This is a genomic window from Gimesia sp. (genome assembly GCF_048260065.1).
In the GTDB taxonomy this organism is placed as follows: Bacteria; Planctomycetota; Planctomycetia; order Planctomycetales; family Planctomycetaceae; genus Gimesia.
The window spans coordinates 1-57,671 of the sequence record NZ_JBLXHC010000013.1; the positions used below are offsets into that span (position 1 = coordinate 1).

The window sequence follows — 57,671 nt, forward strand, 5'->3', positions numbered from 1 at the left end:
CAGGCGCCTAAGATGAACTCCGTGATTGGGACTAAGTCGTAACAAGGTAGCCGTAGGGGAACCTGCGGCTGGATCACCTCCTTTCTAAGGATAATTGATGACTGTTTATCAATAGCAGTCCGATCAACAACCTATAGGACGAAGCTCTTAAAACTTGACCACCAACCTTTTGCTTATACGAAAGCCTCACTCAGAGAAATCTGAGTGAGGCTTTTTTACGTACATAAGAAACCTTCACAGAAATCTGACGGGTTGCGCAATCAGAGGGGAACAGAAATAAATCGGAACTCCGGACGTTCTGTATTTATCTGGCAAAAAAAGAATGAACTTCTGTCGCTGATACCGTAACATCAACAGGGAAACATCGGTAGAACCGCAGTCAGCGCACAAATCTCTAGCCAGGTCCCAATCAAAGGTGTACCCCCATGTTGAAATCCCACTCCCGTTTTCTGAGATGCTCCGCTCTGGGATTCCTGTTTATTATGGGGCTCACCGGCACGTTAAAAGCCGAAATCACATTTGAAACACTGGTTGAGCAGGTCAAACACAACGAGACTAAATATAAAAATATCGATCTCAAAATTGATTACACTTATCAGGATGGTCCTGCTGCCCCCCGTATCCGTATACCGGAAAAAAACGAGGTGCTGATTTATGCTACCAGGACGAATTCAATCTGGTACGTGTCGCAGGAGGGTAACTATCGGGTCGAGGTCGAGTCAGTTAATCTCTTTCAGGATGGGAGTTCCCGCAACTCAAATCATATCAAGATGTATGACGGAAAACTGACCAGGCTCCTGGAGCAGGATCACATCGTCAATCTCATTCAGGGATACGCAGGTGATGATTACCATATTCGGCCACACATGTTATTCCTGCGCGGTCCTAACTATTACATGTCCCTGTCGACACTCTTATCAGGTGACAAAGCGATCACAGACTCACCCGATGTCAACTGGTCAACTGAATTCAGTCTAGAATATGCGTACCGGGGGGAAGCAGATTTCAACGGTTTGAAGTGTCATCAGATCTGGGCTACCCTCCACAAAAATAAAAAACCTGTCAGACGACTCGAATTCTGGCTGGCGGCAGACAGAAATTTCATTCCCGCCCGCTATTGTTCCTACCAGTTGAAATTATCAGAAGATCAGCCGACCGTGGAAGGAGAAGTGCTGGAATGGATCGAAGTCAGTCCGGGTTTCTGGTTTCCAAAAGAAACGAAGACGACTTCTTTTAGCCCCTATCTTCTGAAAACGGGGCAGAAGATCGTGCAGTGGACGAAAAAATATCAGACGAAAGAGGTCTCCCTGACTCCCCGGCATGAGCTTTCATTCTTCCAGAATCTGGAAATTCCGGATGGTGCACTCGTCTATGAAATCGAGAATCGAAAAATCATCAAGTCCTACAAAAAAGGCTCTGCGAAAGACCCGGAGTCTGCTGACGCGCCTTCCAGTCCATAACCGTGTCTGTCATGCTGCGTGTGAGAATTTGTCTGCTGACAACTGCGGAAGTGCATCTAGGGTCAGGTCAGTTGCCTGGATGGTACCCGTTAATCAAAGTGTTAAAGCCATGCTGCAAGTGATGTTTAGACTGTGTCCAGTTTTATTGTAGTGTTTCCTGAGCCATTTGGGCCGAGTATATTAGATTGAAAGACGCTATGGTTAAATGTGATGCGATCTAGAATTTTCAATTATAGCGATATTGGAAAGTGATTTTGATCGGCCTGTTTTTTATTAAAAAGCAGTCAAAGGAAAACTGGTAAATGGCGTTAAACCGCAAGAACAGCCGCCGAATCATGATCGAAGAAGAAGCCTTCCGCTACAAAGTTTCTACAACACGACCTGATGAAGACGGAAAATTTCAGCTCAATGTGACAATACAGAGGGACGCTGGTGGCTCGCGACTGGAAGTGCGTGGGCTGTTCACGCGTAATTTCTGGCTGGATATTTCTGAACCGGGTGTCAAAACCAGTAAAGATTATCCTGTGATCACGCCGCGGCACATTCGAACGATCATTGACGAAGCGAAAGCAGCTGGCTGGCAGCCTCAGAAAACCGGACCAGGGTTTGTAATTGAACTCGAAAATGAAAGTCTGTTTTCTCCTTAGAAATAAGAGATTTCTGGTGTCAGCTGATTCCGGGATTGGGGGCAGGCATCTATTTGTTTATACTTCAGCACGCTCCGTTTTTCTTTTACCAGAAGACAGGAAGGATCGAGTCGGATGGACTCTCGAATGCAAAAACCACTGAAGTTACTGCCGCTGATAATAATGCTGGCTTTGGCAATGCTGATTTCACAGCAGGCAGGGGCTGGTGAGTGTGAGATGACAGTCTCTGCAGACGGGCCTTTTCCGGCGCGAGAATATGGTCCCGGTGAAGGTGTCTTCGTTGGTCAGTTACTGGTTTCTGGAAAAACGTTTCATGAATTGAATCTGAATGTCCCGGATCTGGCTGAGGTGCAAAGTCTCAATACCAGTCGGCACGATGATCAATTCCACGTCGGTGTAACATTTGTCTTTCCCGGCCAACCTGGTGAGCATAAGGTTCGCGTGACCGCCCGGCTGCTGGATGAATGTGGAAATGTACTGCAGAGCCAGTCACGCATTTGTGGTGATGCCAGAAACATTCCCGCTAACAACGATTTCGGATTTTCCATGGCAGCAGCTCGATATAATTCCGAAACGCTGCGGTTCAAAGATTGTGAGCGCCTTCCCATACATAGAGTGGAAGTATCCCTGATCAATGTGAAGTAAGCGTGGTGTCTGTCTTAAGCCAATGATTGATGGCACTAAATAAGAAGAAGAGCCACCGGACCGGCGTTTGTCCTCGAACTTGAAAATCAAACGTTGTTTTTCTACATAAACCGCAGCATCGTTCAACTTTTCTGATTCACGACACACTTCCTCCAGCTGCTGAATCTGCCGTTGTTCTAGACATCGCGTCTGCTGTCTGTCATGCTGGACAGTAGCGATAATCTGTTGAAAAAATGAATTCCGGAGACGATTTCCATGAGCGAGCAGACAGAGGAGCATTCCTCCAGCAAAGATCAATCTGTATCACGCAGAACCTTTCTTCAGCAGGCGGGAACCGCGACTGCGGCGGGGCTGGCTGTCGCACCAGCAGTCTGGGCCGGGGCTGGTAAGGATGCTGATACATTGCGTGTCGGCCTGATTGGCTGTGGCTCCCGTGGTTCCGGTGCCGCGGTGAATGCCATGCAGGCGGACCCGAATACACAGCTCGTGGCGCTGGCTGATGTTTTTGAAGACAAGCTCAAAGCGAGTGCAGATCGCATTAAAAAAGCGATTGGTAACCAGTATGCTGTCGAACCAGATCAGGAATTCGTCGGCTTCGATGCCTGTGAAAAGTTGTTAAAGACCGACGTTGATGTCGTACTACTGACCACGCCCCCGCACTTTCGTCCCGCCCATCTGAAACAGGCGATCGCAGCCGGTAAACATGTCTTCGCTGAAAAACCGGTGGCGGTCGATGCACCGGGGGTGCGCTCTGTGATGGAAACCTGCCGCCTGGCGCGGCAGAAACGGCTGTCGATCATGTCCGGCTTAATGCTCCGCTACAGTAAGGCGATGCAGGAAACCATCAATCGCATCCATGACGGTCAACTTGGAAAGATTGTGACCCTGCAGACGAACTACAACATCAATGGTCTCTGGTCACATCCCCGCAAGCCTGAATGGAGTGATATGGAATGGCAGCTGCGCAACTGGTATTACTTCACCTGGCTCTCAGGGGGGCAACTGGTGGAGCAGCACGTGCATGGGCTCGACCTGATGTCCTGGGCCATGCAGAATGAATATCCTGTCAAATGTTTCGGGCTGGGTGGCCGGCAGTCGCGGATCGATCCACTCTACGGTCACATCTTTGACCATCATGCCATCTGTTATGAATACAGCAGCGGACAACGCTGTTTTGCCTTCTGTCGCCAGCAGGATGGTACAGACATCGATACGTCTCAACTGGTATTCGGCGAAAAGGGAACCGCCGATTTGAATCGAAATACGCTCAGCGGTGCGGAAACCTGGCGTTACAGCCGGGCTCGTGGCCGCGACAGAAACGGAGCACAGGATCTACCGTATGTGCAGGAACACGCCGCCCTGTTCAACAGCATCCGTACTGATACCCCCCTCTGTAATGGTGAGTACGCGGCGAAAAGTTCGCTGATGGCAATCATGGGGCGCATGGCCTCATTCACAGGGAAAAATGTGACCTGGGACGAAGCCTGGAATTCTAAAGAAGACCTGACGCCACCGGAATACACATTCGGTCCGTTGAGCGTCGCCCCCGTAGCCCAGCCCGGTAAAACCCGGTTTTATTAACGGAACGATCAGATTTCTGATATTTTAGCGTGATGTTTCTCCCTGCGTTCCGCCTGTATCTCCAGTGAACCGTTTTTTCTCGAAAACCGTTACTGGAGCGGCACTTTGATGATATCCCACTTTTCCAAGACGCGGACCGTAATCTACTGGAGCGTACTGCTTTACTCGGTTCTGTTTTTACCTTATTGCCGTTGGGAGATTGAATCTTATAGTGGCGGATGCATGGATGGGAATTTATTCGCCCTTGTCGTTTTCTGTTATTATTCCACGCTCTTCATTTCCGCGGTGGGACTCGTTGATACTATTGCACTGATCTCCCGCAGCGCCTGGAATCGGATTTCTCCCTCGTTTTGCTTTCGCGCTTTGCCGATCAATATCGGTCTGCTGGTACTCATGTGGTTTTTTATGATGGTAAACCCGTTTTGACAGGTGCGCAGACACAACGGAGAGATTGCTTTATGAACCAGCTTCAGCAGCAGAAAAGGATGACGGATGAAACTCGCAGAACAGATGCCAACGTTTACCCGCTGGTATCAGACGATTCGCCGTTTGGCTCAGAGGTACTCTCAGCGCCTCGCGGCCATCCCCCGGATGCCTTACTTCGTCTTTCTGGTTGCGGCGGTGATCGCAACGTCAATTGTACCAATCGTTTTTCCATTACTGCTTGCCGGACCTGTGATTATTCTGGTCTCCACGCCCATTTGTCTGCCCGTGCTGGCGGGGAATCTGACGCTGCTATACTGGAACAGGAGACAGACTTTGGTTCGACCTTCACTACTGCTGCGTTTACTAATTCTGGCGCTGGTGATGGAAGGGTTCTTTCTGATCTGCCGCTATCGAAATCCTCCTGAGGTTCCCGAGTTAGCTTCTACGGAGGCGCTTATATTTATGTGGTTGTATGGTGGCCAATGTATTTTACTGCTGATTCTTGAGCCGGGATTGCGCTGGTGGCAGCGTCGGCGACTGGCAGAAAAAACCGAATCCTTCTTCAGCCATCCTCTGTCTTGAGTTTTTCCTCTAACTGCGCTACATCCTGTTTCAGTTTGCGGATGCGCTGGTTGTTCCTGCGGACGTTATAGATCAGAAAACACAGGATATATAACACCAGAATCTGGAAAAACGTCATTGTCAGATCCCGTTTCTGAGTCGGGTGAATGAAGAATACGTTGATTGAAGGTCTGGTCAATTGAACGTAGACAATGACTGAGTGGATCAAGTCTTTTGAGCCATTCCATGGCTGTGCTCTGATTAATTAAATTTCCACGCGCAGCAGATCGCAGTAATTCAGATACTGGTTCGGCAGTGTTTCCAGCTTGAGATGCAGAAACTCCTGTAGAGAAATGCTCATTCGTTTCTGCTCGCCGTATTGATCGAAGTGGAGAACCTGCAGCTGGTTTTCTCCCTCCAGTGGCAGGCAGTAAAAACCGTCGGCCAGATTATTGATGATTTCGTCAGTCAGATACAGGGCCGGCGGAAACGAGTCGTCGGGGAAGGGGGCCAGTCGTGCGTCCCTGGTGCCGGGGAAATAATTCTCGCCGATCAACAGGCCATTCGAACACTGGAGAAACTGCCGATATACTTCGGGTAGTTCGACTTTTAACCGCTGCTCCAGTTGTGTCAGCTCGTTCTCTGTGGCGGGTTCAAAAAACTCGATGAAGTCGGTAAAGCCGGGATCGATGTGCTCCCCCTTCAGCCAGGCTTCCATTCGTTTTTTTCCGCCACATTGCTCCGCCTGCGGGGGTAATGGCGAGAGTCGTGTTGCATCCATTCGGTTCTTAGGCAGCTCTGGTTTCCAGTCGAGAGGAAAGGGAGAACCATCGACGGTTTCGCCGATTAACGGTCCGGCCCAGCCACCGGGTTGAATCGTCAGTCGGAACTGCAGCTGCTTGCGGGTGAGCTGATCGGTGATCACGACCGGCTCGGTCTCCTGTTTCGTCTGCAGACTGTTGTGTGACAATGCGGCTACCGAACGCATCCACTTCAGTTCGTACGCGTGTTCCTGTGGTGCGGTGAAACGTCGCTCGAAGCGTTCCGCAGCCTCCCACTGCAGCCAGAACTTGCGGAGCCTTGGATCTTTGCTTTCCAGAAACAGGCTTAACACGAGCCGTTCACTGTCGGATACTTTCGTGGCTTCGGACCACTTGCGTTTCTGCAGGAAGCGTTTCATCTGCTGAATGGGGGAACCAGATGCTGTCATGAAAACCGTTTCAGATGAAAATTAAAGCAGGAAGAACGCAGATGTAGTGCATCAAAGAGTTTAAACATTCACTCAATCAGCGTCTATTGTGACGACGATGCACCGGGCCAGTTTCTGTTCCTCAGGCGTGAATTTGGTTTTTAATTTACGATTACCGCTGGAGAAGCTCTGAAAATTATTTTCACCTAAAACCGGTTTTGTCGCCAGTTGTTCCGCGACTTTGAATAACTCGGAATTTCGAAGTCTGGGGTTCCAGATGTCGCAGGCGATCTCCCCGGCCTGTTGAGTTCGGTTGGATTCGAGCAATGCATTGATCAGCGATTCTTCAGCTTTGGGTTTCAGGCTGGCGTGTTCGATCTTTTTTGTGATGCGTATCGCATCGTCAAGCTCGCGTTTTCCGATCAAAGCGTAGACCAGTTCCAACTGGGCTTCGGGTTTCCATTTAAAGTGGTGGAGTGTCGCCGCCAATTCTTGTGCCTGTTCCAGTTCTCCTTTACGGGCCAGCTGCATCACACGTTGAAATTTTACCTGCTGGCGCAGATCATTGTCTTGAAGTTGATCTGCCAGTTTTAGTGCGAGCGGGTATTGACCGGCGACGACAAGACTGTTGGCTGCGGTCGACTGAAGGTCTGACTGGGAGTACTCATCGGTCTGATAGTTGATCGCGAGATCACATGCTTTTTCGTAGTTGCCGGCTTCTACCTGGGCTTCGATCAGAAACTGGGTGGCTGTCAGTTTCTTGTCTTCATCCTGCAGGGTTTGCGATGTTTTATAGGCCTGATCCGGCTTTTGGGCAGCGACGAATGCCGTTATCAGCTGCTGGTACAGGGGAACGCTACTATGCCACTGATGGTTGGCGTCGTGGTACATGAAAGGTTCAAAGCTGACAGCAAGGGGATCAGAGTCTGTATGTTTCTGTAACAGAGCCACAATCGGTTCCAGTTGACCGCACTGAAGCCGTTGTTCGATGATCTCACTCAGTGCCCTTTGTTTTTCATAACTCGCCTCAATCGATTCTGCCACTTCCAATGCCTGCTGGAACTGATGATGCTGAGCCAGATATTCTGAAACTGCTCTCCGCGCCGTCCTTCGTTCCTCGGCTGTTTCAAACTTTTGAGCCACTTGCAGAACCTGTTCCCTCTGCTGCGTTTTCATCAGCGATTTGATCAGATCATCGATCACAAACAGTTTACAGAGCGAGTCTGCTTTAATGAGGGGGAAGGCCTTGATCGCCTGATCAAGCTGACCTGCAGCGATGAGTTCGGTAATCAGCTGATCGAAACAATTATCTTTTGCAGCATCGTATTCATAATTTTTTACCTGCTGACAGAGTTCCAGTGCCTTTTGAAACTGATGTTGTTCAATCAGCTTCAGGACGATGGTTTCCAGCACGCTGTTCTGTTGTTCCGGGTCTTTCACTGTTTTTGCCAGCTGCAGCGCCCGATCCAGATCACCCGACTGCATCAGGTGATTGACTATATCGAAAACTAAGACGATCTTGATGCGCAGGGCTTCCTCGGCAGGCTGCATTCGATCGACCAGACGAATCGCGGCTTCCAGTTGATTTTCTTTGATCTGTTTTCTCGCGATTACATCCAGTGCCTCAGTTTGACTGTCCGCCGACTGCATCTCCTCAATCAGTTTCAGGGCAGTGTCAATGTTGTCCTGATCAACCAGATATGGTACGAGTCGGCTCAATACCGCATCTCGTTCTTCCGGGTCCTCGATGGTTCGTGATGATTCGATGATCAGATCGCCCCCGGTTTTTTCAGCGGAGTCTGCCAGCTTTCGAATGAAATCGCGAGTCTGATTCTTCTTCCCGTTGGGGACGGGGGGAGACTTCAACCGGTTCATCCAGTTTGGTTGATCGTCCCGTTCCGGGATTAACAGCGCCATCTGAAACGCCTCGGTATTTTTTCCCTTGATGGCAAGCTGTCTGGACAACCGGGCTAAATCGAGCTTCAAGTTTACCGGGGCGGTGAAGAAATGAATTTGAGGTGCGGGCTGTTTTTCTTGCCTGTTGGGGGTGTCGAAACGGGCGATCTTCTCTAATGCTTGCGACTGCTCTTTATCCGACCACTGATGTTTGGCAACGAACAGCAGCAGGTTTTTTGGTGTATCCCAGGGATGAGGCTCCTTTGCGACGGGAACTGTGATCGGCGTATCGGGTAATTCTGTGTCAGGAGGTGAGTTGACCTGGGGCCCTGCTGCTGCTGTTGATGGGGGCTGCTCCTGTGATTCACAACCCCACGTTAACACGTGGCCGAACATCCACAGGATGCAGTAACATTTCGGATTGATTACATTGCAGCGAAACATGGCATGTCTCATGGCTGGTAGAGTATTGAGACTGTGTAACATTGTTAATTGTGTATGACCGATGTGATGAAAGCAAGAAATGATTACAAGATCTGGTCGTCGAGAATCTGGTTCAGACCTCAAACAGGGAAACTGCCCGTCTGTCTCAAACCTGACGGTTCAGTCGCTCATCGAGTTCCGGAATCACCTGGCTGACGAGCGAGCGCAGCGTCGGCAGGTGCTCTCGAACCGTTGCCAGGTCATTCAGTGCGGCAGCCTGTTCGGTCAGGTCTGCCTGTTCGAATAAGGCGCTGATTCCAAATGTGCGGGCGGCTGCCTTGGTGGTGTGAGCGTAGCGATAAGCAGTCGCTGCATCATCATTGTGCAGGGCATTTTCCAGATGGTCCAGCAACTCCGGCAGTTCGGTGATACATTCTGAAATCAGGTCACAGAGTAGATCTTCGTCGTCTTCCACAACCCGGAGTGCTTCATTCCAGTTGACCAGGGGAACATTCAGTGTGACCGGATCAGCTTGGATTGTGTCTGTTGATTCCGGAAAGAACCGGGCCATCTCGGCATCGAGTTCCTGTTTATGAATCGGTTTCGAGACATAACCGTCCATCCCTGCCTGCAGGCATTGTTCCAGATCTCCTTTCATCGCCCGGGCCGTCATGGCAATGATCGGGATGTGTTGGCCGGGCAGGGTTTCCTGTTCGCGGATGGCTCGTGTGGCTTCCAAACCATCCATTTCAGGCATCGTCACATCCATCAGGATCAGGTCGAACGGTTCACTGGTCCAGAGTTCGACAGCGATCTTCCCATTTTCGGCAATGGTAACGGTATGCCCCCATTTCTCCAGCAGTGTTTTAACGAGCAGTTGATTTGACCTGCCATCCTCTGCCATGAGCACCCGGAGTGGCGGGAGGGAATTCATCGGCGATCCCTGTTGGTCGGTGACCTGTTGAGAGGATGAATAAACCGCCTGCTGGTCTGCCGATGTTTGCCTTGATGTCTGGTTGACAGAGTCAGGTTCATCCGGCGCTTTGCCTTCCGGGAACGCCAGTGTGAATTGGAAGAGACTCCCTTCACCGGGTTCACTCTGAGCCAAGATTCGACCCTGCATGGCTTCAATAATTCGTGTGGTAATCGTCAAACCCAGTCCGGAACCACCAAACTTGCGTGTGGTCGATGAGTCTGCCTGCACGAAGCGGGAGAAGATCCGGTCGAGTTGTTCGGGTGGAATTCCGATGCCGGTATCATGGACTGCAAAGAGCAGGTGGACGAGCGAATCGTCGTCATCTTCCTGGCGTTCTACATTCAGAACCACTTCCCCTTTCAGAGTAAATTTAATTGCGTTACCGACAAGGTTCATCAAAATCTGTCTGAGGTGAGTGGGGTCTCCGATCAGATATTGGGGAATCTCACTTTGAACCTGCCAGGAAATTTTCAGGTCTTTCGTGTGGTTCCGTGGCGACAGGAGTTTGAACACATTACCAATTTCCTGGCGGAGATCAAAATGGATCGACTCCAGTTCCATTTTTCCTGATTCGATCTTGGAGAAATCGAGGAGATCGTTGATGATGGAAAGCAGCGATTCTCCCGAGTCCAGAACGATGGAGAGGAATTCATGCTGCTGTGGCTCCAGGGAAGAGTTCAGCAGTATTTCAGAGATGCCGATGATGGCGTTGAGCGGGGTGCGGATTTCATGGCTCATATTTGCCAGGAAATTGTTTTTTTCCTGATTCGCCTGCTCCGCAGCCAGTATGGCGCGTTTCAGCGTTTCGTCGACCTGTTTATGAACCGACATGTCAAAGATGCTGATCAGCACCAGTTGTTCGCCATCAATTTCAACGGGGATCAACCGGATTTCCAGTGGTAACGTTTTTCCGTTCTGACACAGCCCGTTCACTTCCTGAGGCTCTGTCAGTAATTTTGCTCTGGGGTGTTTTAGCAGCTCTTTGAGATTCTGGAAATGTCCATCCTCCTGTTGGGTAGCGAAAAGGTTTTCCAGTGTCATTCCGATTAATACATTCAGTTCATAACCGAACATCTGAAAGGCGGCCCAGTTGGCCAGCTGGATCGTCCCCAGCGTATTGACCAGCAGAATGGGATTCGGGGTGGCTTCGACAACCAGTCGAAAGCGTTCTTCCGCCCGTTTCATATCGGTGATATCGTGAGCGATACCGAACGTTCCAATCACGGTACCCTGGCGGTTACGCATCGGGATCTTGGTTGTCAGCATCATCAGGTTCTCGCCATGAGGACCCTGCATAGGCTCTTCTTTTCTGACGAGGGGATGCCCGGACTGCATCAGTTCCCGTTCCTGTTCTAATCGTTTCCGGGCATAGTCCGCAGGAAAGAAATCATAATTGGACAGCCCTTCCACCTCTTTGGGGTTTTCCATTCCCAGGCGCCGGGCCAGAGCCGAACTGACGCGCAGAAAGGTTCCCTCGGTATCTTTGAAAGCGATTTCATCCGGAAGGTTGTCCAGCAGTGTTTTCAGCAGGAACTGTTCATATTCCAATGCGTCTTCTGCCAGTTTCTGATCATGGATATCAGTGATTGAACCAGCCATGCGGGTGGCCTGCCCCCGTTCGTTCCAGATCGCCTGTCCGCGGGCGCGAAACCAGCGGTATGCGCCGTTTTTCAATTGCAGCCGGTATTGCACATCATAGGGTTCATGCAGAGTGAGGTGTCTTTGAATGGCAGCCTGGATCGGGTCATGATCTTCCGGATGGAGGCGCGACTCGAATTCCGAGAAGTGGTCGCGCATTTCATCGCAGCGGAGTCCCAGCAGTTCCTTGAAACGGGTTGCATAAAAGACTTTGTTGGTCTGAATGTCCCAGTCCCACAGTCCATCGGTTGAGCCTTCGACGGCGAGTTTGAATCGTTCTTCTTTGAGTCGCAGTTCCTCGGTCCGCTGCGCGACTTTATTATCGAGACGCTGGTTTGTGGTCTGGAGTATCCGGTTGAGATGCAGCAGCTGGTGTTCGGTATCGAGACAGACTTTGATCGCGAATGCCAGGGCAGCGATGTAGGCGGAAATCCGCAGGAAATGCCACCACCACCAGGCCAGATCCCACAGAGAAGACAACTCAAACAGGATACCGGCAGAGCCCAGAAGCACGGTGTGGACTGCGAACAGCCAGGATTCGTGTTTCGCATTGAGATGAAATCGCCTGATGAAAAATGCTCCCGCGATCAGAAATCCGATGCCACCCCAGATATTGAACCAGCGTGCCAGTGTTGTGAAAGAGCCGTTGGAGAACATCAAAGGCAGCTGATTGGGGCGCAGGCAGGCATGCAGGCCCAACAGACAACTGCCGAACAGGGTGAACCAGATTGCAGCCTGGGCGAGACGACTTTCGGGCAGGCTGCGATTGAACCATACCGTCGCAAAGAACAGACCTCCCGCAAGTGTGGCAGTACTGTGCAGCCACACAAAACTGTTACCCGGCAGCACGGCGGCGTGGAAGATATCCAGGATGCCCATCGCGATCAGAGCACAGGCCATGGAAAAATAATAGGCCGCATCCGATTTGTGCTTGCGTTCGACGATCAGGATGCCGGCAATGGCAACCGCCATCAATCCGCCCGCTGATTCAATGAGGGAATGAACGGGTAAACTGGCGAATCGCGTATCAGGATAAAACTTCAGGACAACGAAACTTCCGACCGCGGGCATCACGAGTGACAGTATCACTCCCAGCATTGCCCACCAGATCGTCGGATTGCGCAACATGCCTGGTTCTTTCGTTATGGTTCGGTCATCTTGATCAACAGGATCGTAATATCATCATCGATTGTCAGAGATCCCGCGAATTGATGAACTGATTTCAAGAGTTCTTTTACAATCTGCTCTGTCGATTTTTCACGATGCTGGTGAATCACTTCGCAAACGCGATCGATGCCGTAGATTTCACCCCGCGTCGATCGGCATTCATACAGGCCATCAGTAATCACCAGTAATACTTCGCCGACCTTTAAATTCAGCTTACCGTCGGTTTTGTATTGTGCATCCGGGATCAGTCCTAATGGAGCGCCTGCATAGTCAGGCATGTTTAATTTTCCCTGGTTATCAACGATCCAGATGGGATGCCCGGCTGAAGAGAATTCCAGCGTACGTTCGCGCGGGTCCAGTCGTCCATAAAACAACGTGACGAACTGGCCTTCTAAAGTGACTTCGGAAACGGCTCGATTAGTAAAGGTCAGGATCTCACCCGGATCCTGCAGAATATGGGAACACGTGCGGAGTACGCGCCGGGTATCAACCATGATCAGAGAAGGGGCAAAGCCGTGGCTGCTCACATCAGCGATTGTCAGCCCCCAGATCGCGTTGTCTCGGTCTAATGATTTTTCCGGTTGCCAGAGGTCATGATTGCATTTGATATGACGACTGATGGGAATGACGTCAAAAAAATCCCCGCCTGTCCAGTTGGCGGGGATTGAAACACTGGCCATGTCGATGCCGTCGACTTGTGGCAGAGTCTGTGGCAGCAGGTGTTGTTGTATTTCGCGCGCGTATTCCAGATCCCGATCCATCGAAATCATGTCTTTTTCAATCTGCAGTCGTCGCATGCGTTCGATGGCATATCGGATCGAACGAACCAGGACACTGCTGCTGGCTTCCGTTTTGAAAACGTAATCCTGTGCGCCAAGCGAGACCGCTTTGATCGCCAGAGTCTGATCAGTGCGCCCGCTTAAAATGACGATCGGGATATGAGGGAATCGTTTATAGAGAAGCTGAAAAGTATTCAGCCCCATTGAGTCAGGCAGGGTGAGGTCGAGGACGATGACATCGACATGATTCGACATTTCAAGCCAGGAAACGGCTTCCTGCAAAGTGCTGACATGAGTGAGTCTACTGCACCCTGCTTTATTCAATTGTGATGAAATCAGTCTCGCATCAAGACTGTTATCTTCAACAAGAAGTAATGAGGTATCACGCATAGTGGCCCACACTGAATACGCATTACGATAGAAATGAATTCCTGTCCTTGAATTTCTATCAACAAACTGATTTACCTCAGGCCCGGTTATTCTGTGAAACTTTGAGTTTGAGATACATCGCTTAAGAGCTCATTGTTTTCATTTATTAAAGTTTGCTTGTGATGATTAATGATAGCAACATAAAAGTTTCAATTCTAAAAGAGATTTGAGAACTACGCAGATCAGGAGTGAATCAGTTGGATTACTGAGCTGGTCGATACCTGTGATTGATGAGATCAGGTCTTATGGAGGGATTGCTTTGCAGTATGTGCGACCAGTAGTATTTGTTTTTTTAGTATTCTAAAGTACATTGTGCAGACTTCTTTGAGATCAGAAAACGATGAATTTAAATCCTGAGTTTTATAGCCGATACCAGTACTTCCTGATCGTTGATCTGGAAGCGACCTGTTGTGATCAGCGGTCGTTTCCACGAAACGAAATGGAGATCATTGAAATCGGTGCCGTCCTGGTGGCGCGTAGCGGGCTCGCTGTGGTAGACGAATTTCAGACGTTCATTCAGCCAGTCCGCAATCCACAACTCACGTCTTTTTGTACCCGGTTGACTTCAATCCGTCAGACAGACGTCGATCAGGCGCCCCGATTTCCAGACGCGCTGCAGGCGATGCTGTCCTGGCTTACTCCGTATGAGGACTACCTGTTCTGTTCGTGGGGAGACTATGATAAATCGCAGTTTATCCAGGACTGCCATTATCATCGCGTGGCGTATCCTTTCCCTGAGGCCCACCTGAATCTCAAAAAGCAGTTCTCGATTACCCAGGGGTTGAAAAAGAGATTTGGTATGGCGGGGGCCTTGCAGAAAGCGGGAATCCCGCTGCAGGGAACACATCACCGCGGCATCGACGATGCGCGGAATATGGCTAAGCTGATGCCCTGGATTATCGGGGGCGGGGCATAATTCTGGTTTTCAGTAAAATCTTCTAAAAAAATACACACAAATGACGTAAGAAGCAGGTTCATTCAGTACTCCCTGATTCCGTCGCTACTGCCAGTAAGGGTGCAGTAGTGACGTTGGCAGATTGTGCGTTATAAAGGGAGTTGAAGTTGAAATGATCTAAGTCGCGTCAATGTCAGTCTGGTCAAATCCAGACTGAAGTCCAGCCATTGTTTGCGTTTAGTTGAATCTTGGTTTACAATTAGTTCCATACAGGTTCTGGACAAAACTACCGGTAGAAAAGTCAATTCATAATTGACTTCCACGCTGCCAGTATGGAAAATATAAGTAGAGTCAGACCCTTTCGTTAACGAATTTAAAGCCCCAATCCCGTCAATCAAGCATCAGGCTGGGTAGCGACATTCACAATCAGGGAGTTATCGATGCGCAACTTCGTACCAGATTCCAGGCACTCATCCCGTCGTGGATTTACTTTGATTGAACTCCTGGTGGTGATGGCCATTATCGCGCTGTTAGCAGCGATGCTGCTGCCTGCAATTCAACGTGCTCGGGAAAGTGCCCGACGGACTCAGTGTATCAATAACCTGAAACAGATCAGTCTGGCGGCTCATAACTACGCGAACTCGTTTCGCAGTTTCCCATCCGGGTGGATCGAAGCGTTACCACTGGATGCGAATGGAAATCCGACCAACGGTCCCCAGAATGCCAATGTTGTCTTCAGTGAAGATGTCATGATTCCGGTTTATGGTAACAGTGGGGCTAACCAGTTTCGACTCGTGGAGTGGGAATTGTCACCCTGGTGGGGCTGGCAGTCTCTGATCCTGGGTGAGATGAATCAGGCAAATATCAATATTAATTACAATCTCTCGAAGTTCTCAACTGACAGTAAGAATGCGAGTACCATCGCCATCGAGAGTTATGTCTGCCCCTCTGCATCATTGCCTTCCAATCGACCCCGCAACCTGGGTTATTCGAACTATCGTGGTGTAGGGGGTTATCTGGAAGGGTTCTCAAATGTGATTCCCTACAGTGCCGATTTCAAGGGGGGCATGTTCGGTGCGAATAGCGGGACGAAGTTTCGGGATATTCCTGATGGGGAAACCAATACACTCCTGTTTGGTGAGTCTACCTTTGGTTTCTGGGCGGACAGTCACAGCTCCCTGGCAGGGTTTGTGAACAGTTCCACCGGAACGACTCACTTTAATGGTCAGAATTTTGATGGCACGCCTTATCAGGCATCCGGCGGTGCCCCCTTTCACATGACGTTTGGCTCCTGGCATGACGATGTGATCCACTTTGCCCTGGCCGATGGTTCTGCCAAATCGATGGCAAAAAATATCGATGCGAATCTGTTCCGTCAGCTGTGTGTGCGGAATGATGGCGAACGCATGAATGGTGAGTGGTAATCGCTGCCGCTTCAGGCACGTTCCACCGGGAATGCAATCACTTCCTGAAGTGTCTGCTTTCCTAACGCGAGCATGATCAGGCGATCCAGGCCGAGTGCGGTGCCTGCACAGTCAGGCAGGCCCGCTTCCATCGCCTGCAGAAGATAACTTTCTGCAGGCAACCGGAGACGATTCTCCCGTTCACGCAATGCAGACTGCTGGATGATCCTTGCCCGTAATTCGTCGGCATCGGTCAGTTCATGATAGCCATTGCAGATTTCGATGCCTTGCAGATAGAGCTCAAAACGCTCAGCCACTCCTGCGGAACCGGGATGATCTCCCTGTCTGATGCGCGCTAAGGCGGCCTGCGAGGCCGGGTAATCGTAGAGGAAGACCGCTTTTTTCTTGCGCAATGCCGGTTCGATCAGTTCTACCAGCAGCAGGTTCTGCCAGCTCAGGCAATTGGAGGTCTCAAAATCCGCTGGAACAGAAATGTCATGTCGGCGGGCGGTCTGCTGAAACTCTTCTGCCGTCGAATGCAGCCCGGAGAGACCGGCGAACTGCAGGAACGCATCTTCGTAGCTGAAGCGTTCAAACGGCTGAGCGGGTAATTCCAAAACTGTAGATCGATCCGGCAGAGACGCGGCCGTCTGATAGATGTGACGAATCAGCGCTTCCACAAAAGTCATCTGATCGTGGTGCGTTTCCCCCAGCCGATACCATTCGAGCATCGCAAATTCCGGGTTATGCATGGAGCCCCGTTCGGCCTGCCGGAACGCGTGGGTGATCTGATAGATCTGATCGGCACCAGCCGTCAGTAATCGTTTCATCGCGAATTCGGGCGATGTCTGCAGATAACGTGGTTCGCCTGCCGTGTTCGCTGCCCCCTCGACTGTATGCCAGTGAGTGAGAAACGGATCGATATAAGCATCAACGACAGTATCGCGGGAGATTAAAGGCGTTTCGACTTCCCAGTATCCCCGGGATTCAAAGAAGTGACGAATGGCGCGCAGTAACTGGCTGCGGTGTTGCAGCGTTTGAATAGTTGCCGTGGGCAGATAGTCGGAGTCTGGCTGATTCATTTTTCCGAAGCTGAATGATCTTCGCGGGAAAATAATGTGCGAATGGTTTCGATTCGTTTCCGGTTCACACCCAGATCCGAATGGCCGATACGCGAAGCGGAACGAACCTGAATCACATTCTGACGCGAATCAAACAGAAACTCAACGTCGTCTACAAAACGGAAGAGAAAGGATCGAAATTCGGCCCGCAGATAATCGCCTTCCTGATCCACAACCTGACAGCCTTTCTGCTGTTTGAGTATATCCAAAAGACGCTGGCGGGCTTCAGTCGGCGTTCCCGTGAAGGTCAGCGGTGCAATCTGATGCAGTTCGCTCTGGTCCTGTGAACAGACACAGTTGGGAGAATCGGGGCAGGGGGCCAGCCTGTCTTCGAAGGCGCCTGGTTGAGTCGCCGGTTTCGACATCCAGTTGATGCCGAGAATCAGCAGGTAAGCCGCGAATAAAAAAGAGACGCACCAGAAAATCAACATGTTTCTAATACGTCTCCTGTTGGATTGAGCAGGCGGTTGTGTGTTTATGGGTCTTGATCCATTTTCGAATCTGAAGTCTGAAACTGATCATCGTCGTCAAGCTGTGCTTGATATCCGGGTTTCTTAAACAGATCTTCTTTAAGAGATTGTAGCTGTTCCTCCTCGGCTGACAACTGTGCCCACTGGTTAGATAGTGAATCGACTTCGTCATTCAGGGATTCCAGAGAATAATTCTGTGCTCCTGGCTGTTTCGCTGCCGGGAGAGTCTGTTCTGCATTTTCTTCTGTCAGTTCCGTTTCATCAGGGATTTTACACGAGAGTAAGCTGCGTGCTTCATTCCAGCCTCGCAGAAACTGGGCTGTCGAAGCAATGGTGACAGCCAGTGCGGCCCACTTGAATACGCCCAGACTGTTGGATCCCCAGAATGCTTCTCCGAAGATGATCAAAGAGAACAGGATACAGAGCCCGCTCAGAATCCCTTTGAAGATTAAATCTGTTTTCTGGTGTTTGAGCGAATGCCGGGCGATGGCCATGCGGGCAGAATAGTTGGCAACATCACGGAACGAATTCATGGCGTTGCGGACGGCGTCCTTATCCTGCTGATGAGTGGGAGCCTGATTGAGGGTTGCCAGTTTTTCTTCCATTGAGATACTGGGATTTGCCTGCACTGTTTCTAACTGAGATTTTGTAGATGAACCGGCGTGCGTTGCTGGTTTCTGGCTGGAATGTCCTGCTGAGGGATTGGAGTGGGAAGTATTCGACGATCCGGATTTCCCACGTGCACGGGCCAGCAGTTGTTCCATATAAGCGGCGATTGAATTGGAATCTTCTGATTCAGCTTCCGGACTGTTACCGGCGGTCGATTCCGATGGAAGCTGTTGTTCCATCCCGGATGGATTCGATTCGTACTCTGGTGGAGCTTCCACTACCTCTGATTCATTCTTCTCTTTGAATAAATCGAGCAGGCTGGTTGTTTTCAATGGGACTGCCGGTTTGGTCTCGAGTTCCGATTCGAGCTCCGACTCAGCATAGTCATTGATGAATGACTGCAGCAATGAACCAGTCGCCTTCGTCTCGGTTTCTGTTTCGTCGGGGCAGGGTTCCGTTTCCCCCTCCTTTTCAAGTGGAGTTTGCAGCGAGGGTGAGTCATCGGGCAGGGAAGGACTGTCAGCAGAAGTCAGACCTACTTCGGCAAGCAGACTTTCCCGCTCTGCGAGTTCCTGTTCACGAATCTCTAAAATTCGTTCCCGGTCTTCCAGTTCTCCCCGATCCTTTTCGAATTGAATCTGATTCGATTTCAGTTGTTCCCGCTGGCGTGCAATCTCTTCACGATCGATACTCAACTGATCATGATCCAGAGCCAGTTTTTCTTTTTCCTGAGCCAGGTCTTCCAAAGCGGTCTGCTGATCAGAGGCTGCTGTCTGTTGCGAAAGAAGTTCTTCTTCCCGGTTTGATAACTGTTCTTCCCGTTGATTCAGTTCTGACTGTAATGTTTCAAGTTCGCCGCGCAGCTGTTCCAGCTCTTCCTGTTGCTGTTGGAGTTCTGCCTGTTCGACTGCCGTGGATTGCTCATCTGCCTCCGCTGGGTTCGGCTCTGCTGACTGTGACTGCAATTTTTCCTGAAGTTCAGTGACCTCCTGCTCCCTGGCTGTCAGTGCTGCTTCGCGTTTTTCGTATTCCTGCTCGCGAGCCGTAATTTCTTCCTGCTGACGCTCGCAGTCTGTACGTTCCTGTTCCAGTTCTGACTTTTGTTTCAGGAAATCGGTACGCTCTGTTTCCAGCTGCTCGCGTGCCAGGTTGAAATCGGTCAGTGATTCCTGGAACGTTGCCTGTTCCTGCTCCAGTTCCTGTTTCTGTTCTGCCAGTGTATTCTGCAGGGACTCCAGTTCTTCCTGTTGAGAAATCAACTGGCTTTCCCGTTCTTCAAAGGCGCGCAATTCTTCCTGATGTTTCTCTTGCTGATCCTGAAGCTCTGTCAGAGAGGTCTTCAACTTCTCCTGTTCGGCAGCCAGTTGCAACCGGTCACTTTCAAACTGTTCACGTTCCTGGTTCAACTCATCCAGCAATTCCTGGGAGGACACCTCTTCCGTGGCTGTATCCGGAGTCTCTTCCGCAGCGTTTCTTGAATCGATCTGCTTCGTTTCCAGCAGTGTTTCCTGTTCAGTCAGCGACTGTTCCCGTTTTTCCAGTTCCTGTTTCTGCAGATCCAGTTCCGTCTGATACTGTTCCAGGTTGGCCTGCTGTTCATCCAGTTGCTGTCGATCAGATTCCAATTCCCTCTGTTCCTCTTCCAGGGACTGGCGTGCATTTTCCCACTCAGATTGTGCTCTTTCAAAGCGAGATTTCTGTTCCTCAAACTCAGTAATCTGCTGATTCAGTTCTTCGCGTTCGCCCTGCAGTTTCTCCTGTTCTGATTCCAGGTCGGCAGTACGGGAAGTCAGCTCGGCCTGTAACTGCTCCAGCTGTTCCTGTTGTTCTGACATGCTGTTCTGACGCTGAGAAATCTCCGCATCCAGTTCTGTCAGAGACTGATTCTTCTGCTCTATTTCCGTCTGGAGTTTCCGTATTTTCGTCTGTTCTTCAGCCAGCGCAGTCTGTTGTGATTGAAACTCGGTCTGATCTGCTTCCAACTGCTGACGATTTTGTTTCAGCTGCTCCAGATCCTGCTGGAGTTGCTGCTGCCGTTGTTCCAGTTCGGTCTGCTGATCGCGTTGAGCGGCCAGCGACTCTTGCTCGGTTTCAATCTCCTGTTGCCGGGATTTCAGTTCCTGCTCCAGCGCCTGCAGTCTCTGCTGTTCTGTTTCCAGGCTGGCTTCGCGTTCGACCAGTCGGCTCTGTTCTTCCTGTAGCTGCCGTTCCCGTTCCTGGCAGGCCTGTTCAGCCTGTTTTGTAGAATGGTCCTGCTGCTCCTGTCGCTGGATTGCTGCTTCCAGATGGGCCTGTTCCGTTTCCAGTTCGGTTCGGGAGGCAGACTGCTCTGCTTCCAGATCCAGCCAGGCATGAGCCAGCTGGCGGGATTCTTCAGAGAGTACTTCCTGTGAAGAGCAGAGTTCTTTTTCCAGGCGGGTCAGTTGCTCTTGCTGCTGAGTCACCTGGTTCTGGTGTAAAAGGAGTTCTGACTGCTCGTGCGCGATCTCTCCTTTCAGTAGGTTCAACTGCTGCAGTTTCTGATCCAGTTCCAGGATGGATTCATCAAATGAACGGGAAGAGGCATCGAATTGAGGTTGTGGAGGATTCTGAGCCGCCTGTTCTCTCTCTGCGGTCAATTGCTTTTGCAAGCGAGCGAGTTCGGCTTCCTGCAACTGCATTTCCTTCTGCAGCTCCAGCTGTTCTGTTTCAATCTGTTTGATCAGTTTCTGTCGTTCCTGCAGCGCGCTTTGAAAGTTGGCAATTTCCATCAGTTCAGTAGGGATTTCAATCCGCCGGCTGGTAGTGGGATTCGCTGCCGGTGGGGGCTCTGGCGCTGGTTCTGAATCAGCGATCTGTTCGACCGATTCCACCTGGTACTCAATCGGGCCAATGAAAAATTTCGTGCCTGCAGTCAGTCTCAGCTGGCGTACTGGACGGTCATTGGACCAGATCCGGGGATCGATGGCCTTCAGAATGACATCGCTTTCCCCAACAATAATCCGGCAATGCTCTTCGGCAATGCCCGGGATCGCAATCTGAATCGGGCAGGTCGCAGCTGAGCCGACTTTGTATTCACCCGTGGTGAGATTGAGATAAGGCAGAGGATGTGTTAAAGGCTGCAGTGAAACCTGGAGAGTCGGCTCACCGGTGTTTTGTGTGATCTGCGCATGTGGGGATGATTTTGTTAACATCCTGATACTCCAAAAAATCGCGTCATTTGATTTTTGAATTGAGTCGGAAAGTATCCGTACTGACCATAATTGAGTGAGATCAACGTTGATGATTCAAAAAAGAAACATAGTATTTGTACTGGCATATACCTTGGAAAACCGGGTCGGTCAAACTTTTGGTTCTGCACAAATGGAGGGAATTCTCTTAAATAAAAGTGTCGGGTGACTGGACACGGAAATACCGGTTGTAGCGGTCAAAAGCCTGCCGTCATTTCCGAAAAATAGAGGAATTTCAGACAATATTGCTCATCCAGCGTCTCTCCACGGGAGAGACCTGTGACATCCACAGTCAGGATGCCTATAATAGGGGGAGTCAATTTCCATGCTCAGATTCATGGTAAATTCGCTTCGGGCAATACCTTACCTCGTGCAAAAGCGGTATCGATTTTATGGCTGACTGGCTGAAAATCCCTTCGAAAAACAAGCGTCGCGAGGAGGATATTCCCGAGCCTTATGAAATCGTCTGTGTTTGCGGTGTCAGCCTGTCAGGATATCGGCGGAAAGGCCCTTATCGACACGCCTGTCAGCAATGCAATGAAGCCTATTTTATTCTCCCGCGGAACACGTATCCTGCGCCCAAGGCCCGCAAAAAGAAGAAGCAGTTACCGAAACAGCAGCAGCTGTCCGATTTCATCCTGAATTCGGCATTTGTGACCCGCTTACGAGAGAAACGTAAAGCGAAGCAGGAGGCCCGGAAACCTGCGGAAGCGAATTCAGCGACCGAGGCCCGAGCAGAAGTCTCTCCGTTTGAACTGCCGGCACCCCGGACGCGTCTGATTACTCCTTTCCGGGGAATCCTGGCGGGGATCATTCTGATTGTGGGGCTGACCGGTTACGGCATCCTGCACAGCCGCAAAATGGAGCAGGCCAGCGATACACTCAAAGCCGCCACCCAGACCGGGGAGGAGATGCTGGAACAGGAAGACCTGATTGCCGCGAACGAAGCCTACCAGGAAGCATTCCAGGCGTTGACCGTTCTGGGGCGTGATGATCCTGCCGCCAACGAAATCCGCCAGACTTCACGCGAACTGCTGGCAATCAATACGCAAGCGGGCGCACCACTGTTCGAAATGGCTGAAGAAGCCGTCGATCAAATCAAACAGTCAGGGCTCGACAGCTGGAAAACCCTGTTTGATGTGCGCTACGCTGATTCCTGGATGATCTTTGAAGCAACACTTTCGCCTGTCGAGACACAGGAAGAGACAGAACCTACCCGATATCGACTGAATCTGCCCGTGCTGCTCGATGAATACACGCTCTACCTGGAATTGGATTCACCGGCGTTTGAAGAATATCTGAAAACACATCCGGGACAACCGGTCATATTTGCAGCACAAATCGCGGGCTTTCACCCGGATGCCAGTCGCCCTGATACCGGCATTATCAAGTTGAACGGCAAGACTGCTTTTCTCTGGTCGCATCTGAAACTTTATCAACTGCTGGGCATTGAGTTCGATGCGTTTCAGAATCGCGAACAGATCGAAAAGATTTTGAATCAACAATCCCATTACCTGGGGCTGACAGAATGAAAAAAACAGAATCGTACCTGCGATACTTAATCCTGTGCCTGGCAGTGCTTGGCGTTCAGGCTGTTTCCCAGGCCGCCGACCGCAGCATTCAGAATTTTGTCAGCCAGCGCGAGAAATGGGATAAGCTGATTGGTGTTTCACAGACACTGGAAGGACGCATCTCCACGTTCAATTCTCTGTCGCTGCGATTTCGCAACTGCCCGATCCCCTTTTATTATGCCGGTAATGTTCCGAAGCTGGATAACTCGGTGCAAAATGTGGAAGTGACCGGACAACTGGCGCGCGAGAATGGACGGCTGCTGTTTAAGATTACCAGTCTGAAAAAAATGCCGTCGGACATGGAGGCTTTCGTCACGGAAGAATCCAAAATTGACCTGACCAATCCCCGCGAATGGTATTCCCTGGGAGACTGGGCCACCAATCGTGCGGAATTTTATAACGATGACGAACTGAAAAAAATGGCACAGGACGCCTATCGCAAGGGGGTTAAAGCGGAGTACAACCAGCTGGTCGTCAAACAGCCGGAAACCCTGCTCAAACTGGCCAGCCGGGTTCAGGAATATAAACTCGATCCGCAATTCTCGCGGGAACTGCAGCATGAGGCACTGGTGCTCGAATGGGAGCAGCTGCAGAAACAGCCGAAAGCGGATGTAAAGCCGCTACTCAGTCAGATTCTGAAATTCTTCCCGACTGCAAAAACGCCTCAGAACAAAGACAATCCCCAGGAACGCGAGCAGTATCTGAAAAGTCAGAATGAAATCTTTCAGCAGTCGGACGAATCCAAACAAAACCGATTGATGCGCTGGTTCTATGCCGAGATTATACTCGACCGGATTCTGAAAAATCTGGCAGACGGAGGCAGCAATGGTTTTGAAATTGCTGCTGCTATTGCAAAGGAAATTCCTGAGCGGACCGAGCTGGTTCAAAAATATCAGAACATGCAGCTCGATTTTGATTTGAATCGCGTGGATGAACTGCCGCGTCAATATGTGCTCGATCTGTCACAGGAATTTCAGAGGCGGGGAATGAAAGACAAGGCCAGGCAGACGTTGGTAAACTGGATTGAATCCCGCCGTAAAAAACTGGACCCGAACGATGCCGACGGTCGTGTGCGGCTGGCCCGAGACCTGATGGAACTGACCGACGATAAACAGGCCGCCGCCAAAGTTCTGTTGCGCGCCTGGGAGCTGAATCCCAAATCGACGGAAGCATCGGTTCTGCTGGCAAGACTGGGGTTCATGCTGCAGGAAGATCAGTGGCTCAATCCAAAAGAAGTGAAAGAGTTTCGGGATGATCCGATTCGCAAGGCCATTCGAAACGGGACGGTCGTCGCGGGCATGAACCGGGATCAGGTCCAGAAGGTGCTCGGGGCACCTACCCAGATCGGCCGCAGTATTTCGGGGGGGAAAATCAATGAACTCTGGATTTACGGCGAAGTCAGCAATCAGTCGCTGGTCATTCAACTGGCCCGCAAACGTCGTTCGGATGAATTGACGGTGGTCCGGATTCGGAACGCACAGATGTCCGCATCACCCCTGACGGAAGAAGCGGATCCGGTCGAATAGCCGCCGGTACAAATCCGCAGTGATGATGCCGGGATGAAATTCGGTTCATATTCCGCAGTTTGAATCAATCAACATTGTCAGAATTCCGTTCAGCCACTATGGTTTAGCTCGATTTTAACCCGTGAGCAGTTACGCGCATCAGGGCGCAACTTCCCCGGGAATTTCTCCAGCTTGTATTGCCCCTCTGCAAGGATTGTACGCGGTGTCTGAAACGGAATTGAAGACAGAAGAATTGCCTCCCCTGTATCAGGATTCCTCCTTCTGGGGCATGACATTCACTCAGTTCTGGGGTGCCTTCAACGACAATCTGTATAAACAACTGGTGTTGCTGTTTTGTGCGCAGCAGGCTCTGCAGCTGCAGACCGACGATCAGCAGGGAACGGCGCTCGCCGTGTTTGCACTGCCGTTTGTCTTCTTCTCCGGACTGGGAGGCTGGTACGCCGACCGTCACACCAAGCGAACGATTGTCATTGCCTGCAAGGTTGCCGAAATCGTCATTGCGCTGCTGGCGATGGCTGCGTTTTTGACGGGAGCGTTTCTTCCGCTGTTGATTGTGCTGGGATTACTCAGCACGCAGAGCGCGATTTTCGGTCCTGCGAAATATGGCATTCTCCCCGAAATGCTCCGCGATGACGATCTGCCTCAGGCGAACGGCATCATCCAGATGACAACCTTCATTGCCATCATTTTTGGAATGGCGTCCGCGGGATTTGTCAAACAGGCGTTTCCCGATCAACTCTGGAAGACCAGCTATTTCTGCATCGGGATTGCCGTCATCGGGACGATTTCCTCGCTGTGGGTGCGTCGAACTCCGGTGGCCCATCCCGGCTTGCCTTTCAGTCCTTCCACTCTGGGGATCGATGCCGAAACACGCGGGCTGTTGCGAAATGATCGTCGGCTGTTATCGGTATTGTTGATCTCTTCCGTCTTCTGGTTCGTAGGCGGCATTGTCCAGCCGCTGGTGAACATTTTTGGCATCGGTCAACTTCACATCAGCGAAAGCCGCACCAGTCTGATGGCGGCTTGCATGGGCGTGGGCATTTCACTCGGCTGCATTGTCGCGGGGCGCGCGTCGCGGAAACGGGTCAATTTCAAACTGGTGACGACGGGAGCGTGGGGACTCGTCGTTTGCCTGGCCGTGATGGCAGGTTTTGGCTGGTGGGCCACTCCCGAAACAGGCGAAGCGGTCCCGCAGACTGATGTCTCCCTCTGGGCTTCGTTTATTCCCCTCAGCACCACCGAATGGCTGGCGCGGGGCGTGCTCACGCTGCTGGGATTCTTTGCCGGTCTGTTTGTCGTGCCGCTGCAAGTGGAACTGCAGACACGTCCCCCCAAATCGCTGAAAGGGCGGATGATTGGGGCGATGAATCTGATTAACTGGATTGGCATCGTGCTTTCCGCGTTGTTTTTTGGCATCTTTACCAAGGTCTTGAACGCCTGCAACTGGCCGATGAGTAATGTCTTTCTGTTCCTGGCCGCAGTCATTCTGCCCATCGCCATCCTGTATCATCCGAAAGATGAGATATTATCTCACGATCGCCCCTGAAGTTTTCAAACTTTCGCTTGACCGTTCGCCTGCATGGTTAAGAATTAAGGGAGAGCGACTCTTACTGATTTGAAGACTGGACCGTGATGACCCGAGAATTTGAGTTTAACCCCGCCAACGTCAACACGATCCTTTCGCAAACCTGGCGATATCTGCAGGCCGCTATTGAAACAGAGACACATCCCTGGCGTCTGGGAATGCTGTCCACTGTTTTTGAAGGTCGTCCCCGTGTACGAACGGTCGTGTTACGGGACATTCAGCCGGAACGCCGCGAACTGATCTGCTATACGGATCGACGGTCGGACAAGATCGACGAACTCGAACAGACACCCTGGATGGAATGGGTTGCCTACGATTCGACGACGCGTGTGCAGATTCGCCTGCGCGGAGAAGCGACCGTGCATGCCGGCGATGACATCTCAGCCGCACATTGGGAGAAAAGCAGTCCCGAACATCGACGTGGTTACATTACCGTCGCGGAACCGGGTACCAGAAGTGAGACTCCCGAACCGAATCTGCCCGACTATCTGTTTGACCGTCTGCCTAATGACGAAGAGGCACAGCTGGGTTACCAGAACTTCGCCGTGATCGTCTGCCGCATCGATCATCTCGACTGGCTGCAGCTCCGCAGAAACGGTCATCTGGCGGCTCAGTTCCTCTGGACTGACAAATGGGAAGGCCACTGGAAATTTGCCTGAGACTCTGTTTAAATAGAATCTCGGAATTGAACGCAGCAAATCGTTTCCAGGAAAAAATCACATGGCATGGCAACGCTTGATTTCCATCGGTCTGGTTCTGGGCCTGTTGCTCCTCGCGTTCGGCTTAATTATGCCGGCGGTTTTTCAAGCTCGTGAAGCAGCACGCCGCAGTTCTGCCAAGAATAATCTCAAGCAGATTGGCCTGGCACTTCATAATTATCACGACACTCATCATTGCTTGCCTCCTGGTGGAACCATCCGCGAGGACGACGTCGCGATGCAGGGCTGGATCGCCATGATGATGCCGTATCTCGATGCCAGCCCGTATTACAGCTGGCTGGATTTTAACGAGTCCTGGCAGAGTACCGAAAACCGGTATGTGTTCGATCAGAAATTGTTCGTATTTTTAATACCCGGCGTCGAACAGCAATATACCGATTCTGGATACGCTCTGACTCACATCATGGGAAATCCGAACCTGCTGCATCGTAACAGTGATGTAACTTTCGAAGAAATGACAAACGGTTCGTCGTTTACCTGGCTCGCAGGGGAAACGACCGGTGATTTTCAACCCTGGTGTTACCCCTTCAACTGGCGTCCGCTGGGAACAAAGCTGTGCCAGGGATCAGCCAGCTATGGACGTCCCGAATGGGGAGGCGGGCATATCCTGTTTGCGGACGGGCATATCAAATTCTTTACGGACGCGACTTCAGCTCAAATGCTGCAGCGCTACGACGCGGCACCCCCCGTTGCGACGAAAGCAGAGACTGCCGTTCCCAAAAAAGTGTTTCAGACCGGCGATTTTCACTGGGATCGCATCGATCTGCAGTCTGATCCTAAAGCGCGGGATAAATATTTTGCAACTGGCCTCAAGGGGGCTGCAAACGATTTACTCAAGCTCAACGTGTATAGTCAGATTTTGTTAACGGAAGAAGAGCAGGAACAGCCAAAGCTCTATCTGAAAGGTCCACGACTCTTGTTCGAGATCGATTCCACCACTGACATTGCAGCCGCACTGAAGGAAACTCCCCTCGTCGATGCCACAACTCCCGAACAGCTGGAAGCGAATGTCAAAATGCTGCAGGCACTGCAGAAACGGTTGCAGAAATAAGAACTGAACTGACAAGGGGATTGTTTCTCGCTGGTTGCAGGCACTATGATAAACATTGTGAGAAGTGTGAAAACATCAATGGTCCCCGAATCATAATGCGGGAGGCGGGAGACATGACCAGACAACGTTGGTTGGAACTGGGAGTCGTGGCAGGCATCATTACACTGTTGCTTGCCCTCCTGCTGCCGGCGGTGCATCGAGCCCGCGAAGAGGCGCGCAGGTCGACTTCAAAGAACAACCTGAAACAGATTGGCCTGGCGCTGCACAATTATCATGATACACATCTATGTTTTCCCCCCGGAGGAACTATCCGCGGGGATGGATTAGCCATGCATGGCTGGATGATGATGATCATGCCATATCTCGATGCCAGTCCCTATTACAATATGGTTGATTCTTCTCTGCCCTGGAACAGCCCGGAGAATTTTCCGGTCTGCGAACTGTCGAAACCCGTGTATCAGATTCCTGAAACGGATATGGGGCTGACCAGCGATGGTCAAGGTGTGACTTTTTATCTGGGAAATCCGAATCTGATGCACCGTAACAGTTCGATCGCTCTCAGAGATCTGAAAGGGGGCGTCGCTCATAACTGGTTGGCGGGCGAAGTTGCTGGTAACTTTCAGCCATGGGCTTACCCCTTCAACTGGCGAGCACTGGGAACTAAACTCTGTGATGGACTGAACAGCTTCGGATACCCTGCCTGGGATGGGGCACATATTTTACTTGCTGATGGCAAAGTGTCTTACTTTTCAAAGCAGACTTCACCTGAAGTTCTTAAGCGAATGGCAGAGTTGCCTCCTGTTGCAACCAGCGAACAGGTCCAGGTTCCTGACCGCAAGTTTAACATCGGTGATTACTGCTGGGAAAGCATGAACCTGGATTCTAATCCCGAAGGGATCAATCAATATATCGTCAAGGTTCTACGAGACCCGTCCGGGAGGCCTTTATCAATGAATGTCTGCTTCAAGTTTATCAATAGACCAGGAGATATACCTGAATATAAAGGAAAGGGAGCCGCATTTCAGTTCCTGGCACACATCAGTCCGGAGACAGACATAGACTCCTTACTCAAATCTACAGTACTTGTAGAAGAGACAACACCACAGCAACTGGAAGCGAATGTGAAACTATTGCAGAGCCTGCAGAGTCGGTTGCCTAAAATAGAACCTGGCCATCAGGAAATCTGAGCGACCATGATCAAAACCATGTGAGGCGGGAGACATTAACATGCAGCGCTGGATTACCATTGGCGTCGTTTTGGTGTTGATTGTTCTGGTAATCGGCCTGTTGTTGCCGGCGGTGCACCAGACACGCGAAGCGGCCCGCAAGTCGGTCTCCAAGAACAACCTGAAACAGATCGGTCTGGCGGTGCTAAATTATGAAGATGCTCATCGATGTCTGCCTTCCGGCGGGGGCATTCGTGAAGATGGTACAGCGATGCAGGGCTGGTTGACTATGTACCTGCCATTCATGGACGCCAGCCCGGATTATAACAGGATCAATATGCACACAGGCTGGGATAGTCCAGCTAATCTTGAAGTGACAGAAACAATCCGTCCAGCCTACCTGAATCCAGATGCCACGGCAAATTACACGAGCACCGGTTTTGGGCTCACTCATTACCTGGGAAACCCGCATCTTTTCTATCGTAACAGCAGTGTCACTTTCGACCAGATGGAGATGGGTGCCGCAAATACCTGGGTGACAGGGGAAGTGGCGGGAAATTATCAGCCATGGGCTTATCCTTTCAACTGGCGGCCTCTGGGAAAACAACTGTGTACTGGGCCGGGGAGTTTTGGCTTCCCGAAATGGAAGGGGGGGCATCTGCTGTTTGCCGATGGCAGCGTCTCATTCTTTTCCGATCAGACGGCACCTGAAATACTGAATCAAATTGCCATCGCCCCTCCCGTTCCGAAACTGGTACAAATGGCGGTTCCCGGCAAACAGTTTGAAACAGGTATATTTCATTGGAAACAGATGCCCCTCCAGACAGATCAGCAAAGCGATCGCTCTTATTTTGCGAAACTGCTCGAAATCAGCGATGAGCAGCCGATACTGATTCAGCTTTTCAGGAACAGCCACAGAGAGCTTCAGGAAGAAGAGAAGCAACTGATGGACATGGAAGAAATTAGAACGTTTAATGTGTCCCGGTTGCTGTTACGGATCGACAAGACAACGGATATTTCTCAGGTTTTGAATACCAGTTCCCTGTCAGAAGATGCTAGCCCCTCTCAAATGAAGATCATTCTCAATCAGCTTGAATCTCTGCAGAAACGGTTGCCCTGACACGGAGCTCTGCTGGCAGGCAACGTTTCAGCCTTGTGATTTGGCTGACAGGATGTTTCACTATGAGGTGGAATTAGTCTGACTTGTAATACGAAGTTTGAGATCCGGGAAGCATGAATCACGAATCAGAGGCAGTAGCAGAGTCGATCTCCGGTGAGCAGTGGCTCCGGGAAGTGCCGGTTTCTCTGAAGCAGGTCAGGCGGGGTCTCAATCTGTTGATTTATGGCGGTGTGCTCATTTTTCTCGCGGCGGTCGGTGTGCTGTATTTTCTGTTTGGTACCGAGATGCAGACCCTGTTTATGAACGTTCTGCCGGTCGTTTCATTCTCGGGAAATCTGATTGTCTTCATCGGCACGATTTTATGTCTATCGATACCGGAGCAGGCTGGTGCCCGCAGATTACTGATCGGCGCAGCTATCGGCTTTTTCGCTAAACTGATATTTTCCGGTACCATATTTTTTGATACCGAAGTGCTGAACCTGCCTGTAGCGCTGTTCCTGAAGCTGTCCGGGAATATTGGTTTGATCCTCCTTGCTCTGGCCCTGCGAAAACTCCTGCTGTATCTCAATCGTTCTGACCAGATGCTGAAAGTCTACGGCCTGCTGGCTTCGACGGTCCTGTTTCTGATGGGATCGTGGTGTCTGGAAGTGGTGGCAGATCTGGGACTGGTGGAAATCAAATTAATTACCATTTACTCAGTGATGCTGGTGGGGTTCTTTCTGAATCCCTGGTTCCTGTTCGGTCTCAGGAAGGTATTACGGTAAATCTGGACACACGCCGGGCAGAATCGCTGCCGGGGACTCCCGTGGCGGACAGAGAGCCGCCGGTCAGAGCTTTTTAAGCTGATTTCGTCCGAAAATTGACTCCAGGAAACGAAAATCTGCATTTCTTTACACTGAAACCGGCCAGAGTCGGGGGATCAGCTTGACGCATAAATTCAGGGGCAATATACTCGCGCGATGGACTTGTTTATCTCGTTGTGAGAGAATGAGTTTCGGACTATTTCATATTTTCTGCGAGAGACTCTGATGAAGAGCGAACATAGACACGATCTGCAAACCAATGACCTGGGTAAACTGGTACATCAGGCGGAACCTTATGTCGAAACGTACGGACCCAAAGTCCTCGTGGTCGGCGGGGTGCTGCTGGTTCTTGTGATTGTCTATTCTGTCTGGCAAACCAGTCAGTCATCGCAGGAAGCGGAAGCCTGGACCCGTCTGGCAGCCGCCAACTCGACCGAAGATTTCGAAAATGTGTACGATGAATTTGCCGGCACGAACGTCGCCGACTGGGCAATGATTCACGCTGCCGAAAGCCATCTGCAGTCGGGAGTGCGCAACTCCTTCACCGATCGCAGTGCCGGTAATCGTGATCTGGAAAAAGCCAAAGAACAGTTCCAGAAACTGCTCGATTCTTCTTCCACCAAACCCGAAATTCGGGAACGGGCTCTGTTTGGCATGGCGCGGACCGAAGAATCGATGTCGGACGGCGATCTCAAAAACGCGACCGAACTCTACAAAAAACTGATCCAGGAATTTCCTGATTCCATCTTCCGTAAACTGGCCGAACAGCGTGTGAAACCAGAGGATGGCGAAAAAGTCGCTGCCCTCGACCAGGAAGGCACGAAAAACTTTTACAAATGGTTCCATGCACAGTCTCCCAAACCGGGCGATCGTCAGCGTCCTGGATTCAACATGCCTCTGCCAGGGATGAATCCCGGCGGTGCCAGCGATGAGGCCAAAGAGGAAGGTCTGCCCGGACTTCCGGATCTGCCAGGGCTCCCAAGTCTTCCCGGACTGCCTGAGCCTTTGACTAATTCTCCGCAGTCTGACGATGCCAAACCGGATGCGCCCAAAACAGAAACACCCAAAACGGACGCACCTGCGAAAGAAGAACCCAAGTCTACAGACAAGCCGGCCACTCCTGAGGAGCCTGCCAAAAAAACCGAAGCTCCTGCTGAAAAGCCGAGCCCGGAACCAGCGACCGAAAAGAAACCATAATGTCCGACGAACTTTCGTCACCGCCAGAGCTTTCCAGCGAACCCATTGAAATTACGGTTGAGGCTCGCGCTCATGGCTGGCGAATCGATCACTATCTGTGTCGTCTGTATCCGAATTACACGCGCGTGCTGTTTCAGACAGCGATCAAGCAGGAAGCCGTGCTGGTCAATGGTCTGCCGGTCAAAGCGGCCCGGCGGATGCGTGTGAATGATCGCGTCTCGGTCCGTCTGCCCGAGATGCCCGATAATCGACTCCCCCCCGAAGACATTCCCATCGACATCGTGTACGAAGACGACTGGATTGCCGTCATCAACAAGCCTTCGGATATGATCGTGCATCCCGGCAAGGGAAATTACGCGGGAACACTGGCAGGGGCACTGCAGCATCATTTCGATAAACTGAGTGATGTCGCCGGTCAGTATCGCCCGGGGATCGTGCATCGGCTCGACCGGAATACGAGTGGAATCATGGTTGTCGCCAAGGATAACCAGGTCCATGCCAAACTGAGTGCCCAGTTTGAAAAGCGCGATGTGCAGAAAGAGTACCGGGCCATCGTCTGGGGCCGCATGGAGTTTGATACCGATTTCATCGATACCTTCATGTGCGTGCATCCGCGGGCACGGGAGAAGATGATCGTCTGCGACGAAGGGGGAAATGCCCGCAACGCGTTTACCTACTACGAAGTCATCGAGCGCTATCAGGCCTTCACGTATGTCCGGCTGAAGCCGCGTACCGGACGCACGCATCAACTGCGGGTTCATATGCAGCATATCGGTCATTCGATTGTCGCGGATCGCGTGTATGGCGGACACAAGTCACTGAAGATGAAAAGTCTCGGGATTCAGGCAGAAGCAGACGCGGCAGAGCGGGAAACTGATGTTTTAATCGAACGTCAGGCGCTTCATGCGTATTGTTTGGAATTTTTCCATCCCCAGAGTGGAAAACCGATGAAATTTGAGGCACCATTACCTGAAGATATGGAAAACACACTCGCCGCGTTAGACCAGTACCAGAAGGAAGTATGAAGATGAAACTCGCTAAAGTTTTATTGTCAAACGGAGAACGACACGTCGCGATCGTCGAAGCGAATGGAGTTCAACTTCTGGATCTGTCGCAGGTGGAAAACTGTCATCGACTGTCTGATATTCTCTACGCCCCCGATCCGATCGGACTGGCGAAGTTTCTGATCGATACCGAGCTGCCTCCCGTCCCTTTCAACCAGCTGGAGTTTCTGGCGCCCATCGATCATCAGGAAGTCTGGGCAGCGGGAGTGACTTACAAACGCAGCCAGGTCGCGCGAATGGAAGAATCCGAAGCCGCTGCCTCGCATTACGACCAGGTTTATACAGCGGATCGCCCCGAACTGTTTTTCAAAGCGACTCCCAACCGGGTGTGCGGACCAAATCAGCCTGTCCGTGTTCGGTATGACAGCCAGTGGTCAGTGCCGGAACCCGAACTGGCTCTGGTCGTTTCTCCCGATTTGCGACTGGTCGGTTACACCATCGGCAATGATATGTCAGCCCGGGATATTGAAGGGGAAAACCCGCTCTATCTGCCTCAGGCGAAATTCTACAAACAGTGTTGTGGTCTTGGCCCCTGTGTTCTGCTGCACGAGCAGCCTCTGAATCGGGAGGCAACGCAGATCATCCTGACGATTGAACGGGGAGGCGCAGAAGTTTTCCGCGGCGATACCACAATCGCAGAGATGGCACGCGGACTGGAAGACCTGATCGGCTGGCTGGGGAAAGAGAACGATTTTCCCAGTGGTGTATTCCTGCTGACGGGAACCGGGATTGTGCCCCCCGATGAATTTACACTGGAAGATCGCGATATCGTCTCCATCGAGATCAGCGGGATTGGAACGCTCATCAATCCAATCGTGAAAGACGTGGCTCCTTAGTCTGGAGCACTGCTTCAATTTCAGCCAGCGTCGGTAATGCCTCGCGGTTACCCAGACGTGCGCATTTCAGCGACGCGGTGACACAGGCGAATTTCAAAATCCGTTCGGCGGGCCAGTCTTCCAGAATGCCATGCAGCAGCGCACCGGAAAACACGTCCCCTGCGCCGGTCGTATCGATCGCCTGGACAGGCAGCGCCTCGCAGTGCAGACGGACCGATTCCGTAAAGAGCCAGGCACCGTTGATACCATCCGTAATGGTGACGAGTTCCGGTCCTTCACGCAGCAGCGCCGGTCCGGCCGCCAGGATGTCGTCCGTGTTGAGATATTCGGAGATAAATCGACGCGGGCAGTTCAGCACGTTGAGATAAGGGATCAACGTTTCCGTTCCCGGTTTCAGCGAACCGGCATCCAGGCAGACTTTGACGCCAGCCTGCTGCGCAATCTGCGCCGCGTGCAGGCAGGTCTCTTGAGGCCAGCCATCCAGGTGAAGGGCACGTGACTGTTTGAGAATCGTTTCATAAATATCAGCGGGCTGCAGACAGATTTCCGGGCGATAGCAGGCAATCGTACGCGTGCAGGCACTCTCATCGATCCAGATCTGCGAATAACCGGAACGGGTACCCGGCAGTAGTCGGCTGCCTGAGAGATCCAGTTTTTCTGCAGTCAGGACTTCTGCGATCAGTGATCCATACTGGTCGTCACCCCAGCTGCCGAGCAACGCACACCGATTTCCCAGCCGACTCAACATCACCTCGGCAGTCGGTACAGGACCGCCGATCTGGAAGGCGTCACTGATAATATTGGTTTTGGCATCCTGGGTTGGATGATGCGACAGCAGAACCAGATGGTCTACGACTACCGTTCCCAGACCGACGACATCGTATTTCATATCAGACGTTCTTCATTCAAACAGAATCACTGCAGGTTAGAGTTTCTTTTCCCAGAACAGGGCATGCCCCATCTCGGGTGTCAGTGCATAGCCGGAAAAGCCCAGCCGGGCATAGACGGCTTGCGCATGCGTATTTCCCTGCAGGACTTCCAGAGTGAGTTTACAGCATCCCCGCGTTTTCGCAATGCTTTCCGCTTGTGCAAACAGCTGACTGGCGACGCCCTGTCCGCGAAACTCTGGTGAAACATATACATCATGAATGTTCAACAGAGGCTTACAGGCAAAGGTTGAGAAACCTTCGATACAGGTCATCAGTCCGACCGGTGTCTCGTCGGCGAATGCCAGCAGCACACAGGCATCCGGGCGTGCATTTAAAGCTTCCGCCAGGTTGCGTTGCACTTCCTCCGCTAACAGGCTGCCACCCCCTTCGGGACTGCAGGCATAACTGTTGAGTAGTGAAACCAGGGCGCTGGCGTGTTCCGGGTTAGTCAGGTCTGCTTCGCGTATCTGCATGGCTGTTTCAATTCGATCCGGATTCCGGGATTGCGATCTGGGGATGATCCCCTTTTTGTCTGGGAACTGTTATTGTAATCAGTGGCACGGAAACAGGGAAATCACACTGTTCAATGTCAGATGAACGAATCATGCTGCCTGGAGTCTGTTTTGAAAATCATACCGGTACTGGATATCCTGAATCAAACCGTAGTTCGTGGTATTGCGGGACAGCGTGAAACCTATCAACCGATTCAAAGCGGTCTGACCCGTTCCAGCCAACCGCTGGATATCGCGCAGGCATTAAACGACGAATTCGGTTTCAGTGAATTTTATGTCGCCGACCTGGATGCGATTCTGCAGCAGCGACTCAACCTGGAACTGTATCAGAGTCTGCTGGATGCAGGATTCACCTTTCTCCTCGACTGTGGTTTACGCCGTGTTGCTGACAGTCAACCATTATCCGGGTTAGAGGGAATCACGATTGTCGCGGGGCTGGAAACACTGGAGTCTCCCGGAGAGTTGAATCAACTGAGACAGGACTGGGGTGCAGCATCAAGCGTCTTCAGTCTGGATCTCAAACAGGGAAAGCCTGTCTGTAACGGTTCGCCTGACAATTCCTTTACTGCGATTGATGATCCGCTGCAGATCGCGGAATTGAGTCTTCAGCAGGGCGTCACCCAGATGATTCTGCTGGACCTGGCTTATGTCGGGACCGGGCAGGGAACCGGGACGGAAGCGCTGTGCCATACGCTGCGCAGTCGTCACCCCGCGTTGAAACTGATTACGGGGGGAGGTATTCACAGCAGAGAGGATCTGCTGGTTCAGGCAGAGCAGGGGGCAGACGCCGTGCTGGTGGCGTCTGCGCTGCATGATGGCCGACTGCAGAGAGAGACGATTCTCTCTCTGCCTTGACGTTTTACTGCTGCTGTAACAGACCAGGCAGTGATTTCTTGAGATCCGCCACGGTGGCACTGCGGTTGACAACTTTGCCTGACTTGTCGACCAGGAACATCGTTGGCAGTGAGATCACGCCGAAGTCACGGGCAGGCGCACTTTCCAGACCGCCTTCTTCATGAATATGCGACCAGACGATCTTGTGTTGCTTGATGTAGGCTTCCGCCTGTTCGGGAGTCGCATCCAGGTTGATTCCCAGCACGTCAAATCCCTGGCTGTGGTATTTGTTATACAGCTCCTGAATTTGAGGCAGATCTTCAGTACAAGGTTTACACCAGCTCGACCAGAAAATCACCAGCAGTGCTTTACCACGATACAGCTTCGCATCGATTTTGCCTCCGGCCAATGAATTCCCTGCGAGTTCCAGTTCATTGCCTGACAGATTCATGCGTCGCAGAGCGCCCGCACCACGGGTGCCTGCTTCGGAATTGGCATGGCTCTCCACCAGTTTGGTGTACCATTTTTTGGATTCGGCGACTTTGCCGCTGAATTCCTGTGTGACTGCCAGCTGCAGCATTGCTTCGGCAGCATCGTCGGAGCTGGGATATTTCTTGATGAAGTCTTCCAGCTGTCCCAGCCACCAGGTCTGCACATCGCGAAGTTGTTCGCTTTGTGTGGACTGCAACTGCGAACTGTAGTCCGCCAGTAAAGTGCGATAAGTCACGTAAGCAACCAGATCCTGGTCCTGCGATTTCTTCTGAACCTGATCTCGGATGGCCTGCAGTTGTTTGAGACCATCTTTATATCCGACAGTCTGCACGGCGGCAGCCAGACCGTCGACCATTTGTCGAGTCCACTGAGAGCGGTCATCTTCATTCTTGGCAGCAGCGATCAGCTTTTCGATAATTGCAACCCGTTCGGTATTATAGCGGGCGATTGCCTGCGGGCCCTGATCCGGAGCGGGAGCGTTCTGATCCAGTTTCTGCAGTTCATCCAGCAGTGCCTGCATCTCTTTAGAAAGTCCCACTGTGGTATTAGTGGGTAAAGTGTTGGTTCCGGCGACCGGCTGCATCAGAATTCCGCCTTCGGTGACCTGGATGGAATCGCCTTCGATGGGGAGTGGTACCTGTGTCAGTCGCCAGGCATTGCCCACGCGAATCAACTCACCAAACTGGATCAGACCACTTTTCCCTTTGGTATCCACAATGGCCATGACATTTTCAAAGACGTGCAGGTCTTTGTTGGTTTTGATTTCGTCTGCAGGAATCAGGCCCGGCATCGATCCATCAAAGCGAACCCAGACGGTGTCCGGTGTAATCATTTTGGTCTTCGAAAGCATCGCCGTAATATCTTTGGGGGCGTTGTTTACTGAATCACGGATCTTGTCGGCGAAAGGATTCTGAATGCCGGCGTCGGTCAGTTCTGCTTCCGTGATCATGAGTGTTTTAAATGCTTTGGTGTCATTCTTTGCCAGTGCATTCATGGCAACGCGCGTGACTTCTTCCGCGGAAATCATTTTCCATTCATCGATCACGCCGTCTTCGTCGCGGTCAATTCCCCAGCGGGTGCCGGCGAGATTCATCCAGCGCGAGCCATCGACTTTGTTGTTATTGTTGGAATCGATATCGCGATAGACTTCCAGGCCGCGATTGTAATATCGCCATTGATCGACCACATTGTCACCATTGGTGTCGACGAAGCGTCTGAGAACCTGTCCGTTCGGTCCGTAGACGATCCAGCCAGAAGTGTTTTTACCCTGCTCGACTTCGACTTTGCAGCGACCGTAGTCGGCTTTATCGGGGCTTTCGATTTCGATATCCGCCTGAATCGGTTTGAACGTCAACGCGAGTTCAACCGAAGGTGCATCAGCCGCCGGTAGTGAATGAGAAGACAGAATGAGGGTAGCGAATACTGTTAAAAAAGAGATTCGACCAATAGACATATCACGGGACTCCGATTCCGCTGGCACGCATACTTTAATGTTGAAAAAACGACAGAGTCGGGATTTTAATAGAAAACCGGTAAGTTGGTCACCATCAATTTCTGTAATTCCCGGTAAACCCGTCAGTTACTGACGAGTTTGTGCGTCAGTCGATCAGCAGGCCGGCATAGCCGACAACCCGGGAAGAATCACCGGTCACATCGCCCGAAGTAGCGTAACCCACTTGTTCTATTTGCTTCAGTTTGCCCAATTTCTGCAGCGTTTTCATGACCATCACCGCAGGCAGGACGCCACACATGGAAATGTGGTTTTCGCGAACCGTTTCCAGCAGTCCATCGGGATCGAGCGACCGCATTTTCTCCAGTGCCAGTTCGTCCAGACGGCGGTTTTCCGTGTCTGTCGCAAAGTGATTCATATCGCTGGAGATCAATAACAGTGGTGGTTCCGGCATTGCCTGAATCACGCGTGCCAGTCCTTCGGCAAACTCCTCGCAGCGTGGCAGGTTGCCGCTGCCAATCGCAATTCCAACGACTTTTGACTGCGGAGCCAGTCGTTGAATCAAGGGAAGCTCTACTTCGATGGCATGTTCGCTGCGATGAGCGGCAGCATCCAGTTCCAGACCGGGGATCTGTTCCACCAGCTGTTGCGCCAGACCTCGATCCGAATCCAGATTGCCGTTCGGAAGCTGCCAGGTCTGATGTGGTGCGACCGCCCAGTCTACGCCGTCGCGCGTGTGCTTGGGCCCAATGACGATGATGGTCGATGGAAGCTGAATGCGGTTCAGCACATCAGCCGCAATTTTGCCCGAATATTTCCAGCCTGCATGGGGGACCATCGCGGCAGCCCAGGATTGCGTCTCTACAGTTTCAGTGAATAGTTGATCCAGCTGCGCGGTCATTCTGCCAGGATCAGCGGGATAAAAGGTCCCTGCGACTCCCGCCGGTCTGATTTCGGTTCCGAGTTCGGCACGGGGGCGGTTCACAATCTGGAAACGGGCAGATGTGCTTTGTACCGCCAGGCTGAGCACCTGAGCCGTTTCCGGCTGCTGACAACCGAGTGCCTGCTGCGCCTGTTCCAGCAGAGTGAGCGGGCTCTTTTCCCGATCGTAGCACCAGGCATTTTTCTGCCCGTCAATGAGCAACAGGCTGCGATGCTGAAAATCAAAATCCTGCAGATCATTTTGAGCAACAGTGCCATGCATTGCCGGATCGGAAGCCAGCACCAGTTTGATCTGGAATTCGCCCGGTTTCAGTTGCAGCCGGGCAATGATCTGCGCCAGTTGCTGACAGAGTGAAAACACAGTGGACTGCATGGGGAAGGTCTGCTTCAGCCCCCACTTGGAGAGAATCAGTTCTTCATCGGTGCCCGTTCGCGAGAGCAGCAGCGCAACGCCTTGCAGATTCGTATCGGAGACCGCATCACAATAATAGGAGGGGACCTGACCTTTGAGTAGCGCATCGACGGTTGACTGAATGTATTGCAGATACTGGGCAAATTCGCGAGGTCCCAAGATGGTCTTCACCTGTGTTTCAGTCGCAAGGTCGACCAGCTCTGCGAATGGGGCAGAGGATGAGATCCCCTCGAATCGTAATAACGTCGTGCCAGGATCTTTCCAGGCGGTCGGGGGGAGTCCCGCTTTGATACAGGTTTGATTCAGAAATTCTTCGGCGTTCCAGCCATGATCGACGGGCACGCCAGGCAGCAGTAATCCACTGCGACCGTCGGCGCGGATCTGCAGGCCATGTTGTCCGACTGTCACCGCCTCCACGCGGTCAGCCCCCTGTTGGGGAACTGCTTCCAGACCAGAGAGCAACCAGACTTCCAGATCAAGATGAGCCAGTTCGCTGGGAGAAATGGGAGGAAAACGAGGATCATCTTTTGCAGCCCGGACTGCTGCCTGATGCAGAGCCTGACCCAGGGGGAGTGGCTGACCGAAGCTGCCACAACAGGACCGCAGTTGCCCCTGTCGTTTCAAGCTGACAAAGGCACCGTTGACGGACTGGTCCTGCAGGCTTCCCAGAGCGACTTCCTGAGGCCTGCTTCTGGTGACTGTGCCGGCAACGATAGCAGCCGCCTGCTGCAGGAGTGCCTGTTCCTGATCAGTGCTGAGTTCCATGACCTGCGAAGGCGGGTTGGTCTGCATTGTAGAAGGCCCTTTCTGAGGATCGTTGTTTCGTAATTGCGAAGCGGCACTGTTTTTTAATATGGCCTGAATGTCCACAGGCAGTCTTTTCTGACCCCAGTTGCCGGGCTTGTCACTGAAAAAACCTGCGATTTCCGTATTGCAGTAACCACAGCGATTTCCCCGCAACGCATATTTACCCAGTTGATACCAGTTGCGTTCGATGAGCGTTTGCCGGCATTCAGGGCAGTAGGTACTTTGCCGGGCGACATCATTCACATTTCCAGTGTAAACATATTTGAGACCGGCAGCGAGCGCGATCTCGCGGGCGCGGACCAGAGTTTCTGGCGGTGTGCCTCCGCGGTCCAGCATGCGGAAATCGGGATGGAAGGCAGAGAAATGCAGCGGGACATCAGGACCGATTTCGTTCAGGATCCAGTCGCACATCTGCTGAAATTCGCTGTCATTATCATTTGCCTGGGGAATCACCAGATTGGTAATTTCGAACCAGACGTCCGTTTCCTGTTTCAGCCACTTCAGAGTATCGAGGACAGGCTGTAAATGAGAAAGCGTGATGCGGTAGTAAAACTCTTCGGTAAATGCTTTCAGATCGATATTCGCAGCATCGATGTGCTCGAAGAAATCGGCACGCGCCTGTTCGGTAATATAGCCGGCTGTCACAGCGACCGTTTTGACGCCGCGGGCATGACAGGCTTTGGAAGTTTCAATGGCGTATTCTGACCAGATGATGGGATCGTTATAGGTGAACGCGACACTCTGGCAACCCAGCTGTCCGGCGACTTCGGCAATTTCGTCCGGCAGTGCCCGGGCGCTTAAGCGTTCGATTTCTCTTGATTTGGAGATATCCCAGTTCTGGCAGAACTTACAGCCCAGATTACAGCCTGCAGTTCCGAAGGAAAGCACGCTGGAGCCAGGATAAAAATGGTTTAATGGTTTTTTCTCGATGGGATCGACACAAAAGCCGGTACTGCGGCCGAAAGTGGTTAAAGCCATCTTGCCGCCGATATTCTGGCGTACAAAACAGAATCCACGATCATTTTCTGACAGCGCGCAGGCACGCGGACAGAGATCGCAGACGATTTTTTCACCCTCAGCATGCCACCAGCGCGCAGGGAAAAGCCCCTGATCTGTCTGATCAGCTGCTGTAGTGAGTATGGGTAGCGATTTCTCTGCCATGGCTCTGATAAAAGTAAAGCGTAACAGTGGACATCAAGGAAGGGGGCCCTGACCTTCAGAATAATTTATTCACAAGGACAGGGCCAATAGTAAGTTCCAACTTTTAGACTTTTGAGGCGATGAGAACCACCCCTCCTCGCAAGCCGGAAGGATTCGTCCGTAAAAGTCGTCTCAACAGGTAATATCCCCTGTTGTTGTATTTTCTGACTCGAGTCAGGTATTATCACAGCACGTTGATCAACTGCCATGTCTCTACTTCTATTATACGAAACTGTCCACTCGATGTTTGCAGATTATTTCTGGATTTTTGTGGCGGCCTGTTCTTATCTGGCTGGTTCTGTCCCTTTTGGACTCCTGGTGGCAAAGCTGTTTACCGGAACGGATATCCGGAAAGTAGGCAGCGGTAACATCGGTGCGACCAATGTGGCGCGGACGTTGGGTGCGAAATGGGGCATCCTGGTACTCCTGCTGGATGCGTTAAAAGGACTGCTGCCCGTCCTGCTGATTCCCCCGCTGTTCGTGAGTCCGGAATCTCCCGCTTTCGATCATGCCCGCGTCTTAAGTGGTGTCGCAACGATCCTGGGGCATATGTTTCCTGTCTGGCTCGGCTTTCGTGGAGGCAAAGGCGTGGCCACCAGTCTGGGGGTGATTCTGGTACTGGGGCCGTGGTCGACGCTGGCAGCGGTCATCGGCTTCGCGCTGACTTTTCTGCTGACAAGAATCGTCGCTTTGAGTTCTATCGTCGCTGCAATTGCATTTGGCGTTGCGCAGTTTGTTCAACTGAGATCGACCGCGTTCACAGAGCAGAAGTGGAGCCTGGCGGCTTTCAGTATCGCTGTCCCGCTGTTGATTATTATCCGGCACTGGAGCAACCTGGGGCGGATCATGCGGGGCGAAGAGAAGAAATTCTCGTTTGGCAGCCGTAAGAAATCGGAGGCAGTTGAGTCTGAATCCAGCGACGAGGAAAGTCGTTCGTAACTGGTCAGAGCAGGAGAGAAATTGCCTCCGCGATTAAATCGTCCTGATTTAATCGCAGGCATTGTTTGATTCGGGGAGGATTTCTACATCGTGTAGAAAAAGAGAGGACCGTTAAGATTCCACTCGAATGTTGTTGGACAGGGCATACTGATCGATTTCACTCAACGCTGCGTGAGTGGCTAACTGTTTGTGGTAGAAAGAATCAGTGCGTCCGGAAAGGACCACAATCTCTCCCAGGATGTCAACTTTGAGCGATTGCACCTGACTGCCGGTCCGAAATGCGATCGTCTGTTCGATCTTCTGGGAAAGCTGCTTTGCTTTCTGGGAATAGGTTTCTACGGTCATCAAAAATCCTCCTTGAAAGAGCCTGTATTCAGGCTGGTGAAAGCGACACCAGGATCAATCGGATCATCATTTCAACTCGTTAATGAAGATGATCGTTTCTCTGGATACGCCCTTGTCAAATTACCAACAGACAATTTCCTGTGAATCAGCCAGCAGTAGACGCTAAGCTGTCGTGGTATTCAAGGCGGGTGACTCAAAAGCAGCAGACTCTTGAAACTCATGAACGACAAGCGACAAACATCGTTCCGCTTCCGGCAGAACACAACTCCATTTTCTGTTATGGCAAATCTTAGTCGGTGAACTCTAAGCTGGAACTTTAAAAACAAATCGTTGACTCAAGGTTCCTCTCACTTGAGAGTACAATTTCAATCTTCGTCCCACTGAATTCTTAATGATGTAAATTTATCCGCCCGCTTCCCGTTCGTCAAATACAATTCTCCACGAATATTTCGATTAGCGTGAAATAACCTCCTGAGAAAGCGGGCGGTCCGCATTTACTTCTGGTCGGAATTCCAGATCCAGACCAGGGCCTCTGGTAAGACTGCTTTCCCGTGGCGACTGCTGTGGATTCCATGTCCGGTGACAAACCAGTAGTCGTAGCCGCTGTACGCCAGGGCGGCTGCCATCCGTTCGTTATTCAGAAACCAGTTACCCAGCTTATTGTCTAAATCATTGTCCCCATCCTGCAAAAAGACCTTAAGTGGTTTGGGAGGATACTCTTTGCGAATCAGCCCGGGATAATCGTGGGCCGTTTTCCAGGGGCCAAACTGATCGAGGGGGATCGTGTTCTTCTGACGGGAGGGATAATCATTAATCCCCCGGAAATCACAGAAACTGCCCACAAAGGAAATCACCTTCTGAAACAGGTCGGTCCGATGCCAGGCAGCACTAAATGCACAACTTCCGCCGGAAGACGCGCCACAGATCACATGGTCTTCCGGTTTTTCTGAGATGCGGTATTGCCCGCGGACGATGGGGAGCATCTCCTCATCCAGGAATGTCGCATACTGAGCGGTGCAGGTATCGTATTCATTGCTGCGATTACGAATTTCTGATTTCCGCTTTTCGGTAGCGGGGTGCACACCGGGATTGATGAAGACGGCAATCGAGACCGGAATCTTCTTTGCATGAATCAGGTTGTCCAGAACGATCGTGGCGTTGCCGTCACCTTGACAGTATCCCTTGCCATCAGTGAAGACAATCAGCTTTGCCGGAGGTCCCGTTTTAGAATACTGTGCCGGCACATAGACCCACCAGTCACGAACGGTGCCCGGGTACATCTTTGTACTTTTGAAAGCAGGCATCTGAGTCAGTTTTCCCTGGGGAACTCCATCCTGCTTGAGGCTTTCGGGGGCCCATTCGTAGCTTTCAAAACCGAACCGGTTGGAGCGGCTTGTCTCCAGGCGTTTTCCATTGACGCTGAACTGGTAGTGGGCAGAAGAAAAATTGGGGAACTTTTCAATACGGGCGAAATAACCGGAGTCTCCCAGTTCGATCATCGGCCACTGACGATCCTTCTCTGCGAAGATGATAACTTCATCGCCTGGTTTTGCTTTGAGAAACCAGCCGGCGTAACCGCCGCCATCGTCGGTCTTTTCGATCAGCTCTTTATGATTGCCTTTGGTTAAATCTTTTTGTTTCTGATAGCGCTTTTTGAAGTAGTCCAGAGCCTGTTGCTGATTTTCTTTGCTGACCGGTGTTTTGAGTAACTTAGAAACATCAGACAGATTTTGTGGTGCCGCGGTCAGCGAACTGTTCATTGTCAGCAGCGACAACATGATTGTGGTCAGCAGGAAGGTGACGCGGGGAGAAGAATATTTCATTGCAGGAAACTCCAGTAGCAGGATTCTGGTCAACAGGTCGGTTTACATTTTAGATCAGGAAACGTGTTCCATCAGGCTTACTTGAATTGCCTGAGTTCTCTGATTCGTTTTCAATCCCTTTATTACAATGGCTGTCTGAGCGATTTGCAATTCCGGGCACGCGCGATCTTCAAATCTTACGATTCGTCTCAGAAATTGGATGCTGTCCGTTTGGATCAACCCTGTTTACAGCTACAATAATACTAAGTGGTTCACAGTCATTTTTCCTGGAAAGGCAGTTTCGTGTCGCAGACGCTCAATCCGCATCATGCTGTTTATGTAGGCAGTTTCGATCCCCCAACGCTGGGGCATCTTGATATTGTGGAACGGGGTGCCGTGATATATTCGAAAATCACGGTCGGCATCGGGATCAATCCGGATAAACGCCCCCTGTTTTCGCCCGAAGAACGACAGCAGATGCTGCAGGGATTATTGACCGCTTTTCCAAATGTCGAAGTCAAATGCTTTCAGGGACTGGCCGTTAATTTCGTGCAGGAGTGTGGCGGCGGAGTCATGTTGCGCGGACTGCGTACCTTGACCGATGTGGAAGCCGAATTCACCATGTCACTGGCGAACCGGACCCTGGCTTCACAGATCGAAACGGTCTTCCTGATGGCCAGTGAAAAATACACGCATATCTCCAGCTCACTGATCAAGCAGATCGCACAACTGGGCGGTGATGTCGCAGAAGAAAAACTCAAAGACTTCGTGCCCCGACAGGTGGTTGGGCCACTGATTGAAAAATTCGCTTTAAAAACTTCAAACCAGTCATAATCTCTGTTTGACTGGTTGTTCGAAAAAGGAGATCACATCATGGTAAAAACCGCATCGACAATGCTTCCACTGGGAACACAGGCTCCCGAATTTTCATTGAAGAATGTTGACGGTTCAACCGTTTCTCTCAACAACTTCAGTGACTCCAAAGGTCTGCTGGTCATTTTCATGTGCAATCATTGTCCGTTTGTGATTCATCTGCGCGAAGCGCTGGCTGCCTTTGCCGATGAATACATGGAAAAAGGTCTGGGAGTGGTCGGCATCAGTTCCAACGATGTCGCCTCGCACCCCGCTGACAGCCCGGAGAAGATGGTCGAAGAAGCCAAATCCGCCGGATATCACTTCCCTTATCTTTACGATGGAACACAGGAAGTGGCCAAAGCTTATAAAGCGGCCTGTACTCCTGATTTCTTCCTGTTTGACCAGGATCAGAAACTCGTCTATCGCGGACAGTTTGACGACAGTCGGCCTGGAAATGACAAGCCGATTACCGGTGCCGATCTGAAAGCCGCCTGCGATGCGGTACTGGCCGGATCACCTGTGACGGAAGATCAGAAGCCAAGCATCGGCTGCAACATCAAATGGCAGGAAGGCAAAGAGCCGGAATACTTCACCGGACAGCCTGCCGTTTAATTCATCAGACTTTCAGTAATATCCAGCCCTCTTCGTTGTCAGCGAAGAGGGCTTTTTTGATGCAGTTTCTTATTAATTGCGACAGGCGGGGGCAAAGTTGTGTTCCCGTAACCGATTTTCCGTTAACGAGATGAGTGTGCGTATGTGTGGTATCGGAGTTTGCCGGCCTGAATACATGTGGACAGGATATTAAGTCGCCTGCTGTCATCATGCCCCATTTCGTAAACAGGCAAATTGGATTTCTAGCTCATATTTGTGTATACTTATGGATATGTTTTTGTTCAATTTCACGCAGTTTGATCGTGACTTTTGGGGCATCAAGGGGGTGATCCTGAAATCTCTGTCGATTTCAGCAGATTGAGGGGGTAATTCGCCTAATCTTTGTACGATTGCCTTACAGGGAGACTTTGTTTTTGTATTTGAAGTCAGGAATAATTATCATATTACTACCGGTTGAATGAAGTCATCTGCATGAGCATTGAACAGGAACCGACGGCCCTGCCCGACGAATTACATGTGAAATTTCTCCATGTTTTTACGCAGCATCGAAATCAGATCTATTCGTATATTTTTTCGTTGCTGCCTAACCGGGATGATGCGGAAGATGTCTTTCAGAGAACCAGTCTGATTCTCTGGAAAAAATTTGCAGACTATGATGAATCCTGCAGTTTTTTTTCCTGGGCCTGCGGCGTTGCTTTTTATGAAGTTAAAAACTTCATACGCGTGGCTCAGAGGAAACGATTACAGTTTCGAGATGATGTGATTCAGCAGTTGGCGGATGAACGTGCTGAGATCCCGCAGCTCAAACTGGATCAACGTGCTACTGCGTTAGAAGAGTGTATTCAAAAGTTGAAAGAGAAAGATCGTAAACTGGTGAATCAGGTCTATCGTGATCAGATCCCCGTGAAAGATCTAGCTGAAGTCGCCGGAGCTGCGATACAGACTTTGTATAACAGGCTCAATCAGATTCGTCGTCAATTGACTCACTGTATAGAACGCACAGTCGCTTATACAGGAGAGGGAAAATGAATCAAGACAATAAACATAACGAAATGCTTTACGAGCTCTTCGGTGCGCTTTGTAACCTGACCATCACTCCGGAACAGCATCAGCAACTGGAAGAGATCCTCGCTGCCGACGCGGATGCCCGACAGAAATACTTCAACTATCTGGATCTGCATTTGAATCTGGAACGGATGCATGACGAACAACCTGTCTCCGATTATGAACTGCTGATCCAGGCACCTCTGGTCAGTTCTGCTCATACACAGGCACCACCAGGACCCGCTGCAAAAACCGCTTCCGCTGTGTGGCTGCTGGTCTCTGCAGTCTGTCTGGTACTGGTGGCTGGTTTTCTGGTCTTTTATCAGAAACCACCAGTGACACCACAAATCAGTCAGGAAGCTCCTCAGCCTCAACCGGAAACGACTTCAATCGCAGCAGTCACCCAGACTGCATCCGTCCGGTTTGCAGAAGGTTCTCCCTTCCTGAAAGTCGGTTCTTCTATTTTGAACTGCCAGGAATATGCAATTTCCGCTGGTCAGCTGCAGCTGATTTTTGCCAACGGTGCCGAAGTCATTCTGACCGGACCTGCTGTCTTTGAAAGCCAGGGGCCAGACCATCTGGCAGTGCGTTACGGGGCCTGTTCCGTCTATGCACCCGATGGAGCCGAAGGCTTTACCGTCGAAACACCACTCTCCAATGTCGTCGATTACGGCACCCGGTTTTCTGTGAATGTCTCGGAGGCCGGTAACACCGACGTGCAGGTCATCGAAGGTGAAACCGACGTTCGACCAGTGAAAATCAAGCCAGGCAGCGATGTCAAATCACAGCGATTGACCCGCGGTATGGCACAGCGTTTAACCACCAACAACGGTGTTGTCGTTGATGATATCCCCTTCGATCAGAAGCAGTATGTTTCACAACTGCCCGATCGAGTGGTTTCTTACACCACAACAGTGGGCCCCGAAAATCGCGCGGAAGATTTGAAATGCGTGACCGTACAGCGCGGCGGAAAATCCTTTCAGTACGAAGTGGAAGATCTGATTGGAATCGAACTCACCCACTACAAAGGGAAATCCTTCCTGACCCGCAACGACGGGATCGATCCCGGCAATGACGGGAATCCCAAGACACTGCGTCGGCATCTGCTTGACGACGATCGCTGCCTGCTGACCGGTGTCGTCAATCCGGGCGGCTCGTCTTCGCCGTTGACGTCCGCTCCCGTCATGAATGAAGAGGAAGATCCCGCTCACCCCAATACCCCCGGAATGGCGATCCGTTTTCGAGAACCTGTGGTCAATGATGTCGGGCCGGATATTATCCTGTTCGATCTGCAGGTGATTGTGCACTCGACGACCGGTGATGCCTTTTATGTCTCTCCCCTGCCGTTTACGAAAACATCCAAAACCCACCTGATTCAAAAATTTGATATCGATCTCGCTTCACCCGAAGCAAAACCACTTGAGAAATTCTGGTTGCACATTTTCAATCAGAAATCAGGCATCAGATCCCGCTCAGAGCTGGAGACAGCAGAAAGCAATGGCGGAAACTGGCATGTCGTGGGAGCGAAAGCGCTCGCGACTGGTATCGATCTGTCTGACCTCGGTTTTGCAGAAGGGGAAACTGTCGAAGGCCTGTTCATCCAGGATGTGCAGGACGACAACGATGTGATTGACCCCGTCTTTATTGGCGGGCTCCCCCCCTTGAAGCATACACGCAAATAATTTGTACTAACATCTGATACGATCCGAAGATAGAAACCCTTTTATTTTCAGCGTCGATAAATGAAAGAGGCCTGATTCATGAGATTCCTGCAAGTCAGTCTGTTCCTTTTGATGTCTGCCAACCTGGTTGTGGCAGCTGATAAAACCAAGCCTGCGGTATCCAAAGTTGATCAACGGCAGCTGCATTTCTTTGAAAAAGAAGTGCGCCCTCTGTTGATCAAACACTGTCTGGAATGCCACGGCGATTCCAAACAGAAAGGGGAATTGCGCGTTGATTCACTCAAAGCGATGCTCACCGGTGGTGAGAGCGGCCCTTCCATCGTTCCCGGTAAATCGCACGAAAGCCTGCTGATTGAAGCGATCAACTACGAATCGTATGAGATGCCGCCGGATGAAAAACTGTCCGATAAAGAAATCGCTGTACTCACACGCTGGGTCGATTCAGGAGCCTTCTGGCCTGAAAACGCAGATTACGTCATTAAAAAAGGGAAACTGGAAACCTTCTTTACTGAAGAAGACCGTAACTTCTGGGTCTTTCAACCCGTTCAACAGACAGACGTTCCCGAAGTCAAAGCGCAGGACTGGTCGAAAAATCCGGTCGACGCGTTTATCTTTAACCGCCTGAAAAAAGAAGGCCTCCAACCCGCCGGCGAAGCCAGCCGAACGACGCTGATCCGACGTGCCTACTACGATCTGATTGGCCTCCCTCCGACGGTGGAACAGATCAATGCCTTCGTGAATGATCCCTCTCCCGATGCCTGGCCGCGCTTGATTGAAGAACTGCTGGCAAGCCCGCATTACGGCGAAAAATGGGCCCGCCACTGGCTGGACGTGGTTCGTTATGCGGAATCAGACGGGTTTAACCAGGACGCATTTCGTCCGGAAATCTGGCGGTACCGCGATTACGTCGTGCGTTCCTTCAACAGCGATAAGCCTTATTCGCAGTTTGTGAAAGAACAGCTGGCCGGTGATGAAATTGCCCCTGAAGATCCGGAAGCGCTGGCTGCCACCGGTTTCCTCAGACATTATCTCTACGAATACAATCAGCGTGATGCCCGTACGCAGTGGAATGACATTCTCGACAACATCACCGACGCCACCGGCGATGTATTTATGGGAATGAGCATGGGCTGTGCCCGTTGTCACGATCACAAGTTCGATCCGATTTCTCATCAGGATTATTACCGCCTGCAGGCATTTTTTGCTCCGATGATGCCTCGCGACGATGTCCCCTTTGTGACACCGCAGGAGCTGGCTGAATACAATCAGAAACTGGAGATCTGGGAAAAGAAGACTGCTGACATTCGTGCTCAAATCGATGAAGTAACTAAGAAAACACTCGAAGGAGCCGCCCGCAGTCAGATCAAGATGTTCCCCGCCGACATCCAGGAGATCATGGACAAGCCGGAAAACGAGCGGACTGCTCACGAGCATCAGCTGGCTGACCTGGTCAATCGACAGGTGGAGATTAAAGAACGGTCTTCGCTGGCTTCACTGAAGAAAAGTGATAAGCCCCACGGGAAAAAATATCAGGAACTGCTCAAGCAGCTGGCTGCCTTCGATGATCTGAAACCCAAACCGCTGCCGACCGGGATGAGCGTCACCGACTCCAAAGGTGCAACGCCCATCACCACGATTCCCGATGATCCGAACCACACTCCCATCGTGCCCGGCTTTCTGTCCTTGTTGAAACCGGGTGAAGCAGAGATCGTCCCTGTTTCGACCGCGCCACATTCCACAGGACGTCGCACAGCGCTGGCGAACTGGATGGTGAATCCTCAGAACCGCCTGACGACCCGTGTGATTACCAATCGCGTCTGGCAGTATCATTTCGGTACCGGACTGGTGGCGACTGCTAACGACTTCGGTCATATGGGAGAGGCGCCCAGTCATCCGGAGCTGCTGGACTGGCTCACAACTTACTTTGTCGAGAATGGCTGGAGCATTAAAAATCTGCACCGCCTGATTATGAATTCTTCGACATACCGTCTGTCCGCATTTCATCCGGCTCCGAAACAGGCCGAACTGAAAGATCCGATGAACCGGTTGCACTGGCGGGCGAACATCCGCCGCCTGGATGCAGAGGACATTCGCGATTCTGCCCTGTTCCTCTCCGGGGAACTGGATGCAAAACTCGGTGGCCCGTCTGTCAGTGCGAATCAGCCACGGCGCAGCATCTACACTATCATGAAACGCAACGTTCAGGATCCCGTGTTAGGCGCCTTCGACTTACCCGGCGGTATCAAGAGTGTCGCCCAGCGCGATGTTACGACCACCGCCAACCAGGCTTTGCTGATGATCAATGGCGACTGGTTCCTGAAACGTGCCAATGCGATGGCCCGTAATGCGCAGAAAGAATCCTTCAATTCCGAAGAAGAGCTGATCAGTCATCTGCATCAGATGGCTTTCGGTAAAAAACCGGAGCCCGCTGAATTGGAGTTGTTCTCGGAATTTCTTAATAAACAGCAAAAACGGATCGCTGCCGAAGCCGACAGCCACAAACAGACCTTTATCGGCCAGATTACTCAGGAAACAGGCGATGCCATCAAACTGGGGAAAGATTCAAAGCTCTCCAGTCTGAGTGTGGGACCCGCCAAAGCGCTTCCTGATTCGGACCTGACGATTGAAGCCGTGGTGCAGCTGGATTCCATTTACGAGAATGCGTCCGTCAATACGATTGCCGCTCACTGGACCGGTAACTCGAAACAGCAGGGCTGGTCGTTTGGTGTCACCAGTCAGAAATCGGCCTACAAGCCGCGGAATCTGATTCTGCAACTGGTCGGTGATAACAAAGAGGGCAAACTGACTTATGAAGTTGTCCCCTCCAATCTGCATCTTGAACTGCATAAACCTTATTATGTCGCTGCTGCCATCAACATTGCGGATACCAGCGAGAAAGGGATCACGTTCTTTGTGAAAGAACTCTTCTCAGATAAACCACTGCAGACTGTTTCCGTCAAACATTCTGTTGTAGGCAACTATCGTCCCGATCACAACTTTGTAATGGGGGGGCGTGAAAAAACTTCGAGCAGCAGATGGACGGGCCTGCTCGATAATGTCCGACTTTCCAAAGCCGCCTTAACTCCAGAACAGCTTTTCATTAACCAGCCCGAAAAACAGTCAGACGCCACTGTCGGCTTCTGGCAGTTCAATGATGAGAACAGCCTGTTGAAAAACCAGGTGGCTGGTGCATTGAAAATTCTCCCTCCTTCCGAATCCTCTCTCGGAGCCAGCAACGCACGTCAGCAGGCTTTGGCCGATCTCTGTCATGTGCTGTTAAACTCCAACGAATTCCTCTACCTGGATTAATCTCAGTCGTGACTTACGACAGCAAGAGTAGAAAGACAATCCTATGAGCAATCAGACTCAACAGAATATCAATCGACGTGAGCTTCTTTTTCAGGCCGGCGCAGGTTTCGGCGGGATCGCTTTAAATGCCATGATGGCGCAGCAGGCACAAAGCGCAACCATCCCGGATCGCAAATCGCTGTCTCCCCTGGCATCAAAGCAGACTCATTTTCCTGCAACCGCGAAAAGTGTCATCTTCCTGTTCATGGAAGGGGGCCCCAGCCATATCGACATGTTCGACCCTAAACCGGAACTGCAGAAACTGGCTGGCAAACCACTGCCCGAAAGCTTCAAAAAACCGATCACCGCGATGGGGGAAGTCAATTCCCCTCTGCTGGCTTCCAAGCGAAAATGGAAGCAGCACGGCGAAGCGGGCACCTGGGTTTCAGACTGGTTGCCTCACACCGCGACCTGTGTCGATGACATTGCAGTCCTGCGGGGCTGCTGGACCAACGGCATCAATCACGCCGGCGGTGTCTGCCAGATGAATACCTGTATTCCGCTGGCTGGTCGTCCTTCGCTGGGCAGTTGGGTGACGTACGGACTGGGAACGGAAAACGAAAGTTTGCCGGCCTTCGTCGTGATTCAGGATAATAACGGCACCGTCGTCAATGGTCCCCGTAACTGGGGAACCGCGTTCATTCCCGCTGTCTACCAGGGCACACGCCTCAATACCGGAAAAACGCCGATCTCGAACCTGTATCGTCCCGAAGACATTTTCCCGACACAGGAAGCGGGCAAACTGGATCTGCTCGCGAAACTGAATCAGCGACATGCTGCCTCACGCAAACAGCAGTCCGAACTGGATGCCCGGATTGAATCCTACGAACTCGCATTCCGGATGCAGGCTGCTGCTCCCGAAGCCGTCGACTTGTCTCAGGAAACGAAAGAGACCCAGGAACTGTACGGCATGGATCAGAAGGAAACCAAGGTCTATGGCACCAACTGTCTCCTGGCACGTCGCATGGTAGAGCGGGGCGTGCGCTTCGTACAACTCTACAACGGAGCGGGCAGCAAGTGGGATTCCCATTCCGGAATTGAAAAGCGTCACGCCAGCCTTTGTAAGGGGATGGATAAATGTGTCGCCGGCCTGTTGAAGGATCTCAAGCAGCGTGGTCTGCTCGATTCTACCCTGGTCGTCTGGGGGGGCGAGTTTGGTCGGACCCCGATGAGTGAAAAAGGGGATGGCCGCGATCATAACCCGACCGGTTTCACCATGTGGATGGCCGGAGGCGGCGTCAAAGGCGGCCAGACGATTGGCGGAACGGACGAGCTCGGCCTCTATGCTGTGGAAGATCGCATGCATGTCCGCGATATTCACACCAGCATTTATCATCTGCTGGGACTCAGTAACATGAAACTCGAATATCGCCACAAAGGCAGCCCTGAACGCCCGACCCTCAACGAAGGGGAGTTCATGAAAAAACTGGTTACAGGCTAGTTTGTTCTTTAAGTTCTATCACTGTAATGGTTTGTGTTAAATGCAGGATTGCCCGGACAGCGGGATTCCGCCGAGCCCTTCTGTCTGGGACAATCCTGAGAGTTTGACTCTTTTCTATTAATCAAACTCCTTTGAAAATCCTCTCTTGCACTTCGGTCTAAAACCGATACCATAATATATAAGCAACTTTTAGATATTATTCATCTTAAAGTCTGCGATGAGCCCTCCATACATACTATCCATCAAAGCATGGGTAGCCCTCACGAAACCATTACCAAGAGAGTCTTCTTCTATGATCGGGCGACTTTTCCTGGCGTATCTGTTTGCCACTACTATCTGTCTGAACTCAGTATCAGCGGCTGAACCTGCGAAACAGGCAGAGAAACTTTCGTTTGAAAACGATGTGCGCAAAATCCTCAAAGTTCATTGCCTGCACTGTCATGGCGAGAACGGCGAGATGGAAGGCAGCCTGGATCTGCGCCTCAAACGCTTCATGCTCAAAGGCGGCGATAGTGGTCCGGCGATTGTGCCCGGTAAAAGCGATCAGAGTGAATTGATTACCCGCATCGAAGCCAAAGAAATGCCTCCCGAAGGCAAGCAGATGTCGGATGAAGAACTGGCGATTCTCAAGCAGTGGGTCAATCAGGGTGCCCACAACATCAGACCCGAACCCGAATCAATTGGAGCCGACTACGTGGCCCCCGACGATCTCGCCTTCTGGTCGTTTCAACCGGTGAAGAATTATCCGGTTCCCCAGGTCAAACAACCTGCGCTGGTCAAACAGCCCGTCGATGCCTTTCTGCTCTCCAGACTGGAAGCGAAAGACCTGACATTTACTTCACAGGCGGATAAAACAATCCTGGCCCGTCGTGCGTTCTACGATCTGATTGGCCTGCCTCCTACGCCGGAAGAACTTAAACTGTTTCTGGATGACAAGAGCCCGGACGCTTATGAGAAGCTGATCGATCGCCTGCTGGCTTCCCCGCATTACGGGGAACGCTGGGGCCGACACTGGCTGGACGTCGCCGGCTACGCCGATTCCGAAGGTTACAATAATAAAGACCAGGAACGTCCCTGGGCGTTTCGTTACCGGGATTATGTCATCCGCGCTTTCAACAATGACAAACCCTACGATCAGTTTCTGAAAGAGCAGCTGGCCGGTGATGAGATGGTCAAGCCGCCTTACCATAAGCTGGGCCCCGAAGAGATGGAGAAACTGGTTGCCACCGGATTTCTCCGCATGGCTCCCGATGGAACAGGCAGTAACCCGGCTGAAAAGGAAGTCGCCAAAAACCAGGTGATTACCGATACCGTTGATATCGTTTCCTCTTCGATTCTGGGTATGACGGTTGCGTGTGCTCAATGCCACGATCACAAATACGATCCGATCCCTCAGAATGATTACTACCGGTTCCGTGCCATTTTCGAGCCGGCTCTCGACTGGAAAAACTGGCGAACCCCGGTCGCACGACGGATTTCGATCATGTCGGACGAGGATCGTAAGGTTGCCAATGAACTGGAAGTCGAAGCGAAGAAAGTCCTCGCAGAACGCACCGAGCTGGTGAATCAGTTTATCGACCGGACTCTGGAACGCGAACTGATGGATGTACCGGAAGAAAAACGGGACGCGATGCGAACCGCTTACAAAACCGCCGGTAATAAACGCAGCAAAGAGCAGGTAGCGATGCTCAAAGAGTATCCCCGCATCAATCGTCTCTCTGCCGGTTCGCTGTATCTTTACGATCGCACTCTGCATGAGCAGTCGAGTAAAGCCGCTCAGAAAGCGAAAGACCTGGCCAAAACACTGGTAGAAAAAATCGAAAAAGAAACGCTGGAGAAAATCCCCGCTGAGAAGAAAACGTTAGCACTGGCTGCGAAAAAAGCGGAAGTGAAAAACCAGACCAAGGAACAGAAACAGATTCTGGCTGAATTCCCCGCGTTGCTGGTTTCCGTTTCGAATCTGGAAAAATTCGATCCTAAAGGGGCGGCTGAGATTCAGCACCTCAAAGACGAATCGAAACGGTTGGCCGATCTCAAAACAACAAAAATTCTGACCGAATACAGCGACAAAGCAACCGCGATTCGGAATAAAAAACCGAAAGAAGAATTCATCCGTGTGCTGACAGAAGTGCCGGGAAAAGTTCCCAAAACCTTCTTCTTCAATCGCGGAGATTTCGAACAGCCCAAGCATGAACTCGAACCAGCCGGCCTGACCGTGATTAAATCCAACCTGGCAAAACCGGCTGAGATTCCCTCTCTCAACAAAGACATCCCGACAACCGGGCGTCGGCTGGCTTATGCCAATTACATCACCAACGGCCAGCATCCGTTGACGGCACGTGTGTTTGTGAACCGTCTCTGGCTGCATCACTTTGGTAAAGGCATCGTGGCCTCTCCCACCGACTTCGGCAAACTGGGCATTCCGCCAACTCATCTGGAATTACTGGACTGGCTGGCGAATGATTTTGTCGCCAACGGCTGGAAGATCAAGCGGATGCATAAAATGCTGATGACTTCGACTGCATACATGCAGAGTTCACAGCGGTCCGACGAATACGATGTCGTCGATCCGGACAATCTGCTGTATGGGCACATGCCCGTCCGCCGTCTGGAAGCCGAAACCATCCGCGATTCCATTATCGCCGTCACCGGAAAACTCAAACCCGAACTGTATGGCGAACCGGTCCCCGTGAAAGAAGACGAAGTCGGGCAGATCGTGGTGGGAATTGCCAATGTGGATTCAGCGGGCCGACAGGGGAAGAACCTGAAGATGGATGACCGCAAATTCCGTCGCAGTATTTACGTCACCGTCAGCCGCAGTAAACCGCTGGCCGTGCTCGATATGTTCGATGCCCCCAAGATGGAACCGAACTGTGAGAAACGTTCCTCTTCCACCGTGGCACCTCAATCACTGTTGATGATGAACAGCGCCTTCATGGTAGAAAATGCCGAACTCTTTGCAGAACGTCTGCTGAAAGAAAAAGCCGGTAATAGAGCAGAACAGGTTAAACTTGCCTGGATGCTGACATTTGGAAAAGAACCTTCGGCGGAAGAAATTCAGCAGTCTGTCGAATTTATTGATTCGCAGCTGCCTCAATTTAAAGATAAGAAAGACAACGCAGGAAAAACTCCTGAGCAACTCGCTTTGGCGACCTTCTGTCAGGCATTACTCAGCAGTAACGGCTTCCTGTATGTGGACTGATTCCATTTACCTGAGTTAGTTCATTGAAAAATAATTATTGAATCCGGTTAGAATAACGGTATCGAATTATGAAACAACAATCGATTTCAGCCCCTCATTCCAGACGACACTTTCTGGCTTCCGGTTCCATGGGCATCGGTTCGCTGGCTCTCTCCTGGTTGTTGAATCAGGATCAGGCTCTGGCCAAACCAGCCGTCGTGCGACCCGAGCTGGAAAAGAAACAGTTCGACCTCAGTCTGAAACCAACCCATCATCCACCCCGCGCTAAAGCCATGATCTCCATGTTCATGCAGGGGGGGCCCAGTCATCTGGATATGTTCGATCCCAAGCCGATGCTCCAGAAGTACGACGGCAAAAAATTTCCCGGCGACATCAAGTACGACAACGCAGCCCAGGCCAGTTCGAAAGTGCTGGGCAGCCCCTGGAAATTCAGCAAACACGGCGAATGCGGCATGGAACTGTCGGAACTTGTTCCCGGTTTAACTGAAGTCGTCGACGATATTGTCCTGATGCGATCCATGCACACCAGTGTGAACAATCATGGTCAGTCCATTTACGCCATGCACAGCGGTCGCATCCTGCCCGGTCGACCGACCCTGGGAAGCTGGCTGACCTACGGTCTCGGAGCCGAATCGGAAAACCTGCCCGCATATATCGCGAT

At 51.5% G+C, this 57,671-nt stretch carries 43 protein-coding genes, 1 rRNA gene and 1 pseudogene (1 of these 45 running past the window's edge); 30 read left to right on the forward strand and 15 right to left on the reverse strand.

Features of this window, described 5'->3' with window-relative positions; all coding sequences use genetic code 11:
- From ACN0YN_RS22005 to ACN0YN_RS22035, 7 genes are all read left to right on the forward strand, one after another.
- Positions 1 to 84: ribosomal RNA gene (locus tag ACN0YN_RS22005) — 16S ribosomal RNA — on the forward strand; the annotation flags it as partial.
- 341 nt (positions 85 to 425) lie between these two features.
- Positions 426 to 1,460, forward strand: coding sequence for a hypothetical protein (locus ACN0YN_RS22010; RefSeq protein WP_417387177.1), 1,035 nt, complete (start codon positions 426 to 428; stop codon positions 1,458 to 1,460).
- Positions 1,461 to 1,762: 302 nt separating this feature from the next.
- On the forward strand, positions 1,763 to 2,107 hold the full coding sequence (locus ACN0YN_RS22015) for a hypothetical protein (RefSeq protein WP_417387178.1): 345 nt from the start codon (positions 1,763 to 1,765) through the stop codon (positions 2,105 to 2,107).
- A 126-nt stretch (positions 2,108 to 2,233) separates the two neighbouring features.
- Positions 2,234 to 2,752, forward strand: a complete 519-nt coding sequence (locus tag ACN0YN_RS22020; RefSeq protein ID WP_417387179.1) for a hypothetical protein — start codon at positions 2,234 to 2,236, stop codon at positions 2,750 to 2,752.
- A 255-nt stretch (positions 2,753 to 3,007) separates the two neighbouring features.
- A complete protein-coding gene (locus tag ACN0YN_RS22025; protein ID WP_417387180.1) occupies positions 3,008 to 4,333 on the forward strand; it encodes a Gfo/Idh/MocA family protein in 1,326 nt (441 codons plus the stop codon).
- 108 nt (positions 4,334 to 4,441) lie between these two features.
- Complete coding sequence (locus ACN0YN_RS22030) at positions 4,442 to 4,759, forward strand: hypothetical protein (RefSeq protein ID WP_417387181.1); 318 nt, start codon at positions 4,442 to 4,444, stop codon at positions 4,757 to 4,759.
- A 66-nt stretch (positions 4,760 to 4,825) separates the two neighbouring features.
- On the forward strand, positions 4,826 to 5,341 hold the full coding sequence (locus ACN0YN_RS22035) for a hypothetical protein (RefSeq protein ID WP_417387182.1): 516 nt from the start codon (positions 4,826 to 4,828) through the stop codon (positions 5,339 to 5,341).
- On the opposite strand, the gene ACN0YN_RS22040 is transcribed toward ACN0YN_RS22035, so the two are convergent.
- The 5 genes from ACN0YN_RS22040 to ACN0YN_RS22060 form a co-directional block, all read right to left on the reverse strand.
- The gene (locus ACN0YN_RS22040; protein WP_417387183.1) at positions 5,322 to 5,549 is read right to left on the reverse strand and encodes a hypothetical protein; all 228 of its coding nucleotides are present in this window, start codon (positions 5,547 to 5,549) and stop codon (positions 5,322 to 5,324) included. The two genes, ACN0YN_RS22035 and ACN0YN_RS22040, sit on opposite strands and share 20 nt — an antisense overlap.
- 36 nt (positions 5,550 to 5,585) lie before the next feature.
- The gene (locus ACN0YN_RS22045) at positions 5,586 to 6,530 is read right to left on the reverse strand and encodes an SMI1/KNR4 family protein (protein WP_417387184.1); all 945 of its coding nucleotides are present in this window, start codon (positions 6,528 to 6,530) and stop codon (positions 5,586 to 5,588) included.
- Positions 6,531 to 6,602: 72 nt separating this feature from the next.
- A complete protein-coding gene (locus ACN0YN_RS22050; protein WP_417387185.1) occupies positions 6,603 to 8,849 on the reverse strand; it encodes a hypothetical protein in 2,247 nt (748 codons plus the stop codon).
- A 145-nt stretch (positions 8,850 to 8,994) separates the two neighbouring features.
- Entirely contained in the window at positions 8,995 to 12,570 is a 3,576-nt protein-coding gene (locus tag ACN0YN_RS22055; RefSeq protein ID WP_417387186.1) for a PAS domain S-box protein, read from the reverse strand.
- A gap of 14 nt (positions 12,571 to 12,584) precedes the next feature.
- Positions 12,585 to 13,778, reverse strand: coding sequence for a SpoIIE family protein phosphatase (locus ACN0YN_RS22060; RefSeq protein ID WP_417387187.1), 1,194 nt, complete (start codon positions 13,776 to 13,778; stop codon positions 12,585 to 12,587).
- Between the two features lie 379 nt (positions 13,779 to 14,157).
- Here ACN0YN_RS22060 and ACN0YN_RS22065 point away from each other — a divergent pair, with 379 nt between their 5' ends.
- Positions 14,158 to 14,733, forward strand: coding sequence for an exonuclease domain-containing protein (locus tag ACN0YN_RS22065; RefSeq protein WP_417387188.1), 576 nt, complete (start codon positions 14,158 to 14,160; stop codon positions 14,731 to 14,733).
- A 419-nt stretch (positions 14,734 to 15,152) separates the two neighbouring features.
- A complete protein-coding gene (locus tag ACN0YN_RS22070; RefSeq protein ID WP_417387189.1) occupies positions 15,153 to 16,136 on the forward strand; it encodes a DUF1559 domain-containing protein in 984 nt (327 codons plus the stop codon).
- 11 nt (positions 16,137 to 16,147) lie between these two features.
- Here the strand turns inward: ACN0YN_RS22070 and epmA are convergent, their stop codons facing one another.
- The 3 genes from epmA to ACN0YN_RS22085 are packed head-to-tail and all read right to left on the reverse strand — an operon-like array spanning position 16,148 to position 21,488.
- Positions 16,148 to 17,197, reverse strand: a complete 1,050-nt coding sequence (gene epmA / locus ACN0YN_RS22075; RefSeq protein ID WP_417387190.1) for an EF-P lysine aminoacylase EpmA — start codon at positions 17,195 to 17,197, stop codon at positions 16,148 to 16,150.
- Positions 17,194 to 17,667 carry a DUF1499 domain-containing protein gene (locus ACN0YN_RS22080; RefSeq protein WP_417387191.1) on the reverse strand — a complete coding sequence of 158 codons (474 nt, stop codon included), beginning with the start codon at positions 17,665 to 17,667 and terminating at the stop codon, positions 17,194 to 17,196. The genes epmA and ACN0YN_RS22080 overlap by 4 nt, the downstream gene beginning before the upstream one ends.
- 44 nt (positions 17,668 to 17,711) lie before the next feature.
- Positions 17,712 to 21,488, reverse strand: coding sequence for a hypothetical protein (locus tag ACN0YN_RS22085; RefSeq protein ID WP_417387192.1), 3,777 nt, complete (start codon positions 21,486 to 21,488; stop codon positions 17,712 to 17,714).
- 428 nt (positions 21,489 to 21,916) lie between these two features.
- Between ACN0YN_RS22085 and ACN0YN_RS22090 the strand changes: the two genes are divergently transcribed.
- The 11 genes from ACN0YN_RS22090 (at position 21,917) to ACN0YN_RS22140 (ending at position 34,162) form a co-directional block, all read left to right on the forward strand.
- Positions 21,917 to 23,056 carry a hypothetical protein gene (locus tag ACN0YN_RS22090; RefSeq protein ID WP_417387193.1) on the forward strand — a complete coding sequence of 380 codons (1,140 nt, stop codon included), beginning with the start codon at positions 21,917 to 21,919 and terminating at the stop codon, positions 23,054 to 23,056.
- Complete coding sequence (locus tag ACN0YN_RS22095; protein WP_417387194.1) at positions 23,053 to 24,621, forward strand: hypothetical protein; 1,569 nt, start codon at positions 23,053 to 23,055, stop codon at positions 24,619 to 24,621. The genes ACN0YN_RS22090 and ACN0YN_RS22095 overlap by 4 nt, the downstream gene beginning before the upstream one ends.
- A 202-nt stretch (positions 24,622 to 24,823) precedes the next feature.
- Entirely contained in the window at positions 24,824 to 26,167 is a 1,344-nt protein-coding gene (locus ACN0YN_RS22100) for an MFS transporter (protein WP_417387195.1), read from the forward strand.
- Positions 26,168 to 26,253: 86 nt separating this feature from the next.
- Positions 26,254 to 26,865: a pyridoxamine 5'-phosphate oxidase family protein gene (locus ACN0YN_RS22105; RefSeq protein WP_417387196.1), complete on the forward strand. Its 612-nt coding sequence runs from the start codon at positions 26,254 to 26,256 to the stop codon at positions 26,863 to 26,865.
- Between the two features lie 61 nt (positions 26,866 to 26,926).
- Positions 26,927 to 27,976, forward strand: a complete 1,050-nt coding sequence (locus ACN0YN_RS22110) for a DUF1559 domain-containing protein (RefSeq protein WP_417387197.1) — start codon at positions 26,927 to 26,929, stop codon at positions 27,974 to 27,976.
- 113 nt (positions 27,977 to 28,089) lie between these two features.
- Positions 28,090 to 29,163, forward strand: coding sequence for a DUF1559 domain-containing protein (locus ACN0YN_RS22115; RefSeq protein WP_417387198.1), 1,074 nt, complete (start codon positions 28,090 to 28,092; stop codon positions 29,161 to 29,163).
- Positions 29,164 to 29,203: 40 nt separating this feature from the next.
- The gene (locus ACN0YN_RS22120; protein WP_417387199.1) at positions 29,204 to 30,262 is read left to right on the forward strand and encodes a DUF1559 domain-containing protein; all 1,059 of its coding nucleotides are present in this window, start codon (positions 29,204 to 29,206) and stop codon (positions 30,260 to 30,262) included.
- A gap of 113 nt (positions 30,263 to 30,375) precedes the next feature.
- Positions 30,376 to 31,026 carry a hypothetical protein gene (locus ACN0YN_RS22125; RefSeq protein ID WP_417387200.1) on the forward strand — a complete coding sequence of 217 codons (651 nt, stop codon included), beginning with the start codon at positions 30,376 to 30,378 and terminating at the stop codon, positions 31,024 to 31,026.
- 264 nt (positions 31,027 to 31,290) lie between these two features.
- Positions 31,291 to 32,262 carry a hypothetical protein gene (locus tag ACN0YN_RS22130; protein ID WP_417387201.1) on the forward strand — a complete coding sequence of 324 codons (972 nt, stop codon included), beginning with the start codon at positions 31,291 to 31,293 and terminating at the stop codon, positions 32,260 to 32,262.
- Entirely contained in the window at positions 32,262 to 33,287 is a 1,026-nt protein-coding gene (locus ACN0YN_RS22135; protein WP_417387202.1) for an RluA family pseudouridine synthase, read from the forward strand. The genes ACN0YN_RS22130 and ACN0YN_RS22135 overlap by 1 nt, the downstream gene beginning before the upstream one ends.
- 2 nt (positions 33,288 to 33,289) lie before the next feature.
- Positions 33,290 to 34,162 (forward strand): fumarylacetoacetate hydrolase family protein, encoded by an 873-nt coding sequence (locus ACN0YN_RS22140; RefSeq protein ID WP_417387203.1) that lies wholly within the window; start codon positions 33,290 to 33,292, stop codon positions 34,160 to 34,162.
- Here ACN0YN_RS22140 and ACN0YN_RS22145 read toward each other — a convergent pair.
- Both ACN0YN_RS22145 and ACN0YN_RS22150 read right to left on the reverse strand, forming a co-directional pair.
- The gene (locus ACN0YN_RS22145) at positions 34,131 to 35,051 is read right to left on the reverse strand and encodes a carbohydrate kinase family protein (RefSeq protein ID WP_417387204.1); all 921 of its coding nucleotides are present in this window, start codon (positions 35,049 to 35,051) and stop codon (positions 34,131 to 34,133) included. The genes ACN0YN_RS22140 and ACN0YN_RS22145 overlap by 32 nt on opposite strands.
- Before the next feature lie 36 nt (positions 35,052 to 35,087).
- Entirely contained in the window at positions 35,088 to 35,564 is a 477-nt protein-coding gene (locus ACN0YN_RS22150) for a GNAT family N-acetyltransferase (RefSeq protein WP_417387205.1), read from the reverse strand.
- A 150-nt stretch (positions 35,565 to 35,714) separates the two neighbouring features.
- On the opposite strand from ACN0YN_RS22150, the gene ACN0YN_RS22155 reads away from it, so the two are divergent.
- Complete coding sequence (locus ACN0YN_RS22155; RefSeq protein WP_417387206.1) at positions 35,715 to 36,458, forward strand: HisA/HisF-related TIM barrel protein; 744 nt, start codon at positions 35,715 to 35,717, stop codon at positions 36,456 to 36,458.
- A 4-nt stretch (positions 36,459 to 36,462) separates the two neighbouring features.
- Here the strand turns inward: ACN0YN_RS22155 and ACN0YN_RS22160 are convergent, their stop codons facing one another.
- The 3 genes and pseudogenes from ACN0YN_RS22160 to amrS form a co-directional block, all read right to left on the reverse strand.
- Positions 36,463 to 38,382 carry a redoxin domain-containing protein gene (locus ACN0YN_RS22160; RefSeq protein ID WP_417387207.1) on the reverse strand — a complete coding sequence of 640 codons (1,920 nt, stop codon included), beginning with the start codon at positions 38,380 to 38,382 and terminating at the stop codon, positions 36,463 to 36,465.
- Between the two features lie 145 nt (positions 38,383 to 38,527).
- Entirely contained in the window at positions 38,528 to 40,525 is a 1,998-nt protein-coding gene (gene amrB, locus ACN0YN_RS22165; RefSeq protein WP_417387358.1) for an AmmeMemoRadiSam system protein B, read from the reverse strand.
- 69 nt (positions 40,526 to 40,594) lie between these two features.
- A pseudogene (gene amrS / locus ACN0YN_RS22170) lies at positions 40,595 to 41,701 on the reverse strand (AmmeMemoRadiSam system radical SAM enzyme); the annotation flags it as partial.
- Between the two features lie 282 nt (positions 41,702 to 41,983).
- Between amrS and plsY the strand changes: the two are divergent.
- Positions 41,984 to 42,679, forward strand: coding sequence for a glycerol-3-phosphate 1-O-acyltransferase PlsY (gene plsY / locus ACN0YN_RS22175; RefSeq protein WP_417387208.1), 696 nt, complete (start codon positions 41,984 to 41,986; stop codon positions 42,677 to 42,679).
- 111 nt (positions 42,680 to 42,790) lie between these two features.
- Here plsY and ACN0YN_RS22180 read toward each other — a convergent pair whose 3' ends face one another.
- Together ACN0YN_RS22180 and ACN0YN_RS22185 are read right to left on the reverse strand one after the other, a co-directional pair.
- Complete coding sequence (locus ACN0YN_RS22180; protein WP_417387209.1) at positions 42,791 to 43,024, reverse strand: BON domain-containing protein; 234 nt, start codon at positions 43,022 to 43,024, stop codon at positions 42,791 to 42,793.
- Between the two features lie 494 nt (positions 43,025 to 43,518).
- Entirely contained in the window at positions 43,519 to 44,847 is a 1,329-nt protein-coding gene (locus ACN0YN_RS22185) for an alpha/beta hydrolase (RefSeq protein ID WP_417387210.1), read from the reverse strand.
- A 282-nt stretch (positions 44,848 to 45,129) separates the two neighbouring features.
- Here ACN0YN_RS22185 and coaD point away from each other — a divergent pair, with 282 nt between their 5' ends.
- From coaD to ACN0YN_RS22225, 8 genes are all read left to right on the forward strand, one after another.
- Positions 45,130 to 45,660, forward strand: coding sequence for a pantetheine-phosphate adenylyltransferase (gene coaD, locus ACN0YN_RS22190; RefSeq protein ID WP_417387211.1), 531 nt, complete (start codon positions 45,130 to 45,132; stop codon positions 45,658 to 45,660).
- 39 nt (positions 45,661 to 45,699) lie between these two features.
- Positions 45,700 to 46,293 (forward strand): thioredoxin family protein, encoded by a 594-nt coding sequence (locus ACN0YN_RS22195; protein WP_417387212.1) that lies wholly within the window; start codon positions 45,700 to 45,702, stop codon positions 46,291 to 46,293.
- 471 nt (positions 46,294 to 46,764) lie between these two features.
- Positions 46,765 to 47,322: a sigma-70 family RNA polymerase sigma factor gene (locus ACN0YN_RS22200; protein ID WP_417387213.1), complete on the forward strand. Its 558-nt coding sequence runs from the start codon at positions 46,765 to 46,767 to the stop codon at positions 47,320 to 47,322.
- Complete coding sequence (locus tag ACN0YN_RS22205; protein WP_417387214.1) at positions 47,319 to 49,019, forward strand: hypothetical protein; 1,701 nt, start codon at positions 47,319 to 47,321, stop codon at positions 49,017 to 49,019. The genes ACN0YN_RS22200 and ACN0YN_RS22205 overlap by 4 nt, the downstream gene beginning before the upstream one ends.
- A gap of 78 nt (positions 49,020 to 49,097) precedes the next feature.
- A complete protein-coding gene (locus ACN0YN_RS22210; protein ID WP_417387215.1) occupies positions 49,098 to 52,328 on the forward strand; it encodes a DUF1549 domain-containing protein in 3,231 nt (1,076 codons plus the stop codon).
- Between the two features lie 43 nt (positions 52,329 to 52,371).
- Positions 52,372 to 53,808, forward strand: coding sequence for a DUF1501 domain-containing protein (locus ACN0YN_RS22215; RefSeq protein ID WP_417387216.1), 1,437 nt, complete (start codon positions 52,372 to 52,374; stop codon positions 53,806 to 53,808).
- 292 nt (positions 53,809 to 54,100) lie between these two features.
- Complete coding sequence (locus ACN0YN_RS22220; RefSeq protein ID WP_417387217.1) at positions 54,101 to 57,010, forward strand: PSD1 and planctomycete cytochrome C domain-containing protein; 2,910 nt, start codon at positions 54,101 to 54,103, stop codon at positions 57,008 to 57,010.
- A 68-nt stretch (positions 57,011 to 57,078) separates the two neighbouring features.
- Positions 57,079 to 57,671: the 5' portion of a DUF1501 domain-containing protein gene (locus ACN0YN_RS22225; RefSeq protein ID WP_417387218.1), read on the forward strand. It continues 868 nt past the right edge of the window; the window shows 593 of its 1,461 coding nt (coding positions 1-593); it begins with the start codon at positions 57,079 to 57,081; the stop codon falls past the right edge of the window.

Coding starts and splice junctions, on each gene's coding strand:
- ACN0YN_RS22010 (WP_417387177.1), top strand. CDS start 426: ATGTTGAAATCCCACTCCCGTTTTCTGAGATGCTCCGCTCTGGGATTC.
- ACN0YN_RS22015 (WP_417387178.1), top strand. CDS start 1,763: ATGGCGTTAAACCGCAAGAACAGCCGCCGAATCATGATCGAAGAAGAA.
- ACN0YN_RS22020 (WP_417387179.1), top strand. CDS start 2,234: ATGCAAAAACCACTGAAGTTACTGCCGCTGATAATAATGCTGGCTTTG.
- ACN0YN_RS22025 (WP_417387180.1), top strand. CDS start 3,008: ATGAGCGAGCAGACAGAGGAGCATTCCTCCAGCAAAGATCAATCTGTA.
- ACN0YN_RS22030 (WP_417387181.1), top strand. CDS start 4,442: ATGATATCCCACTTTTCCAAGACGCGGACCGTAATCTACTGGAGCGTA.
- ACN0YN_RS22035 (WP_417387182.1), top strand. CDS start 4,826: ATGAAACTCGCAGAACAGATGCCAACGTTTACCCGCTGGTATCAGACG.
- ACN0YN_RS22045 (WP_417387184.1), bottom strand. CDS start 6,530: ATGACAGCATCTGGTTCCCCCATTCAGCAGATGAAACGCTTCCTGCAG.
- ACN0YN_RS22050 (WP_417387185.1), bottom strand. CDS start 8,849: ATGTTTCGCTGCAATGTAATCAATCCGAAATGTTACTGCATCCTGTGG.
- ACN0YN_RS22055 (WP_417387186.1), bottom strand. CDS start 12,570: ATGTTGCGCAATCCGACGATCTGGTGGGCAATGCTGGGAGTGATACTG.
- ACN0YN_RS22060 (WP_417387187.1), bottom strand. CDS start 13,778: ATGCGTGATACCTCATTACTTCTTGTTGAAGATAACAGTCTTGATGCG.
- ACN0YN_RS22065 (WP_417387188.1), top strand. CDS start 14,158: ATGAATTTAAATCCTGAGTTTTATAGCCGATACCAGTACTTCCTGATC.
- ACN0YN_RS22070 (WP_417387189.1), top strand. CDS start 15,153: ATGCGCAACTTCGTACCAGATTCCAGGCACTCATCCCGTCGTGGATTT.
- epmA (WP_417387190.1), bottom strand. CDS start 17,197: ATGAATCAGCCAGACTCCGACTATCTGCCCACGGCAACTATTCAAACG.
- ACN0YN_RS22080 (WP_417387191.1), bottom strand. CDS start 17,667: ATGTTGATTTTCTGGTGCGTCTCTTTTTTATTCGCGGCTTACCTGCTG.
- ACN0YN_RS22085 (WP_417387192.1), bottom strand. CDS start 21,488: ATGTTAACAAAATCATCCCCACATGCGCAGATCACACAAAACACCGGT.
- ACN0YN_RS22090 (WP_417387193.1), top strand. CDS start 21,917: ATGGCTGACTGGCTGAAAATCCCTTCGAAAAACAAGCGTCGCGAGGAG.
- ACN0YN_RS22095 (WP_417387194.1), top strand. CDS start 23,053: ATGAAAAAAACAGAATCGTACCTGCGATACTTAATCCTGTGCCTGGCA.
- ACN0YN_RS22105 (WP_417387196.1), top strand. CDS start 26,254: ATGACCCGAGAATTTGAGTTTAACCCCGCCAACGTCAACACGATCCTT.
- ACN0YN_RS22110 (WP_417387197.1), top strand. CDS start 26,927: ATGGCATGGCAACGCTTGATTTCCATCGGTCTGGTTCTGGGCCTGTTG.
- ACN0YN_RS22115 (WP_417387198.1), top strand. CDS start 28,090: ATGACCAGACAACGTTGGTTGGAACTGGGAGTCGTGGCAGGCATCATT.
- ACN0YN_RS22120 (WP_417387199.1), top strand. CDS start 29,204: ATGCAGCGCTGGATTACCATTGGCGTCGTTTTGGTGTTGATTGTTCTG.
- ACN0YN_RS22125 (WP_417387200.1), top strand. CDS start 30,376: ATGAATCACGAATCAGAGGCAGTAGCAGAGTCGATCTCCGGTGAGCAG.
- ACN0YN_RS22130 (WP_417387201.1), top strand. CDS start 31,291: ATGAAGAGCGAACATAGACACGATCTGCAAACCAATGACCTGGGTAAA.
- ACN0YN_RS22135 (WP_417387202.1), top strand. CDS start 32,262: ATGTCCGACGAACTTTCGTCACCGCCAGAGCTTTCCAGCGAACCCATT.
- ACN0YN_RS22140 (WP_417387203.1), top strand. CDS start 33,290: ATGAAACTCGCTAAAGTTTTATTGTCAAACGGAGAACGACACGTCGCG.
- ACN0YN_RS22145 (WP_417387204.1), bottom strand. CDS start 35,051: ATGAAATACGATGTCGTCGGTCTGGGAACGGTAGTCGTAGACCATCTG.
- ACN0YN_RS22150 (WP_417387205.1), bottom strand. CDS start 35,564: ATGCAGATACGCGAAGCAGACCTGACTAACCCGGAACACGCCAGCGCC.
- ACN0YN_RS22160 (WP_417387207.1), bottom strand. CDS start 38,382: ATGTCTATTGGTCGAATCTCTTTTTTAACAGTATTCGCTACCCTCATT.
- amrB (WP_417387358.1), bottom strand. CDS start 40,525: ATGCAGACCAACCCGCCTTCGCAGGTCATGGAACTCAGCACTGATCAG.
- plsY (WP_417387208.1), top strand. CDS start 41,984: ATGTTTGCAGATTATTTCTGGATTTTTGTGGCGGCCTGTTCTTATCTG.
- ACN0YN_RS22180 (WP_417387209.1), bottom strand. CDS start 43,024: ATGACCGTAGAAACCTATTCCCAGAAAGCAAAGCAGCTTTCCCAGAAG.
- ACN0YN_RS22185 (WP_417387210.1), bottom strand. CDS start 44,847: ATGAAATATTCTTCTCCCCGCGTCACCTTCCTGCTGACCACAATCATG.
- ACN0YN_RS22195 (WP_417387212.1), top strand. CDS start 45,700: ATGGTAAAAACCGCATCGACAATGCTTCCACTGGGAACACAGGCTCCC.
- ACN0YN_RS22200 (WP_417387213.1), top strand. CDS start 46,765: ATGAGCATTGAACAGGAACCGACGGCCCTGCCCGACGAATTACATGTG.
- ACN0YN_RS22205 (WP_417387214.1), top strand. CDS start 47,319: ATGAATCAAGACAATAAACATAACGAAATGCTTTACGAGCTCTTCGGT.
- ACN0YN_RS22210 (WP_417387215.1), top strand. CDS start 49,098: ATGAGATTCCTGCAAGTCAGTCTGTTCCTTTTGATGTCTGCCAACCTG.
- ACN0YN_RS22215 (WP_417387216.1), top strand. CDS start 52,372: ATGAGCAATCAGACTCAACAGAATATCAATCGACGTGAGCTTCTTTTT.
- ACN0YN_RS22220 (WP_417387217.1), top strand. CDS start 54,101: ATGATCGGGCGACTTTTCCTGGCGTATCTGTTTGCCACTACTATCTGT.